Here is a 45,423-nt window from a genome sequence, read left to right as displayed (position 1 = left end):
TCTGCAATGTTGCTTTCAACCACAGGCGTGTCGTTCACCGCATTCACGGTGACGTTGACCGTCGCTTGGTCAGTCAGTGAACCATCGGTAACGGTGTAAGTGATTTCAGCGTCGCCATGGAAGTTCTCAGCCGGTGTGAAGACCAGTTTGCCGTCAACAATTTCGACTGTACCTTGGTCACTCGGCACAGACGCTGATTGGATAGACAGCGTATCACCATCGATGTCGGTGTCGTTTGGCAGGACATCAATTGTCACTGGCGTGTCTTCGTCAGTAACAGCGGTATCATCTTTTGCCACTGGCGCATCGTTCACTGGTGTGACATCGACGTTCACCGTGGTGGACTCTGATACCCCACCGGACGTAACGATGTAGGTAAAGCTGTCTGTACCGTGGTAGTTGTCGTTTGGCGTGTAGGTTACGCTGCCGTCCGGGTTGACCGAGACCGTGCCGTTCGCTGGACCGTTATTGGTATCTAGCGACACCACTTTATCGTCGCCTTCGAACTTGTCGTTACCTAAGACCTTGATGATGGTTGGCGTGTCTTCCACAACCGTCGCGCGGTCAGATTCAATATCTGCCACAGGCGCAACTGTGAAGTTCACCGTTTGGCTGACGCTTTCGCCGCTTGGATCGGTCGCCGTAAAGGTTAGGATTTCTGAGCCGTTCCAGTCCGCGGTTGGAGTGAACGTAGCAATACCGTTGACGATCGCCACTTGAATGTTGCTATTACCAGAGACGCTAAACGTTAACTCACCATCAACATTATCCACATCGCTGAAAGCGGTATTTAGATCGATGCTGTATGGCGTAAAGTCTTCCGCCAAGGTTTGGTCTGCAATGCTGCTTTCAACCACAGGCGTGTCGTTTACGGCATTTACGGTGACATTGACCGTCGCTTGGTCGGTCAGCGAACCATCCGTAACGGTGTAAGTGATTTCAGCGTCACCATGGAAGTTCTCAGCCGGTGTGAACACCAGTTTTCCATCAATAATTTCGACTTTACCTTGGTCACTCGGCACAGACGCCGAATCAATGCTTAACGTATCGCCATCAATGTCGGTGTCGTTTGGTAGGACATCAATCGTGACAGCGGTATCTTCTTGTGTTGTTGCCGTGTCATCTTTTGCCACTGGCGCATCATTCACTGGTGTGACATCGACGTTCACCGTGGTGGACTCCGATACCCCACCGGAGGTAACGATGTAGGTGAAGCTGTCTGTACCCTGGTAGTTGTCGTTTGGTGTATAAGTGACGCTGCCATCAGGATTGACCGAGACCGTGCCGTTAGCTGGACCGTTATTGGTATCGATCGACACCACTTTGTCGTCGCCTTCGAACGTGTCGTTACCTAAAACCTTAATGATGGTCGGCGTGTCTTCCACAACCGTCGCTTTATCTGCCACGATGTCCGCCACAGGCGCTACTGTGAAGTTCACCGTTTGGCTAACGCTTTCACCGCTTGGATCAGTAGCCGTAAACGCTAGGGTTTCTGAGCCGTTCCAGTCCGCGGTTGGAGTGAACGTAGCAATACCATTGACGATCGCCACTTGAATGTTGCTATTACCAGAGACGCTAAACGTTAACTCACCATCCACATTATCCACATCGCTGAAAGCGGTATTTAGATCGATGCTGTATGGCGTAAAGTCTTCCGCCAAGGCTTGGTCTGCAATGCTGCTTTCAACCACAGGCGTGTCGTTCACCGCATTCACGGTGACGTTGACCGTCGCTTGGTCGGTCAGTGCACCATCGGTCACGGTGTAAGTAATTTCAGCATCGCCATGGAAGTTCTCAGCCGGTGTGAAGACCAGTTTGCCATCAACAATCTCGACTGTGCCTTGCGCTTCAGGTACGGACGCCGATTCAATCGACAGCGTATCGCCATCAATATCGGTATCGTTTGGCAGGACATCAATCGTTACTGAGCTATCTTCCTCTGTAATTGTTGTATCATTAGAGGCAATAGGCGCATCGTTAACTGAGTTTACTGTTACCGAAACTTGAGCTTCATCCTCTAACTCACCATCTGAGATGGTGTAGCTAATCGTTGCATTACCGTTGAAATTTTCAGCCGGAGTGAAAACAAGCTTACCATCGATAATCTCAACGATACCTTGCTCTTCTGGTACAGAAGCAGAGGTAATAATTAAATCATCACCTTCAATATCACTGTCGTTAGCGAGCACATCAATTACAACCTGGGAATCCTCGTCAGTTTGAATCGCATCATTAGTTGCTATTGGCGCGTCATTAACAGGCGTAATATCTAAGTTAGCAGTGCCATTAATAACACCGCCATCGTTATCAATAATGTCATAGGAGAATGACACTTCAGTGTCATCGTCAGCCTCTGGAATGTAAGTCCAAGATCCATCGCTGTTATCAATTAAGGTGCCATTCCCACTCTCAATAGTGACGTTTGTAATGACAAGAGTATCGGCATCATCAATATTGACGTTCGATAGTAATTCTTCAGTAGTTATCGTGATTGGATCGCTATCTTCCTCAACAGCGCTTAATGTCACTGGAGAATTAGTAAGTGGCTTACTTGAGCCATCCCCACTTGTCTCGATACCTGTTGTGAAGAAGTCATTTAAGGTCAACGCTTGTGTTTCAGATAAGCCGAGGGATTCTAGGCCAATAGTTTCAAAGTTTGTTGAGGCTAGCACTTCAGTACCATCTCGTACAATCGTGGCACTATTTTGCAAACTGGAGCCACTATTTTCACCCGCTGCAGGTGCGAGTTCTTCATCAATAGCAGAAGGGTCTTGACCTTGCTCAATAGCACTAATAATCTGTGCTACATCGTCTGAAATATCTTTTAAACCTTGCTCTTGAGCAAGCTGAATTTTCAGGTCTTGAGGCGCAGCATCTGTCATTGCCACTATCACTTCACCTGGTAGAGGCTGCTGTCCTTCTGCAAGGACTCTCAGCTGCCCATCCAAACCTATTACGACGACTTGATTACCGAGTGGCACTAATGCTGTACGATCCATATAAACCTTAACCCTAAATAACTGTCAAGTTTTTGACTAACAATACTAATTTGCTATATATTGCCCGAATATATAGTGCAATAACAGCAATTTGATGCTCAATAAAGTAATTATGTGTCATACATCAATAAGAATCCAGATGCATAAGTGTTTTATTTTATTAAAATCTGGACTCTCGTTTCTAGCCATTACCTCCATGTTTAATTTGAGATCTTAATTCAATTTTTAGGCAGATTTAGTAGGTTGATTTATCAAAATTGAAACAAATGAACAGCGAATCAACAGGTTACTTCATCGCATATTAATGTTATTGTGCGCTAAATTATTGACGCCCTTATAAGTATTCCACTTATAAGCCCTATCACCTCGAGAATTTTTACCATTATCTAGGAGAATCACAGTGAAGTGGACTCGTGCCAACGCCTTTTGTATTGGTATGTTCACCGCTAGTCATGCTTTTGGGCAAACGCTAGAGCAAGCGGTTGAAAACACATTAAAAACCAATCCTGACATCAAAAGTGCGTTCAATGAATTCGTTAGCAAGCAGTATGTGAATGAAGCATCTGGTGGTGCTTACCTCCCATCCGTAGACTTAGATGCCGGTATCGGTTACGAAGGAATCAAACCTGCAGAGTCAGGGCGAGATTCAACCGATCTGACAAGAAAAGAAGCCACCGTGACACTAACCCAGCTAATATGGGATGGCTCAGCGACACTTAATGATATGGATCGAACAGCAGCTGATGCTGAATCGGTCCGTTATCAACTTCTAGCTGATGCCCAAGACACCGCTTTAGAGGTCGCGAAAGTTTATTTAGACTCAGTAAAAGCTTATGAAATTCTGACACTTTCCGAGAATAACTTGAAAGTGCATAAGAAGATCTATGAAGACATTAAAAAGCGAGTTAACTCAGGTATCGGTTCTACAGCAGACCTAACCCAGGTAGAGGCTCGTTTAGCAAAGGCTCACGGTAACTTGGTGGCAGCTCAGAACAACTTATATGACAGCCACACCACCTTTACACGCCTTGTCGGACAGTCACCACAAGGATTGATTTTCCCAAGAGCGGACCAAAACTTTATTCCCTACACCATCGATGAAGCGATTGACTTGGCATTCGAGTCACATCCAGTAATCAAAATTTCGGTAGCTGATGTGGACTCTGCAAAGTTCCAATACAAGCAATCTAAGGGAACTTACTACCCAACGATATCGGTAGAAGCGGCTCAAACATGGCGTGATGATGCAAGCGGTATCGAAGGAAGCAGCGAAGAGACAACAGCAATGTTACGTATGCGTTACAACCTCTTTAACGGTGGTAGTGACGTAGCCAACGCTGAAAGTTTTGCCTACCAACTAAATAAAGCAAAAGACCTAAGAGAACGTGCATACCGCCAAGTAGAAGAAGGTCTTCGTCTATCTTGGAGTGCGTTAGATTTAACACTTCAACAAAAAGAGTTCCTAGCGGATCACGTAGATTCGGCCTCTGAAACTGTCATCGCCTACGAAAAGCAGTATCGCATTGGAAAACGCACTCTGCTGGACTTGTTAAATACTGAAAACGAACTTTTCGAAGCGAGAAAGAACTACTTAGATGCTCGATACTCAGAGCAGTACGCCAAGTACCGCGTTATGAACGCGACTGGCCAATTGTTAAATGCCTTGCGTGTCGATGTACCTACAGAATGGAATGAAAAGGTGGAGTACTGATCATGAAACCAGTGAAGATTCTATTTGCATTGGGTATGCTCGCCATCACTCAACACGTTGTTGCTGAAGACGAATATGAGTATCGTCCTGTACCAAATGCAGAACAAATAGCAGATTTGCAAGATGACGATAACGATGGTGTCATCAATGCTCGAGATATGTGCCCAGGTACACCTGAAGGCTCAGAGGTCGACAACGACGGTTGTGGAGAATACATTAAAGCATCAGATAACATGCAAGTGCGGATACTTTTTGCTAACGACTCTGATGAGATCAATCCAGTCTTCAGAAGACAAGTCCGAGAGCTTTCCGACTTTTTAAAAGAGTACCCTACTACTTCGATAGAGCTGCACGGCTATGCTAGTAAAGTTGGCGGTTCAAAGCATAACCAAGATCTTTCTGAAAGACGAGCACGCAATGTCCGTGAAGCCCTACTAAGCTACGACATCGAACCGAGTAGAGTCCGCATTGTTGGTTTTGGTGACACTCACTTAGCACAACAAGGGACCGATGAAGTCAGCCATGCTTTAAATCGTCGAGTAACCGCATCAGTCGTTGGTTACAAAGGCGAGATAAAAAGAGAGTGGACAATATTCACAACTCTTCCAGAAAGGTAAAGTACCTGTTTTTGTTTGCTCTGCAAGCACAAAGCAAACAAAAACGAGTGAATACTTAACCTCAGAAAAGGAGCTTCGGCTCCTTTATTTTTACTCATTTCGACAACCGTATTATGCTTTAGGAATCGGCACTTTAGTGTTACTCTAGCCACGTCATAACAACGAGAGTTTTGAAATGAGCAAACTTACATCAGATATCCGAGCGAACCTTGACCTTTTTGTTGCAGAAACGAAAGAAAACCAATTGGTTTGGGGTTTACGCAATGAAGAAGGTTGGCTATCTTGCGATTCAACTGAATTCGAAAACAGCGAAGTCATGCCTTTCTGGTCTTCTAAAGAAGATGCAGAAGCACATAATGTTGAAGAATGGGCAGATTTTACTGTACTAGAAATCCCATTAGATATCTTTGTTGAAGATTGGCTTTTGACTCTTGCTGAAGATGGTGTTCTTGTTGGAACTAACTGGAACGATCAGTTAGAAGGCAAAGAAATGGAGCCTCAAGATCTAGCAAAGCTTTACATTGATTAAAGATTTCTGACCTCAACTTTATGTTGAGGTCTTTCTTTTTTATGCCTCTTCTTTCAATATCTCGACCAAGTGCATAGTTTTACTACTCTTTTTCTTAGTACACCCAACTTAATCACAACGCTGATGCGTTAAAAGCGCTATGATAACTCAACTTTAAAGGCACCTTAAATTAAAGGCTCGTTTAAACATGCGCGTGCTCTATCCCTTGCTTGCGTCACTTTTGCTCACTCCAGTATATGCAAGCGACACTCAAGATATTGAACCAAACCAAAATATCACACAGTGGCACTCTGTCTACCAAACCACACTACGAAGCAACCCTGAGTCGGCATTGAGCATGCTTCAAGATCGCTACCATACAGCGAAATCGGACAGCGAAAAGCTCTACGTAAGTGGATTGATTTATGAATATATGTCAAACATAAATCAGCCTTACTACGGCAGCAGTCAAGTCTTAGACAACCATTTTTCTCAATTAGAATCAGAATATATTCTTGCCTTAAATGAACGTAAGCATGGTAGTTACGAGGCCTCAGTAGATAGCTTTTCTTCTTTGCGACAGACAATGAAGAAAATATCCGATTCCGAAGGCAAGGCTCTGATGAACTATCAACTTTGTTATACGCTGAATCAACAAGGTCGTTATCACAAAGCAAACTTTTATTGCTCATCCATAGAGAGCCACTTAAATCATAAGCATCAAGAAAACTTCCCTGTTGATCTTGCTTTGCGCGTGGTAGCAAATAACTACAATTACCGTGGTGACTATGAAAAAGCCTTAAGTTTGTATCGACAGTTGATGGCCAACATGTCGACGCAAAGCGATCCTTCAGGGATTTACAATGACGTCGGCAATTTACTTGCAGAGCTGGGGCAATTTGAACAATCAGAGCAATATCTCATTCAAGCCTTACTGGTTCGCCAAGATGAAGGGACACCTCTTGAAGTTGCGCAAGTCGAACATAGTCTAGGAGCGATGTACAGAAAATCCAAAGAACTCGATAAGTCCATCAGCCACTACAAAAATGCATTAACGATTCTCGAACAACTTCATTATCCATACGGGCAAGGGTTGACCTATTTAGGGTTATCTGCTGCTTTGGCCGATTCTGGGCAATTGGATACCGCGGTAGATTACATTGGAAGAGCATTAAACATTGCCCAAACTTATGAGAATACGCACCTTGAAACAGAGGGTCATTTGGCTGCTGGATTGGCATATTTAAAGAACCATACACCCGAAAAATCGATTGAACACGGTACAATTGCGTTAAGATTAGCGGTAAAAAACGCTAGGCCCTTATTGCAAGCGCAAGCCCAATTACTCCTCTCAAAAGCATACCAAGCTCAAAATGATTACAAAAAGGCGCTGGAGCATCACAAGGCCTACTCGACGATTGAACTAACGAACCGAGACGCGAGTAATATCAAGGCGTTAGAGGCACTAGATCTCACTAAAAAAGAGTATGAATATGATCTACAAGTCGCGCAGTTGAACAACGAAACTCTTCTAAGTCAGTACCAGTTTGAAAAACTCACAGACCAACAACGCACTTATAATTTTGTTGTTTTCTGTTTATTGATTCTCCTCGCTCTGGCATTGATGGTTCAGCGACAAACACGCTTAAAAGCCAAAATAGACAGCTTAACGTGTGCATTAAACAGAGCGGCAATTATAGAGACGATTAAAAGCCACACCTCCAAAGCGGAAGGAGACTTCCGCTACGTTCTAGCATTAATCGATCTAGATGACTTTAAGGCGATTAATGATCAGTATGGTCATCCGACTGGCGACTTAGTACTACAACAGGTATGCAAAGCGCTTAAAGCTAAACTTAATAAGGGAGAGTACTTGGGTCGTTTAGGTGGAGAAGAGTTTATCTTGCTATTGAAAAACGTCGATGAGATTGACGTTCCCTTTAGAATACAAAGTCTGCATAAAACAATTTCAGAAAAGAGTGTACATTCGCTTAATAACCATCAATTGAATATATCTGCGAGTCTGGCCTATCTATCAACCTCAATGCCACTCACCAACTTTGATGAGCTCTATTCGATATTAGACCAAGCGTTATACAATGCTAAGAAGCAAGGAAAAAACTCCCTTGTGGATGCATACAACGAGCCGATCAGTTTAAGTGCTGAGTATATTCTCTAATAAAACCAAACCACCAGCGTAGTGGTTTGTTATAGGTGGAAGCATCAGTAAGCCATTCAGATGCAACACCATCATCAAGGAGTCTTTGTGCCCAAGGCAAGAAAAAACATTCAGTCTCTAGAGCGAGGTTTTCTAATCCTCGAGTTGCTCTCGATGAGTGAGTCTCCCCTATCATTACAGACGATCAGTAATGCGATCCAGTTAAATAAGACGACTGTTCACGGGTTACTTGCGACTCTACACTCTCTTGGATATGTATCCAAACACAACCATAGCTACAGCCTAGGGTTTAGATGCTATGAACTGTCTAAGCCGATTGAACAAAAAAACGAAGCTATCCGACAACATTTTGTTCCATTGCTGAAAAAAATGGCCCAAGTGACTAACAACACAGCTTACCTCGCTGTACAAAGTGGCGCTAAAGAGTACTTGTATATCGATGCTATAGAGCAGGATAACCCTCTTACTATCCGTAGCCCGAGAGGGAAACGAGAAGGACTCACAACATCTGCGATCGGCAAAGTTTTTCTTAGTTTTGATGATGAGCTTCGTCGAACATTACGCCTTGAAAACCAAATATCCCCCACGTTAGAAACTGAACTTAATCAGGTTGTATTATCAGGTTACGCACTCGATTTAGAAGAGGCAGAGCCAAACCTCAATTGCTTAGCGATCCCCCTTTACTTGGATGGTAAAGTCGTTGCTGTTGCAGGTGTTAGCGGTGCTGCCTCCGAACTGACGGTCACTAGGCTAAAACACTTTGCCAGCATCTTTCTCAAATTTTAAGATTTGACAATGTCGAATCCTAGGCCATTTTTATACTGTTTTGATTACATGCTTATACGTCGCCTCTAATATGGTCGTTGTTCAACTCAACAACGTAGGAGAAGCGATGTCTACTGTATTAATCACCGGCGCTAACCGTGGCTTAGGCTTGCAATTTGTCCGCCACTACCTTGGAAAAGGTTGGCAAGTTATCGCAACTTGTCGTTCACCAGAAAATGCTAAGCAGCTCAATGAACTAGTAACCCAATCTAATCAACTTCAACTGATGGCTCTAGACGTCACTAACCAACAAGATATCGATCAGTTAGCCACTCGATTAGCGGATCGTCCGCTCGATCATTTAATTCTTAATGCAGGTGTATTAGGCGAAGAGTGTGCAAAGCTTGGCGAAATGACCCAGAAAAAATGGCTAGAAGTACTAAACATAAATACCGTCGCACCTGCCCTGCTAATTCAAGCCCTACAAGACAACGTTGCGAAAAGTCAGCACAAAACCATCGTGGGAATCTCAACCCGAGTTGCGAGTTTAAGCGATAACAGTTCAGGTAACATGTACAGTTATCGAGCATCTAAAGCAGCGCTTAATCAGGTTCTAGTATCAGCAGCACGCAATCTCGAATCGCGAGGAGTAAAAACTGTCGCAGTTCATCCCGGCTGGGTAAAAACCGATATGGGCGGTGAGGACGCAACCTTTTCTGCCGAGGAAAGTGTTGCAGGCATTGTTTCGGTCGCAGAACAGCTAACACTTGAGCAATCCGGAAGCTTCCGCGTATTTGATGGCTCTACAATCGAATGGTAATTGATCTCTAAATGACGTCTCCCGGCCAAATTGAAGGCCGGGAGAATACAGTAAACTAATAGGCCAAAAAGATAAAAGCTCGCACTATCGTCAGACAAGCGAGCCCTTATCGTCTATGGTGTTGTACTACTGTCAAACGCTGAGGAAGTCAGCGATTGCAGAGGCGTCATTTAGGCAATGATTTCCTGTGAAACTCACTCAATCATCCCATTCAGGCGCTAGCCCTTCAGGGTTTACTTCGCGGCCATTTCTTTCTAACGCATCTATCTTTGCAATCGCCTCTTCACTCAGATTAAGTTCAAGTGCTTTCAGGTTACTTGCCAAATTCTCTCGTTTAGTTGAAGACGGGATCACCGCGTAACCTTTTGACAAAGCCCAAGCAAGCGCGACTTGAGCGGGCGTGGCCTGATAGTCCTCAGCAATACCTGCAATAGTTGGGTCCCCAAGTACTTTCCCATATGCCAAGGTCATGTAAGACGTTACCTGAATATCGTTTTCCTGCATGAAGCTGACCAACTTACGATTTTGCAAATAAGGGCTAAGCTCGATTTGGTTAGTAACAATATTCTCTTTACCGACCACTTCTATCGCTTGTTGCAACAAGTCAATATTAAAGTTGGATACGCCAATATTACGGGTTAACCCTTGCGATTTAGCTTCAAGTAATGAAGCCATGTATTCGTTCAAGTTATTGTTATTGCCAGGCCAATGGATCAAGGTCAAATCCACATAATCTGTATTTAGCTTTTCTAAGCTCTCTTTTAGACTTGGAATGAGTTGTTCCGTGTTCATGTTATCAACCCAGATCTTGGTCGTAATGAATAGCTCATCACGTGCAATACCGGATTGTGTCAATACTTCACCGATTTCTGCCTCATTACCGTAAATCTGTGCAGTATCAATTACGCGGTAACCCACTTCTAACGCATTACGGACTGAATCCTTAACTACTTCACCCTCTAAACGAAACGTGCCGACGCCAAATGATGGTACTTTCATCTAAATCTCCTGAATTATCGATTTTATAGTTGATTCGAAGCAAAACTTTACGCCGCAAGAAACTTTCCGTAAAGTTAACAATACTCAAATCTAATTTGAAATATATTCAACAATGAAAGCTACTCTAGATGAAATGCGCACCTTTATGGCCGTGGTCGATACGGGTTCAATCAGCTCTGCGGCTGAACTGTTATCGATGACCGTCTCGGCGGTGAGTCGATCGGTATCTCGGCTAGAAGCCAAACTCGAAACGACTTTGTTAAATCGCACAACCCGTAAGTTAGATGTTACTAATGAAGGAACGATATACCTCGATAAAGTCAGACATATTGTAGAAGCAGTAGAGAATGCCGAAGCACAACTGAAAAGCCAGAAATATAAGCCTTCTGGCCTCCTACGAATAAACGCAGCTACCCCCTTCTTACTGCACGTACTAACTCCGCACATTGCTAAATATCAGAGCTTGTATCCAGAAGTCGAAATCGATCTCAATTCCAATGAGGAAAATATTAGCCTTTTGGGAACAAAAACCGATATTGCTTTTCGTATCGGTGAGCTACAAAACTCAACCATGCGCGCGATATTTCTTGGTAAAAGTCGGATTCGAATCGTCGCGAGTCCAGAGTATTTAAGACAACATGGTACTCCAACCTCAATAGATCAGTTACTCAATCACAAGCTACTTGGATTCAACAAGCCGGAGTATCTTAAGGAATGGCCGATCATGGATGATAAGAACAAACTTCTGCGTATTATGAGTAGCCTAAGATCTGATAATGGCGAGACGCTAAGATGTTTAGCCTTACATGGTGCGGGGATAGCTTGCCTGTCTGACTTTATGACCTACTCTGACCGACAAGCTGGTCGCTTAGTGGGCGTGCTTAGTGAACACACGCATAATGTCGAACAGCCCGTTCATGCGGTGTATTACAAAAATGCCAGCACCTCACGCCGGATCAGCTCTTTTATTGACTTCATCAAGCAAGAAATCAAGGTAGAGAACCACCAGTTCCTTTAAAGACCACCGCTGTTTGTAGCAAAACACTTTTGTCTTTTTGCCGCTTTTTCTCACAACAAAAATCTCATAGTGTCCTGAATATCAGGGAGGCACCTTGCCTCCTAGTACTCACAGTAATAGTCAGGCTTCATAATGCATAAAGATTTAAGTAACAGATTCACCATCGGGGTTGAGCTCCCCCTAGATAATGACTGGACCCAAGAAGGCCAGAAAAAACGCCTGCTCCAACGAAAACCGTTCGGCGTACCAGACATGAGTGCACATAAACAGCGTATTATGTTAGCCGATAAGTTAGGCTTTAACGTAGCGTGGGTGAGAGATGTCCCGTTGTACGACCCTAACTTTGGAGACGCGGCACAAATTTATGAACCGTTCAGTTATCTTGGCTATCTCTCTGCGTGCACCGACAACATTCTACTAGGGACAGCAGCGATAGTATTACCGTTAAGACAACCTTGGCTAGTGAAAAAAGCCGCTGCGACCATCAACGAGTTAAGTGGTGACCGCCTGATACTCGGTGTGGCTAGTGGAGACCGCCCTAGTGAATATCCCGTTTTTAATGCCAACTTTGACAGCCGTGGATCAGCTTTTCGAGAAAGTGTAGAGATTTTGAAAGATACGAAAAATGATAAACTGGGTAACGATCTACAGTTATTACCCGAGTTTGCTGATATTCCTATCTATGTCGCAGGGTTAGCGCAGCAAAGTCCACAATGGATAGGAGAAAACCTAGACGGCTGGCTCGCCTACCCAGGCACACCTGATGATCATGAACACCGCGTTGCACTTTGGCGCTCCGTAGCGGGAAACAAACCCTACGCCAGCTTTATTCATCTTGATTTAGTCGATAACCCAAATGCACCAGTCGTTCGGCATCATTTTGGTATCCGGGCCGGAGTCAATGGCTTGAGCGATGAGCTAGAAAAAATGCAAGAAGCAGGAGTCAATCACATCGGGTTGCATTTCCGTCGTAATAGCCAACCAATTGAGAAATCAATGGAACAGATCGCTCAGTACGTGTTGCCACGCTTTAACTAAGATCAAATAAAAATATGTGCCACCTTACTAAGGGGTGGCACGCTAGGCTTGGCACTTGGAAAAACAAAAGCTGCAATAACGACAAAACTCTTTTGTTAAAACAACAATAATAGAGTTATTTTAAAGTAAGTCTTGGTTGAATAAAGTCGATGAACGCGGAAATACGTTTAGAGACTGAAGAAGATTTGTAGAACACAGCATTGACCTGTTCTCGTCCAGTATTTGTGATTTTTTCCGATTCAAACAATGCCACTAACCGTCCAGAATCAAGATCATCTTTCACCATAAAGCCAGATAAACATGCAATGCCGTTCCCTGCCAGCACTAACTGTCTAACCGTTTCACCACTGCTGGATAGGATATCAGGCTCTATCATCTCAAACCCTCGTAATGGCCACTGATTTAACACTTTAGCGCCAGAAAAACCGATCAAGTTATGACTGCGCAAATCGCTCACCGCTTCAGGGAAACCTCGTTTAGATAAATAACCAGGCGTGGCAACGATAAATAGTGGGCTTGTTCCTAAAGGTTTAGCATGCAGTGTTGAATCCGATAATCGTCCAATACGTATCGCCACATCGGTTCTTTTTTCCAATAGATCCACAAAACCCTCATTAGAGGTAAGATCGAGCTGAATATCAGGATAAGCCTCTTTAAATGGCTGAATTAACGGCACAAGTTGATGTAAAACAAATGGGCTAGCGGCATCAACTCTTAAGCGCCCCTTGGGTAATTCACCTCGTGTGATGATCTCTTCTTCAGCTTGCTGTATTTGTAGTAAACCTAAGCGAACCGCTTCAACAAACTGATGCCCTTCCTCAGTAACTTCCACTCTGCGTGTCGTGCGATTCAGCAAGGTTACCCCCAACTGTGATTCAACTTTACTAACCGCACGAGATACCCTAGCGACTTGAATACCTAGTGCATCAGCAGCGGAAGAAAATCCACCACTATCCACAACTGCCATGAGAATCTCTAATTCATCTGATCGGGTTAACATTTCATCCCCTTTCTTAACTGCGCATTTTCATCATTTATAACAAAAGTATTTTGTAATAAACACCATTTTTCGCAACGAATAACTCTTTAATAATACACGACATGGAAACGGGCTATTCGTTTATCCATTCATATTCAATGATTATAAGAGAGAGTTGTTATGCCTTTAGCTTTACTTGCATTGACGCTGAGCGCCTTTGCTATTGGAACCACGGAGTTTGTAATTGTCGGTCTGATACCGACTATGGCCTCCGACCTCAACGTATCATTACCTTCAGCGGGTCTTTTAGTTAGCCTGTACGCACTTGGTGTCGCGGTTGGTGCTCCCGTTTTAACAGCGCTGACTGGTAACTGGAAAAGAAAGTACGTTCTGCTTTCTGTTATGGCACTGTTTGTTCTTGGCAATCTGTTAGCCTGGCAAGCACCTGGATACAACACACTAGTTACAGCAAGGATACTGACCGGGCTTGCACACGGTGTGTTCTTTTCGATCGGCTCGACTATCGCCACTGGCCTAGTGTCAAAAGAAAAAGCCGCTAGCGCAATTGCTATTATGTTTACCGGTCTCACCGTAGCTCTAGTGACGGGCGTGCCACTTGGCACCTGGATTGGCCAGACATTTGGTTGGCAGGCAACCTTCCTAATCGTCGCGATCCTTGGAATCATCGCACTGATAGGAAGCGCTCTGCTAGTGCCGAGTAATCTGAAACAACCACCAGCAACCAAGCTGTCATCGCAAGTAAAAGTCTTGACTCAGCCTCGTCTACTTTTGGTGTACGCAATCACCGCGCTCGGTTACGGTGGTACGTTCACAGCCTTCACTTACTTGGCTCCTATTTTGGAAGAAGTTTCGGGGTTTGGCTCTAGCGCTATCAGCCTAATTATGTTGGTTTATGGTGTATCAGTCGCATTCGGCAACATCTGGGGCGGAAAGATGGCCGACTCTATGGGGCCAATCAAAGCTCTGACAGCGATTTTCTCGGGCCTAATTGTGGTATTGCTCGTGTTTAGTGTCACAGCATTTAATCCAATTTCTGCAGTAGTGACCATTCTTGTCTGGGGTGCCTTTGCCTTTGGTAACGTTCCAGGACTTCAAGTTTATGTTGTCAAACTAGCAGAGAAATATTCACCTGATGCAGTCGACGTCGCTTCTGGTCTCAACATTGCTGCATTTAACGTAGGTATTGCACTGGGTTCTTGGGGCGGTGGCCTTATCGTGGCCAATGCTGGGCTGATGCACACACCTTGGATTGGCGCGATCGTAGTATTAGGTGCTCTACTACTAACCCGTTTCAGCGGAATGCTAGACAAGCGTGGAGAGCAGCACGCAACGGCACACTGATTCACGTTCCGAATCTATAAAAATCACTTAAATTAGCCCGGCATTACGTCGGGCTTTCAATACAGAGTTTAAATACACCATTGACTGAGGTAGAAAGTTTATTCTACCCTTAGGTAAAACAAACGTTCTACCTGGTGTATCAAATAGTGAAAGAAAAAATCGCAGCAAGCCTAGAAAAAGCATTCAGTCAGTATGGCTTCGCCGAGCCTAGCGTACCCCAACTCAAAAACGCCTGCGAAGTCAGCCTGAGAACCCTGTACAAATACTACCCCTCCAAGGAAGCGATGATTGTTGCAGCTCTCGAGCATCGCCATCAAAGGTATTTGAGTTTTTTGCTCGAAGACGCCCCTGCCAATGGAACACCGGCTGTATTACACCTATTCACTCGCCTCGAGGATTGGATGAAGGAGTTTGCACCGAATGGCTGCATGTCCATCAATGCATTAGCAGCCTATCCAGAAAATCTATCAATTAATCAAGCAGTAAAACAACACAAATTGGCGGTCCGTCAGCTTATGGGCCAACTAAGTCAGCGAGAAGACCTCGCAACCACACTCTTCTTGTTACATGAAGGTCTATCCAACGCATGGCCGGTTCTCGGTCACGCTGCCTTTGCATCCGCTGAACGCACTCTGCTAGAACTAATGAAGGAGAACAATCAATGACCACAATCCCGAAAGTCATGAAAGGCGTCCAACTTATCGGTCATGGTGGGCCAGATATGCTTCGTTACCGCGATGATCTACCTGTGCCAGTCCCCTCGCCTGATGATGTATTGATCCAAGTTGCCGCTGCCGGAGTCAATAACACCGACATCAATACCCGAACAGCATGGTATTCTAAAAATGACGCCAATAGCATGGATGCAAGTTGGTCAGGAGACGCGCTATCTCTCCCTCGAATCCAAGGTGCCGATGTATGCGGTACCATCGTCGCTGTTGGTGAGAATATCTGCCCATCACGAATCGGTCAGCGTGTGCTTATCGAACCATGTATTACGCGCTTCCACAGTCAAGCACTTAGCTCGCCTTGGTACTTCGGTTCAGAATGTGATGGTGGCTTTGCTCAGTTCACTGTTGTTGACAGTAAACATGCATATGCTGTGAATAGTAGTTTATCGGATATCGACTTGGCCTCCTTCCCTTGTTCTTATTCAACTGCCGAGAACATGCTTGTCCGCTCTAATGTCACAGCGAGCGATACCGTACTGATTTCAGGGGCATCCGGTGGTGTTGGCTCTGCCGCAATCCAACTGGCGAAGGCGCGTGGAGCATACGTCATTGCTATCGCCAGCCCAGAAAAGAAAGAACAGATCACGGCATTAGGAGCAAACCAAGTTATCCCTCGCGATGCAAATTTAACAGCGACTCTCGGAGAAAACAGCGTTGACGTAGTGATTGATTTGGTCGCAGGAGAGCAGTGGCCACAATTTCTTCAGGTACTAAAGCCAGGATCAAGATACGCTGTTTCCGGCGCCATAGGCGGCCCAATTGTCGAGCTGGATGTAAGAACTCTTTACCTTAAAGACCTAGCGTTATTTGGTTGTACCGTTTTGGCACCAGAAGTATTCGGTAACTTGGTTCGCTATATCGAACAGAACGCAATTCGTCCCTTAGTCGCGGAGTCATTTCCCTTGAACCAGATAGGTCAAGCGCAAGAAGTATTTTCACGCAAGCAACATATTGGGAAACTGGTTTTGGAAATCACATAGCTTTTGTGATTAACAAAGACCTATACAAGTCATTGTAATTTGAGAACCCTTTAAGCATTCTACAAAATGTTCAGTAATTAGGAGTGCGCTACGGTTGGCTTAGCTTGTTATCCCTTTTCATCACGCTAAGCCAGCTTGTAAAAATATGTGTTTGTTTCTGAGTTATAAATGTTTAATACCAACATTATCTTACTTCTGGCGTTTATGAACAGAACCGAGATCTGAACGACTTTGGTGTTAAACCTACGATCCTATTAAATATTTTCCTGAACGCGCTCACATCTTGGTAACCCACTCTAAATGATATTGCGTCAAATGTTAGGGTTGTCGACTCAAGTAAATCACAAGCTTTTTGGACTCTTAAGCTTTGTATGTATTGGTTAACATTGAAACCTGTCGCCTTTTTAAAGCGTCGCTGCAATGTCCTTTCTGTTAAACAACTCAACTCTGCAAGCTCTTTATTGCTCAGTTTTCCTTGATAATGATCGTTTATATAGTGCTGTAGTTGAACAATTACCTCATCACCATGTTGGAAGTTTGGGGTAAACTGTTGATAAAAGCGTTGCTCTCTCGGACCAGTATCAATAACCAACATTTTTCCTAACAGGCGCATTACTGCCGGTGACGCAAATAAGGAAACCAATTCCAAGCCTAAATCCACCCATGACATCATACCCCCAGCCGTAATGATCGTTCCTTCGTTAATAAGGATGGCTTCTTGTCTTACGTGGATATCGGGAAACTGACTCGCTAATGAAGGAGCCAAGCCCCAGTGTGTTGTACAAGACTTATTGGTCAACAACTGGGTTTGAGCAAGAATAAAAGTACCAGCGCAGGCGGAGGCTAAAATCGCACCTTTACTATATTGGACATTTAACCAGTCGAGTAGCTCTGGCTCTGGTTCTAAGTAATATTGACCAGTGCCGCTGGGCGGAATCATTACCGCTGTTTTCACATCGAAGTGCGTGTTTGACCAGTGATCCAATATCTCTACTTCAAAGTGCACATCAACGCCCAATTTAGCCGCCGCACGGTTTGCCATCTCGAAGAGTTCGCTTAAACCATATACGGAGGCTTGCGAGCTATCTGGGTAATTAACGAGTGCTATTTTCATTTATCTTCAAGTGTCGCTTTTTGACTCTTTTGTGTCATTTTAGACTCTAAAGAAGGTGGCTAAAAGTCTTTATATTATTCGTACCGCAATGATCCTCAATAAAAGGAAAAGAAAATGACTCAAAAAGCCCTACTTGTAATTGATTTGCAAAACGACTATTTCCCAGAAGGAAAGTTTCCTTTATGGAATACAGAATCAACTTTAGACAATGTTAAGAGAGCAATAACTAAAGCCAATGAGCAAAACATTCCTGTGATTCATATTCAGCATATTGCCGATCCTGCCATGGGCATTGCCCCATTCTTCAATGAAGGCAGCGACGGTGCCAATATTCACCCAGAAGTTCTTGCTTTAGCGCCGAATTCCGAAATCGTGGTAAAGCACTTCGCAGATAGCTTTGAAGGAACACGTTTAGAAGAAGTATTGGCAAGCAAAAATGTAACGGAGTTACTTGTATGCGGAATGATGACACAAAACTGCGTCACACATACTGCTATCTCAAAATCTGCGGACAAGTATGATGTTTCGATCTTAATGGATAGCTGTACCACGGTCGATGAAATGATTCACAACATTGCACTTCACGCTGTCTCAACGAGAGTTCCCCTCGTAACTATTGAAGATAAGCTGTAATACACGCAAAACCTTTCGCTCACACAATGCGGGCGAAAGGTCACACATATATGCATTTTCATTGATATTTGCTTACTTTGTGTTAAACATTGGTTTCCAAATAGTTACAAGGAAACATTTATGAAATGGATAGTCGCATTGTTTATTAGCTTATTTTCAGTTTTCAGCCATGCGAAAGAGTGGAAACAAATTCGCTTCACTGTTGAAGGGGCTTACCCTCCATTTAGCTGGACGACAAAAGAGGGAAAGCTAGAAGGGTTTGAAGTCGACCTCGCTAACGCGTTATGCAAAGAGTTAGAAGTAAAGTGCGTTATCTCAAAAATGGATTGGGATGGCATCATCCCTTCTCTCCTTAGTCGCAAGAACGATGCGATTATTGCTGCAATGACAATCACAGAAGAACGAGAAAAGAAAGTCGATTTCACCGTCCCTTATGCAAAAGTACCGACTCGTTTTGTAATGAAAAATGATAGAGAAATCAACATGGATGACGGCAGCCTAAATCGTTTATCTATTGGAGTTCAAAGAGCCACAATTGGTGATAAGTACCTTTCGGCCTTGTATCCAGATATTGATATTCGTCGTTATGGTACGTTCGATGAGGCATTTACCGATCTACTCAATGGACGGTTAGATGCTGTATTTGGCGGCTCAATCGGTTTAAGTGCTGGTTTTCTTGAAACTGCACAAGGTCAAGGCTATCACTTTACTGGACCAGCGTTTACTGAGGAAAAGTGGTTCGGCCGTGGCATTGGCGTAGCAGTGAGAAAACAAGACAAAGAATTAAAAGCATTACTCGATAGCGGAATACAAAAATTGATCCAGAGCGGTAAGCATAAAACCATCGCCAGCAAGTATTTCTCCTATAGTATTTACGAGTAACCTCTTTATCTTTTTATAGCCTGCGCGGTATAGGAAACTTCCCTTTCCCTATATGGCGACAAAAACGGAGCCCTCGAGCAGTCGCCCGAGGGTTATTTTTATAAAAAAGCCCACGTATATAAGTAACCCGCTCCCATGGCCATCGTTAAGATAACGATTAGGAAGGCAGCGATCATTTGGTTCTTAAAAATTGATTTCAACAAAATCACTTCTGTAAGACTTGCGCCAGCACTACCAATAATAAGCGCCATAACAGATCCAAGAGCCATACCTTTTTGTACTAGTGCCGCGCTAAGTGGAATGACCGCCTCTGCACGGATGTACAATGGAATACCAATGATTGCTGCGACCGGAATCGCGTACCACTTCGCTTCACCAGCGAACTCCGCAATGAACTCCGTCGGGATGAAGCCATAGATAAATGAACCAATCGCAATGCCCATCATGAGATAAGGGAACACTTGCTTAAAGTCTTTCCAAGTTGATTGCCAAATACGTACCCAGCGGCTAGGTTCTTTCTCTTCCACGACTGTCGCTGTTGCACTACCGTCTGATGAGCAGCAAGACACTTCCACTTTAGGTTCAGGTTTTGGTGCATCACCACAGCAAGATGTTTTCGCCGCAACTGGCGTAGGTTCATTGCAGGCGCTGGTACCACAGATTGATGCTGGTCTCGCTTCTTCTTTTTTCTTGCTTGAATCGCCACAAGAAGTACCGCACGAAGAAGAACCTACCGCTTGATATGCTTCTGGTTTGACGTAACGTTCAAACCCTAGTTTTTCAAGTACATAGCCTGCTACCACTGATACTGACATCGCGATAGCAAAGTAAAATACCGCAACTTTCCAACCAAAAGTCACCACAAACAAGCCAATAATCACTGGGTTAAGCAACGGGCTTGCAAATAGGAACACCATCATAGGTCCAAAACCTGCTCTTGCACGCAACAAGCCTTTTAAGAAAGGAATGGTCGAACACGAACAGAAAGGCGTAATCGAGCCTAGCAACGCAGCAATGAAGTAACCTTTACCCTTTTTCGAGCTGAGAATAGATTGAATTTTTTCTGGCGTTAGAAAATCTTGCAACACACCGACAATGTAGCTAATTGCCAGAAATAAGATGATAAGTTCGGTTGCTAGAAACGCAAACATATCCAGCGCTTCTTTAGCCATAGTTATAATTTCTGTATTCACATTTACTCTCCTCGTCATTTTTCGCTAACAAGCTTACCTGATAGACAAGCCTTTATTTCGACACTTCTGGAAGTATAGAATCACAAAACAAAAGATCAACAAAATATTTCCATAAAAATGGAATAATAAAACTAGTCAATACTTATCATAAAGTTACATGTCGTTAGCTATGCAGACTGGTTGTCGATGATAATTTCAGAGCATCTCGAATCCTTTTTATCAAACATAACCTAAAATTATCAAAATAAGAAAAAACCATAATTATTTCAGCAGCACCCTCTGAGTTAGTATGACTTTCGACCATTCTTAATAATAAGGAAAACCTATGAGAGCGATAACTTACCAACGAGATAACGATACTTTCTCTTTATCCGAATTACCTACACCAAAACTAGAAACCCAATTTGATGTATTGGTTAAAGTTAACGCTGTTGGTTTGAACCCTGTCGATGCAAAAATTCATTATTGGTCAGACATGGTCACTAACATGGATAACAATTTTGTTGGCGGGTTAGACGTATCAGGAGAAATAGTCTCTGTAGGCGATGCGGTCGTTGATTGGAAGGTTGGCGATAAAGTGTTGTATCACGGAAACATGAGGCGCAATCACGGTGGATTCGCTGAATTTGCTATCCATGATTCAAGAACGCTCATAAAGCACCCTCAGGTTCCGGTTGAAGTGGCAGCATCTACACCTTGCGCAGCCTGGACCGCATATCGCGCTTTGGTAGACAAGCTCGATATTTCAAATCGAAGCAGCATTTTTATCGCCGGAGGTGCTGGCGGCGTTGGAAGCTTTGCTATTCAGTTAGCAAAGACATTTGGTGTTGAACAGATCATTGCTACTAGTTCAGAAGCTAATCACGCATATTTGTCCTCGTTAGGAGCAACCCATATGATTGATTATCATCATGAAGATGTAGTTCAGCGAGTAATGGACATTACCGGAAATCATGGCGTTGAGGTTGCACTCGATTGTGTAGGCGGTGATAACGACCGAATTGCAGCCTCGGTGTTAACCTTTGAGGGAGAAATGGTGGAGCTCGTCAAGACTGTCGACCCTTCTCAATATCCAGATGCCTTCTTAAAAGGCTTGGGCTTCCACCAAATAAGTTTGGGCTCTGGTCATGTCTTTGGCGAGAGAGGGTTTGCAAGTATCGTTAATGCCGGAAAGGAAGTGTCTGAGCTATTAGAAAATGGAGAATTGGAAGTACCGAAACTGAAGATCATCGGCTTAGAAGATGTAGGTAACGCACTCTTGGAAATGCGAAATCAGAGAACAGTTGGAAAGATTGTCGTTAATCTGAACCAAAAATAATTAATAAAAATCTCGAGGCAAACTGGCAAGGTAATGAATGAGCAAGTTAAAGCATCTTGTTACTTTGCCAGATATGAAAGGCCTTTATTTTATCTATAACGATGAATAAAAAACAAAATCTCTTGTCATACTTCCCTGCGCTTCACCAAAATTAGGCGTTTTCGAGAGTGTCTCTCCAAGTCGCTAGCAATTTAATATGACGTGGTTCAATCCCACAGCAACCACCAATAATGCTCGCTCCCTGCGCATGCCACTTTTTAGCATACTCAAGATATTCAGTCGGAGAGAAATGACGAACTTCCTGAATGGTCTCGTTGGCTTGGTGCGCTTGCTTTATCGGAGCAAAGCTATTTGCGAAAACACCTATCGTCAATTCTCTACCTGACTCACACAATACTGCTTGTGTATCAATGATCGCTTGCTCGACAACTTCAGGAATAGAGCAATTGAAAAAGATACCTGAAACATTTGTTTTCAACAGCGTATTGACCGCGGCTTTGAGAGATTCCCCTGAGCGAAGGCGAGGCAAAGAGTTAGGCTCATCCATTAAGGTGAAAGCAAGATAATTGGGCTTATCTGTTTTGGCTAAAATTATTGATAGAACTTCAACTTCAGCGAGGCTAGACACGGTCTCAGCTAACCAAATATCAACATATTGATCTTGAGCTTCAAATAACTCAGAAGCCACTTCCAGTGCCCTTTTCGGCTCGAATAATTCAGGCCTGTAAGACCCCATGACAGGAGGAAGAGACCCCGCAACGAGCACTCTATCGTTAGAGCTGGTGACTACATCTCTGGCAATTTTGGCTGCAGATTTTGCTAACTCAATCCCTCGCTTCGCATAGAGTTCCTCTCCTAAGTGAAATGGAACACATGCATAACTGTTAACAGTGATAATCTCAGCGCCAGCGTCTATGAAATTCTCATGGGCCATTTTTACATATTGTGGTGATTCAATTAGCGCTTGTGCACTCCAAAGCGGCTGAGAAAAAGGGGCGCCAATACGTTTTAACTCTCGCCCCATGCCACCATCTAAAATTGTTACTTTCTTCATTTAGACATCCATACCGCCAAACATCCATAAGCTCTATTCAAACACAATTTTTATCAATTCAAAATGAAATTGTTATGTTTAAAGTGAACAAAGACTTAATGGCTGATTAAACACTCTAGTATTTACCAGACCTTTCATTCGGACCAAGATAATGTTATCGCCATTAACTTCGAGTAAAAAGCCCATTATCTATGTCTCTCGGCGAGGCGGGCGTTACGAGCCACAATAGTGCATGAAGTGATTGAGGGACTCGCCCTCAATCAAATTTTCTTTTTATTATAAGACTTTAGATAAAAACTTCTGCAATCTAGGGTTGGTGGGGTTATCAAAAAATCGCTCAGGAGAGTCAGAAACCAAAAGCTCACCATCTTCCATAAACAACACCCTATCAGCGACCTCTTTTGCGAAACCCATTTCATGAGTAACCACTACCATCGTCATTCCGTCCTTGGCCAAATCTTTCATCACATCAAGAACTTCTCCAACCATTTCAGGGTCTAGTGCTGATGTGGGTTCATCAAACAACATAATGTTGGGCTTCATTGCTAACGCACGAGCGATTGCGACGCGCTGCTGCTGCCCACCTGATAAATGATTAGGATAATTATCCATTCTCTCCGATAGACCGACTTTATAAAGCAAATCTTTTGCTTCTTTCTTCACCGATTCAGGGTCACGTTTAGAAACCTTTAAAGGTGCCAACATGACGTTCTCTATCGCCGTTTTATGTGGAAAAAGGTTGAAGCCTTGAAATACCATGCCCACATCAGCGCGTAGTTTATTGATATCCGTAGATTTGTGGTACATATCGATACCATCTACGATAATAGACCCACTATTTATTGTCTCTAATTGATTGATCGTCCGTAAGAATGTTGACTTACCAGAACCTGACGGTCCTACGATGACAATCACTTCCCCTTTTTCTACATTTACCGATACGTCCTTGAGCGCATGGCAGCCATTAGGGTAAATTTTATTAATTGTTTTTGCTGAAATAATGTATTCCATTAATGACTCCACCATTAATCACTTGCTGCCAATTTCTTTTCTAACGTTTGTATTGCCCAAGATAAGGTACTAGTCAGAAGCAAATAAAGGGCCGCTACGGTAAACCAAACTTCAAATGGGGCAAAACTACCACTTACGACTTCCCTGCCCGCTTTTGTCAGATCAGTAATCGAGATCACGGAGACGAGTGAGGAATCTTTTATCAGGTTGATAAACTGCCCGGCTAAGGGAGGTAATGTCTGCTTAAACGCTTGAGGTAAAATGACATAAATCATCGCTTTGGGATAATTCATTCCTAGTGAACGCGCCGCTTCCATTTGTCCTCTTGGGATTGACTGGATTCCTGACCGCACAATTTCTGCGACATAAGCGGCGGTAAACACGGAGAGCGCTATCACTCCCGCAGTAAAACGCTCAAGGTCAAGCACAGTACCAATAAAGAAGTAAACGATAAAAATCTGTACTAAAAGAGGCGTTCCACGAATGACCTCGACATAAACAAGCGCCAGCTTTTTTAATGCCGGATTGCTGGATATGCGCATTAGTCCAACAACTAAGCCTAACGCTAGAGCAATGATAAGTGACCAGAGTGAGATTTTAATGGTCGTCACAACACCATCTAAAATTGGGCCAGAGCGCCACTCTTTTATAGTTGCTAAGGTATCTCCTTCAAAAATAAGATCACCTTCATAGACGTCCACAGACTTATATTGGCTTAGTTCAAGAACAATATCACCATGAATACTCTCCAGAGCCAGTTGGTTATTCTCGTCGAGAATGATGTTCCCATCGACAGGCGCGGTAATGGATGAAGCAGCGTTAGTGGCAATATAAGGAAGGACACGCTCCCAATTCCAGCTGTAATCGATTCGCTTACCTGACAGATAGACAAGACCGCAAATTGATAGCAAAACAAGAACAAAAACAGCGTTCCACAATAGGGATTTAAAGTTATTTTGCATGTGATTCCGAGAATGACTTTGATTAAAGTTGGTTGGGTATTTGAATAAAGAAAAGCGTTAGCTTCACAGCGCGAACCGTTTGGTTGGCGATGAACCGAGCCAGAAGCTAGCCGCTCCTCTACAATAACAAAATGATTACTTAACTTGCTTTAACCATTTATCGTCGTTAAACCACTTATCGTAAATGCGATCGTAAGTTCCATCGCCCTTAATTTGACGTAAATAGTTGTTTAAGAAGTTAAGCGTATCTGTATTTCCTTGCGGCACAGCCCAACCCAAAGGCTCGTAAGTAAACGGTTTAGCCAAGTGCATTAACTGCCCTTTGTTTTCCGCCACATAAATAGAGTTGTAAGGAAAGTCATAAACAAACGCATCTACCTTTCCGTTGGCAACCTCAAGTACCGCTTCAGACTGAGTTTCGTATAGATTTATCTTAGCTTTCGGAAGGTATCGTTTTACCGCTTGCTCACCCGTTGTCCCAAGCTTAGTTGCAACAACATATTCTGGACTATTGAGATCTCGGTAACTAGACACTTTACCTTCATGTTTGAGATCTACGAGAATGGATTGACCAATAACCACATAGGGATCAGCGAAATTCACCTGAGTATTTCGCATAGGTGTGATAGTCATCCCGCCCATAATCATGTGACACTTACCAGTCAACAGTGTTGGGATAATGCCATCCCATGAAGTGTTTACCGGAACAAACTTAACATCCATGGCACGCGCCATTTGCTTACCCAAATCGATATCAAACCCGATGTACTGCCCATTTTTTGCTGTCATTTCAAAAGGCATATACCCAGAATCAAAGCAGACTTTTAGCTCCCCTGTACTTTTGATGTCGTCTAAAATTGGGTCTGCATTAACCGTCGTCGAAACAGCTAACCCCAGTGCAGCAAAACACAATAACTTTTTCATGGATATTCCTTTATCATTTGTTGTAAAGTTTTTTTATACACGACAATAGAATAAAAAACCACAAACAATGACTTTTTAATCACTAGAATTTTTAGGATCGTTACTAAGCCGGAAGATCTGAATGAAAATCTATACCAAGCCATTGCAATTGAATTGCATGCATTAAGTGATTAAGTTGTAGGCAGGTCACTATAACGACAAGAAACATACGCTTTGACTGAATAGTCAGCGTTTCCGAGAGTGGTTTAATTATTAACGAAACCATACAGATATTCGCTTTTTCACATTGACCGTAATGTCAAAAGTGCTTGAGTTTTATTGTTGACAATTCTTCCATAGTCAATGGTCACAAATGTGATGTACAGCACATTTCTATAGTGGCACTATCACCTTTGTCGAGAGATATTAACAAGGATTCGTTGGACATCTTGACTTTGTAATACAAATAAAAAGGTGACTATATGAAAAAACTAATGACGCTCTCATCACTATTATTATTCAGTTTATCTGCTACTGCTGGTATTCATGTCGAACACTCTACAAACAAAGTTGTTCTCAATGACTTTACGACAAAAGATGCCGCTTATAGCTCTGCGTTTGATCTTGTCGATGAATACCAAACGCTATCAAAACATGAACTTAGAAATCGTCTAAACATCATTGGAAGCGGTTTCCCTCGTGATATTGCAATCGATGATAGTAAGGTGAGAGTTGAAGAATACGCACTTAACCGTGATGAAGTTAAATATCGTGCAATCATAAACTTCAATTATCACTTCAGAACAAGTGACGGCGGTAAAAACTAAAAATCATCTGCACCTTTACTTTCTTAGAGCCCTTCCTATTTTAAGAAAGTAAAGGTGTCTAATCATATTGAAACGACGGCTTTTCATAAATCGCTCTCTCCTTACATAAGCAGTATCAATCCCTACCTCTATCGTTTACATAAAAATCATTTTTCCAATCTTCATTGAGATACATTTCGTCGTTTGGGGCTTTGTCATTCGCTTGGTTCGCCATATGGATTCCACATCACTTAAATGAAAAAGACCCTTGAAATTGAGTTCACTTTTTTATGAAGATTAACTCAACCTAAGATTGACAATTGTCGTTATATTTTTCTCGTTTATAGCAATATATAAAGAACTCTTTTTGTTTTAATTAACCATAAAGCGTGAAAATAAAAAAAGGCAACAAGACACTTCTTGTTGCCAAAGAAAAAATACATCATTCAAAAAATATTAAAATGAAAACTAGCAGTGGACTAGCTAACAAAACAATTATATTCAAAACACTTAAACAAGTAACGATCAATATAATCCATTATATATGGATGAAAATCAGCACTTATGAAATTACACCGACAAATAAAAAAGCCTGAAAATAGTTTCAGGCTTTTTAGCTTTATTAATTTTTTTAGAATGAATATCTCGCAGCTATTGCAAGAATATCGTCTTCATTGTCTACATCTGTAATTCTGTATTCTGCTAGTGCTTTAAAATTAGAAGTCAAATCGTACTCTGCACCTAGTGAGTAGTAATCGACGACATCTTCATCATCACGCTCTAGATTGTTATAGCCAACTAGTGCCCAAAGCTTATCTGTTACTTCATAAGTGGCAACTGCTTCAATACCGGTGTAATCAATATTACTTTCAGAACCATCTTTAGCCCAGTTTTCACCATCACTGTATAAAACAGAGGCATAAAACTTGTCGTATTCAAATGCAATAGCACCCGTTAGCAGCTCTGCATCTTCTGCACCCGATTGCCCTTCACCTTCGTTGTAACCAAGCGCAACTTTGAAGCCATATGGCAACTTGTAGTCAGCCGCCGCACCATAAGAGGCTGCATCTGTTGACACTTCATCGTTTTCAGCCTGATAGCTAACATGAATATTCAAACCTTCATAGCTTGTCGTTAGCTTAAATACTGAATCGGAGCGACCGGTACCATATAGATCCGCACTTACGCCAGCAGCTTCATTACCAAACTCCGGGAAAATATCCGTGTAGTCAGATACTAAAGTGACCGCACCGTATTGACGTCCATAACTTACTGTTCCGTAATCTGCACCAACTCCTACATAGCCTTTTCGGATATCAAATTCATCATCTTCAATCCCATCAGCATCTCTGCGATTAGACTTAAATTCCAACTCATATAAGCCGAATGCATAAAGATCTTCATTTATTTTAGACTCACCTGAAAGTCCTACACGAATGTAGCTATTATCTCCGTCAGCATTTTTATCATCAGAGAAATAATACATCCCTTGCGCTCGGCCATGAATATTTAATACTGATTCTTGATCTTCATAAACTATGGCTGAATTTGCAGCACTTGCAGAGAAAAGTGCAGCGATTGCGATCGACGTTCTTGTCATTTTCATTTAATTACCACTACTTGTGTTGTTTGAATCGAGTGAAATTATGAACAGTGGCAATTATTTTTAAAGTGCAAATTCAACCATATTCTATGGATAAATATAAACAAGCCCTCAATCTAAAACATTATGTCCTAGTACTCATATTAGTTGAGATAATCCATCCAAACAGGAGGCGTCCCTATTATTTTTTGAACAGTATCAATGAACAGTTTGGCTAATGGTTGTTGATTTCGGTGAGTATACATTGCATATATTTCTCCTATTGCGGGAAGATTATAATCAGGAAGCAGCTGTACAAGATCTTGTTTACTCAAACTCTCCTGAAGAAAGAACTGCCCTATTAAAGCATACCCTAGATCAGATTTTACGGCATCGAGCATTAACTCAGTTTCATTCACGAAGTACTGCCCGTTGATATTATACGTTCTAACGTCGCTTGATGACTGGCTTGGCGCTATACGTAGCTTATCCGCCTTAAAGTTAGCATTAGAGTATATTACTGCTGGCATTTTTATAAGCTCTTCTGGAGAGCTCGGAGTTCCATACTTGTCAATAAAACTCTTTGATGCAACCAGTGCCATATTATTGCTTGCCAACTTACGTACTATCATGTTGGACTCTCGGATTGGTCCGATACGAAACACAACATCAAAACCTTCGTGGATAACATCGACTCGATTATCATCGAGCAGCAGCTCTACAGTAATGTTTGGGTACTGTTTTATAAACTCTTTAACTGCCTGATTTAAGTATGCTCTGCCAAAGAAAGTGGAGCTTGATATTTTCAGATTACCTTTCGGTTCATCCTGAAATGTAGCAGCAATACTACGAGTTTCAGTTAGAACCTCTCTTACTTTCTTAGCTTGCGCCACCATCTCAACACCTGCATTGGTCAGGGATAGAGAACGTGTGGAACGGTTTAACAGCCGTAAGCCCAATTCATCCTCTAGCTTTTTGATCTGTTTTGACAAAGCTGAACGATCTATATGATTTCTGTCAGCAGCTTTAGCAAAAGTTCCGTATTCAGAGACATCCAGTAGTAATTCAAGTTGGCTTGCGAGATCCACTGCACAATTCCTTATTTAGTTTTTATTCTTTATGTGATGGGAAATGGATTTTACAAAATTAATTTCAATTTTTTATGGTTCAAATTGCATCAGTGAATTGCAAATAATGCACGAATTAAAAACGCTTTAATTTTCGTCGCTATCTTTAGCTTCTGTTTAGTTATTCCTATCTATTATGGCTTATTACATTTAACAATACTCCACGTCTTTAAAACCCTAAACTGACCTTTTTCAAACCAAAATGCGAGCATTTTGACCAATATTTAATCGTGCATTTTTATCACTACTCTATGTTCGCTGAGGGCCTATTTACCCATAGGTACAATGAATACAATGCCGTTCCTTTTAGTATGAACAGAATCATTTAGGGCGCGACAAATGTTAAAGAAAGTTTTCGGCATTGGCCTTTTATCCGTTTTAGCTGCTTGTGCAGACGAAGAGATAACCAAACAACCTAATACTCCCTTACCTACGATAGACGTCTCCAAAGTCATCTATGAGCCCGTTCAATCGTGGTTCACCTTTACAACAAGGCTTCAAGCCCCAGAGAAAGTTTCTTTAATGCCACGCGTTTCCGGAGTTATTGAAACGGTAGAATTCAAAGACGGACAGAGTGTCAACAAAGGTGACTTACTCGTCACTCTTGATGATCGAACCTTCAAAGCTCAGGTCTCACGACTTGAAGCGCAAGTTAAGAGTGCTCGAGCTGCGCTAGAGCAAGCAGCAAACGAACAAAAGAGAGCCGCTCAACTGGTTAAGCGAAAAGCCATCTCAGCGGAACAAGCAGAGGCCCGAGATACCGCAGTAAAACAACGCTCTGCAGAACTAATGGCTTTGCGTGCTCAGTTAGAATCCGCAAAGTTAGATCTTGAGTTTACGAAGATATATGCCCCTATTAGCGGCACTATTTCAAGAGCATTCATTACTAAAGGAAACAATGTAAACGCAAATCAAAGCGTTATATCAAACATTGTCTCTAACGATCAGGTATATGCATACTTTGATGTCGATGAGCGAACTTGGAACCGTTACTTCTCGACAATCAATGCCGACTCTAACTTACCTACTCGTCTTGAACTATCTGGACAAAATGGGCAGGAGTTTTTTGGACGCGTTGACTTTGTCGACAACTCCATCAACGAAAACACCGGTACTTTGCAGGTTCGAGCGGTATTCGATGCAACAAAATCAAACTTAAAAGTGGGATCGTTTGGCCGAGTTCAGATATCAACAACCAAACCAGTTGAACGAGTTCTCGTTCCAGAGCGTTCTATTGGCACAGATCTAGAAAACCGCTTTGTATTAACACTCAATGAAGAGAATACGTTGCAATACAGCATCGTAACCTTAGGCGAACGTTACGGAACATTTCGTGCCATCGAGAATGGCTTGAACGCCGACTCAGTTATTGCGGTAAATGGCCCAGCAAAAGTTGGCCCAAATAGCAAAATCACACCAAAAAATGTCACGCTAGATATTAGCAACACTTCATTGATTATGGCTTCAAACTCAACATCGTTGCCAAACAAACGTTTAGCTCAAGACTAAGAAGACAACCGAATGAAATTTGCACACTTTTTTATTCAAAGACCCATATTTGCCTCTATGTTATCGCTATTGATATTAATAGTAGGCGCAATTTCACTTTTACAGTTGCCTGTGAGTGAATATCCAGAGGTTGTCCCTCCTACAGTGGTAGTTACAGCAAACTATCCTGGTGCGAACCCAAAAGTAATCGCAGAAACAGTTGCTACGCCTCTGGAGCAAGAAATTAATGGTACAGAAAACATGTTATATATGTTTTCGCAGGCAACCAGTGACGGCAGAATGACATTGACCGTAACCTTTGCTTTAGGTACGGACTTGGACAAAGCTCAGGTTCAAATTCAAAACCGCGTCACTACAGCTTTGCCCCGATTACCAGAAGCCGTCCAACGGTTAGGAGTTGTTGCCGAAAAAGCCTCTCCTGATCTCACTATGGTTGTGCATATATATTCTCCAGATTCTAGCCGTGAAGTCAGTTATTTAGCTAACTACGCTAATTTAAACTTGAAAGATGAGATAGCTCGGCTCGGAGGCGTTGGTGATGTGCGCCTTTTCGGTGGTGATGAGTACTCAATGCGCTTGTGGTTAAATCCAGATGAGCTCGCTTCTAGAAATCTAACCGTAATGGACGTTGTCTCAGCCGTCCGATCTCAAAACCAACAGGTGGCAGCAGGCTCATTAGGTGCGCAACCAGCCGCTAATGAAAACCAATTCCAAGTTTTGTTGAACGTAAAGGGCCGTTTGGAGAATATTGATGAATTCAACGACATTGTAGTAAAAGTTGACGAAACAGGGGCTTTGACACGTCTTAAAGACGTTGCACGCGTAGAGCTAGGTCAAAACTCTTATGCACTGCGCGCCTTGTTAAATGGTAAACCAGCGGTGGCGATGCCCGTATTCCAGCGCCCTGGTGCTAATGCTATTGAGCTATCTAATCAGGTTCGTTCAACCATGGACCGTTTACAAACAGCCTTTCCAGCTGGAGTTTCATATGAAATAGCCTACGACCCGACCGTCTTTGTTCGTGGTTCGATAGACGCGGTGGTTCATACTCTGCTAGAGGCAATTGTACTTGTTGTTGTCGTAGTCATTTTGTTTTTGCAAACATGGCGCGCGTCTATCATCCCTATCATTGCGGTGCCTGTTTCATTAATCGGTACGTTCGCCGTAATGCAAATGCTTGGAGTATCGATTAACACGCTTTCGTTGTTTGGGCTTGTTCTCGCCATAGGCATCGTCGTCGATGACGCCATTGTCGTCGTCGAAAACGTGGAACGGAACATCCATAATGGACTTGCACCACTAGAAGCAACGAAACAAGCAATGACCGAAGTTACCGGGCCAATTATTGCAATTGCTTTAGTGTTATGTGCGGTGTTCATCCCGACGACCTTTATTACAGGGTTATCCGGTCAGTTTTATAAGCAGTTCGCACTAACAATTACGATCTCGACGATTATTTCAGCAATTAACTCGTTGACGTTATCGCCTGCTTTATCAGCACTGCTATTACAAGATAAGAACGCAAAACCCGATCGGCTAACCAAGCTCTTGGATGCGGTTTTTGGTAAGTATGTTTTTGCGCCATTCAATAGAATTTTTGAGTATAGCTCGAACCAATATCAAGCTCTGGTCAAGAAGCTGATTCGCTTTAGCCTTGTTGTTGTGGTGGTATACATTGCGTTACTCGGGGGAACGGTTTCTCTATTCAAAGCTGTTCCTGGAGGATTCATTCCTCAACAAGATAAGCAGTATTTAGTTGCGATCGCCCAACTTCCAGATGCAGCAAGTTTAGATCGAACAGAGTCCGTTATTAAAGAAATGGAAAACCTCGCGCTGGCAACACCTGGCGTAGCACAAACCATTTCTTTCCCAGGCTTATCGGTCAATGGTTTTACTAACAGTCCGAATAGTGGCATCGTTTTTGTTACGCTTGAGGACTTCGGTAAACGAAATGATCCAACTCTCGGAGCAAATGCGATTGTTGCATCTTTGAATAAGAGCTTTTCAATCATTGATGAAGCCTTCGTTGCGATTTTTCCACCACCACCAATCCAAGGACTTGGCTCTACTGGCGGCTTTAAACTTCAAATCGAAGACCGTGCGAACAAGGGGTTTGATGAGCTCTTCAAGCAATTGAACTTGGTAATAAGTGAGGCATCAACAAGACCCGAGCTGATGGGATTATATTCCACATTTCGTATACAAGTGCCGCAGATGGACATCCAAATAGATCGTGAACAAGCGATGCTGCAAGGTGTTCCTCTAGAGCAGGTTTTTGATGCGCTTCAAGTTTATTTAGGATCGTTGTATGTCAATGACTTCAATATGTTTGGTAGAACATACAAAGTGAATGCCCAGGCAGACATGAACTATCGTCTCGAACCTGACCAAATACTTAACTACAAAGTAAGAAATGCTGCCGGACAAATGGTTCCTCTCGGCGCTGTACTGGAGATCATACCTACGATTGGGCCTGACCGCGTGATGCACTATAACGGCTACCCTAGTGCAGAACTAAACGGCAGTCCTGCTTTTGGTTACAGTTCTGACCAAGCCCAAACGGCTATTGAGGAAGTACTGGCTCAAAACCTAGCAGAGGGAATGGTTTATGAATGGACTGATGTAACCTACCAGCAGATTTTGGCTGGTAACACGATGGTGTATATATTCCCACTTGTTGTTTTGTTAGTTTTCATGGTGCTAGCTTCGCAGTACGAGAGTTTAAAACTGCCATTCGCTATCATTTTGATCGTTCCCATGACCATTTTTTCTGCACTAGCAGGTGTTTGGTTCATTGGTGGTGACAACAATATATTCACACAAATTGCTTTGATTGTCCTTGTGGCTCTAGCGTGTAAAAATGCCATCTTGATGGTGGAGTTCGCTAAAGAACTTAAAGACAATGGCCAAGATACCTTATCAGCGATTTTGGAAGCATGTCGTTTACGTCTTCGACCGATTCTAATGACATCAATTGCATTTACCGCTGGTGTTATTCCATTAATGATTGGTACAGGGGCCGGAGCGGAAATGCGACAAGCAATGGGTATTGCCGTATTCTCGGGTATGGTAGGCGTAACGGTATTTGGATTACTACTCACACCTGTTTTTTACATGTTAGTGAGTCGAAACAAAAAACGTCAAACACTATAACCATAATATAAATACTCATTTAAATTCATAATAAAGGGAGCTATTGCTCCCTTTTCTTTTGGTTATTAAGTATATTAATAATTTCTAGACAGAGCAGTAGTTATACATGAAACTAATACGCTAATATCTAACTTGGATAAACATTGTGGATTTAGCAAATAAACTACACCTGCTTTTAGAAGTCTCTAAAGCTGGATCTTTTGCAAAAGCAGCAGATGGGATGAATATCGACCGCTCTGTTTTATCTAAACACATCAAGCAGTTAGAAGAGCACTTAGGCGTTAGGCTATTAAACAGAACAACTCGCTCTCTTTCATTAACACAAGTCGGCAAGCAAATAGTTGAAAAAGCAGACCAAATATCTCAACTCCTTGATGATACTCAACAAATAGCGGAGAACTTTCAGACTGAGCCTTCAGGGAAAGTACGAATTTCAAGCTCAACATTATTTGGAAAACTCTATCTACAACCTTCGATAGAGAAGTTTTTACATAAGTACCCAAAAGCAAGTGTTGAACTAATGCTAGATGATCTTCATGTAGACGTGATTAGAAGTAATTTTGATATTGCTTTTCGAATCGGACCTATGAGGGATTCATCAATGGTAGCAAGAAAATTAGCAAAAAATACGACTGCAATAATTGCTTCTCGAAATTTAATTGAAAAACATGGTAACCCAGAAACGCCTGATGAGTTAGTTAAGCTACCTTTTATTATTTATTCAAATGGTAATTTTATTGTCGACAAACTTAAATTCTACGACAAAGAAAAATCAGATGGTTTAGATACATACCCAATATCAGGATCATACATGGTCAATGAAGCTGAGCTAATAATTGAAAGCGTAAAGTCAGGTCTGGGCGCAGCACTCATAGGTCAATTTATGCTTCCTAACAACCTAGAGTCTTCTAATTTAGTTCAACTTTTACCAGAATATGAAACTCAAGATTTTGGTGATATTTATGCCATGTACTCACACCGTCAGCAATCACTATTGGTTAGGGCATTCATTGATATCGTTCAAGAAGAAATTGGCATACCACCAGTATGGGAAAAGCATTTCAATAAAAGCTAGGTGATTCTATTTAACCAAAATTAGCAGAAAATAAAAAATAAAATAAAATCAATAAATTAAACCAGTAACGTTTAATATTCATCGAAGTTTAATGTTAGGTGAATTAAGTTCCATTCTAAATGGCGCTTAATTCACTAAATATAAAAAATTCTTGATTTATAATACTAACAAATCCATCACCTATACAAGTTACGATGTATATTGAAGAAAAACACACCTCGGTCACTAGTTTGTTAGTATATAAAATATCTTATCTTATTTTTTTGGTTATTTATACGTTAGCAACGATTTACTTTAGCGTAAAAATGGACAAAAGCACATCGGAGAACTCTCTTATAGAAATGACTCAAATAGCATTTGTGCTTTTTTCATCGTTAATGTGTTTGTATAAATCTAAGGAATATCTTGAACTCAAACACATATTAGTAATAATGTCTTCATTTTTTATGGTTATATTCGTTAGAGAAATAGACTACCACATAGAGCAGTATTTCCCTCACGGTTCATGGAAGTATCCTGCTTGGATTATAATAGTCTCGGTCTGTTATTTTTGTTTTAATAATATAGTTAACATAAAAAATGAGGTAAAACTTTTCATTTCTCATTCTAGCTTCACGACATTAACAATTGGATTTTTTATTGTTTTCTTATTCTCACGATTTGCAGGGTATGGTGATTTTTGGGTCGAGTTCATGGGGAACTCATACAATAGAGACGTGAAAAACTTGGTTGAAGAAAGCTTAGAGTTACTAGGTTACGCGATACTTTTAAACGGTGTTTTACTTATTAAAGTAGAAAATCACTAAGTATAAATAAGAGTTCAGAGCTTGTAGTTCAAGCTTTGAACTTTTTTGGCTAAAAAAAAGCAGCAAATTATATTTGCTGCAAATGATGAAAAAAACAATATGCGTAAGTTAACTTCCTAGCAATGGATGCGTTAACGAGTTAATAATAACGAACCGTAACAATTAAGTCTCGTTGAAAATAATCCATAAAGAATGGCATTTATTACACTGTTAATTATGTAACCTTATCTAATCTAGTTATCACACGCCGTCGTTTTTATATCTTATCTCTTTCCGTCAATAAATAGCTCTTCACATCAGATCCCATTTATCATCCCACAACAGTCGGATTCACAACAAAGCAATAAAAATCAATAAATTAGAAGTAGCCACTTAAAAAGTAAAAAGGAGTAAAAACGAAACTATGTCAGATAGAACATATTAAAGATCACCGGCTCTGAGTAGAAAACCGTTCATACTCGTTACGCATACAATCAATAAAGACTTCCATCGCCGGCGTCACACACTTCCCAGCATGATAAGCACAAAGTGGCTTGATCATCTGTGAAAATTCGGTGAACTCAAGCTCTTGTAAACTGCCCTCTTGCAACTCTTTTTCAACCGTAAAACGAGGTAAATAAGAGATACCAATATTACTCTCAACGCAGTTTTTGATCGTATTAATACTGCTAAGTTCGATCATGTTGTCGATGCTAATATCACGCTCCTGAATAATGCTCTCAAACATCTGTCGAAAAAGGCACTTAGGGCCATTGCTTATAAACCCTAAATCAATATGTTGCTCTCTCTTCTTTAAATCTAGCCCTTTTAAAAGCGGTGAAGCAACCAATACCAGTGGCTCGTGCTCAAACTCGTGGACCTTGAGCGTATCGTCATTACCAACTCGATAAAACACACCTAAATCAGCTTTATCCGCTATCAACTCATCTCGAATCTGATAGCAATTTTGTGATTGCAGAGAGAGTCGAACATTGGGCGCTCTGATCCTGAACTCTTTTAAAACATTAGCCATCTTATAAGCAAGTTGAGTCTCAGCAACCAGCACTTTCAATTCACCGGTCGGCTCCGAGTTTTCTTGCTGTGCTGTTCCCTCAATATTTTCCATCACTCGCGACAGTTCATAGACGTAAGGCAGTATCTTTTCTCCTGCTTGAGTCAAAACCATCTTACGCCCTATTTTTTCGAACAGCTGCAGAGACAGATCTTGTTCCAACTGCTTGATTTGAAAGGTGACGGTTGATTGCGTGCAATAAAGCTTCTGTGACGCTTTTAGAAACGATCCTTCTTCAACAATAGCTTTAAAAGTAAGAAAGCGTTTTAGATTCATGACTAGACTCCACAACCAACAGTTCAATAAATTAAAAGTCTAAGTTTTAATTTATTCAATTTTTTAATCAATTGTAGCGAAGTATAGTGCAGTAAAAACAGGAGAGATAGAGATGACCGCCATCTACACCGCATTTTTTACTTACGTAATCATTACTTCAATTACACCAGGGCCAAACAACATTTTATCGCTCAGCATCGCGACGCAATATGGACTAAAACGCTCAACAAAAGTGATTTCGGGGATGTTTTGTGGCTATGTTGTTTTGATGCTACTTTGTGGCGCTTTCACGTATAACATGATCAGCCTCTTGCCCGTGATTACACCTTGGCTAACATGGATTGGAGCAGCTTATATTGTTTGGTTGGCTTGGGGGCTTGCTACGAGTGAGATCAAAACTTCATCGGATAATTCTAAAGGTATCAGTTTCTTAACAGGTTTCGGTTTGCAGTTCGTTAATGTGAAAATCATTCTTTATGGAATTACCTCTATTTCTACGTTCGTACTGCCCCACACTCAGAATATCTACTGGATCTTAGCGACTAGCCTCATTCTTGCTTTGATCGCACTTCTTAGCAACGTAGTCTGGGCCGTTGCAGGAAAGCTACTTCAATCGCAATTCCAGAGATATGGCAAAGTCATCAATATGAGCTTAGCAGCAGCTCTGATCTATTGTGCGACACAGTTATTTACTTAAGTATATAGTTGATCATCAAGAACAATATTGCTCTTCAACTTAGACGACTACGTTTATGTGAAGAGCAAATTCTGCTCTACAAATCGCTGCGGTTTCTCGTGCCCTTACTCGCTCCTTCATACGGCAGTTTTTGAAGAAGTAGATTCAACGTCACTTAATCAACCTAAAGATACGAAATCTTTTTTAGTTATACAGACACGGCCTTGGCGACCTCGGCAATAACTAAGCATTACTTAGTATACACAAATCAGAAAAACTAAGATAATCTTAGTCATCCAAGTCCTTCGTATGAACTTTAAGTGTTGTTTAATAATCCACTCCCAGCCCGCCTTAAGCATGCGCGTAAACAAGCGAATCTATCCCAAAAAGCACTGGGCATCCGTATCGGCATGGATGATAGTTCTGCAAGTGCAAGGATGAATCAATACGAAAGGGAGCGCCATACTCCCGACGTAAAAACGCTCAAACTTATCGCAGATGAGCTAAACGTGCCTCTAAACTATTTTTTTTGTGAAGATGAAATCACCGCTGAACTTGCTGTGAATCTCCACAAGCTGTCAAATGATGACAAGCAAAGAGTGCTTGAGAGCACAGCCCAGCTGATTGCGGACGCAATCGCCACGAAGTCGAGTACGTAATTGGGATTAAACGCCTAAGAATACGTATCAATACCAAAGAATCAAAGAGCATAACTAAGGGTTCAACATGGCTACAACAAAAGCACTTGTGGTTTTTTCCGGTGGGCAGGACTCTACGACCTGCTTAATCGATGCATTAAATACATATGATGAGGTTCATGCTATAACGTTTGATTATGGCCAGCGTCATTCAGATGAAATAGATATCGCTATCGAATTAGGTAAGCAACTTAACATCAAAAGCCACAAAGTCCTGGATGTAAAATCAATTAATGAGTTAGCGATAAGCTCGCTGACAAGAGACAACATTCCGGTATCTAATGACTTAAGCGACGCTAACGTACCCAATACATTCGTTCCAGGGAGAAACATTCTCTTTCTTACTTACGCATGTATCCATGCTTACCAGCTTGGCATTCAAGACATCATTACGGGAGTCTGCGAAACAGACTTTAGTGGTTACCCTGACTGCCGAGACAACTTTATTCGCTCTCTAAATCTCTCTTGCAATTTAGGTATGGATAAAGCCTTCAACATTAAGACTCCTTTAATGTGGCTTACTAAAGCAGAGACCTGGGCTCTAGCTGATAAGCACAATATGTTGGAGTTTGTCCAAAACAATACGTTAACATGTTACAACGGAATCGTTGGTAAAGGCTGTGGTGAATGCCCAGCGTGCCTACTGCGACAAAGCGGCTTAGAAGAATACTTAGCGAGCAAATAGTCTTTGTTAGCGGTAATAGCGCTGGGATAAAACCTTTTGCGTTAGCTTCTAAACGTTTTATCTCAGCGTGAAACTCCAGCCAACAGAGCTTCATTTTGATGCCGCCAGATTGGTGGCATCAATTAAATGCGAAACGATTGTCGAACCAAAGATAGCACTACACCACAACAGCCAACACTGCTTAGCTTTTACAACGCTATAAATTGCTTAGATATATCGACAATGTTTCGATAGCAAAGCTACCAACGGCATTACTCGCGAAACCGGGATTAGATAGAAAAGCTACCTCGAATGATGACGAGTCTCTCGTCTAAGCAATACTCAAATATTTATGAGTTTGAACAGACAAACGCCAATTGCGGGCAATGCACGTATCAATACACAATTGCGTAGCACGAGGCTTCTGGCTAATTGGTTGTAGTGCAATGATAGTCTCAGCCGCTACGTTCGCATTTGCTAAAAGGTCATCAAGGTGGTCGATGTCTTTCTGGGTGCCGACTGGATGCTTAATCTCATTTGCCCGCTCTAACGCGCTATTAAGCACTGGTAATTTACCTTTCATTGCTACTTTTGGTGACACTGTCACCCACGTATTTTCTGAAGTAATCACTTCTGATGTGCCACTGGTTTCAATTTGGCATTGGCACCCCATATCTTCAAACGCCTTTGTTAAAGGGCGCAGATCATAAATACAAGGCTCTCCACCAGTAATCACGATATGCTTAGCATTAAAGCCTTGCTGTTGATATTGCTCTACGATGTTCTCGGCAGATGCAACACACCACGTCGGAGAGTCTTCCGTTTTCACCAGAATATCGCCTATTTGACGTTGATCATTCTCATCTGCATACCACGTTTGTTTGGTATCGCACCATGAGCAACCAACCGGACACTCTTGAAGCCGAACAAAAACAGCAGGGACTCCAGTGAAAACCCCTTCCCCTTGGATGGTTTCAAACATCTCATTTAGCTTATACAACGCAGAACTCACTCAACTCATAACATTTCGAGGCGAAGACCATAATGGACACGCGTGTCTAGGTCAATTTAAACCAAAAATTAATTGTTAAAATAGACCATTTTGTAGTTTCATAGCGTAATGAATATAGGTTTCTGGTTAACGTTAAACCAAGCCTTATTCACTGACAGCTCCCAAAAAACTTTAAGGTAAGAAATGATGTATAAACTGATCGCACTAGATATGGATGGCACGCTACTCAATAGTGATAAAGCCATTTCTGAAGAAAACAAACAAGCGATCGCAAAAGCTCGAGAAGCAGGCGTTACTGTCGTTCTCGCTTCTGGTCGCCCATTAGAAGGAATGCAAGACAAGCTCGACGAACTGAATATCCATTCCGATCGAGATTTTGTTCTTTACTACAACGGTTCGATGGTCAAGAACGTAGGCACAAACGACATCATCCACCAGCAAATCATAGATGGTAAAGCTGCAAAATTGGTGGCGCGAAAAGCCGAAGAGCTAGGTGCGTACGTCCATGCTTTTAGTCAAGTTCATGGTTTAATCACCAACGAACACAACCCTTACACCGATATTGAAGCAAAGATAAATGGCTTAAATGTCACCGAGATGAACTTCGAATCACTAGAAGACGATCATCCAATCATCAAAGCTATGATGGTTGCAGAGCCAAGCAAACTAACAGAAGTTATAGCAGCACTGCCAGCTGAAATGCGCGAAGCGTTTACGGTTGTTCAAAGCGCTCCGTTTTTCCTTGAGTTTCTTAACCCTGCGAGCAACAAAGGTATTGGTGTTGCCGCAATTGCCGAGTATCTGGGAATTAAACCGGAAGAAGTTATCTGTATGGGTGACGCAGAAAATGACCACCACATGCTGAAATACGCTGGCCTTGGTATCGCGATGGCAAATGCAATGGAAGAAACCAAGCAAATCGCTGACTACATTACGGCAAGTAATGATGAGCACGGTGTCGCTAAAGCTATAGAAAAGTTCGTGCTCAATGCATAGCCCTTTCCGCCATGTCTGTTGCGTTAAGCTTCTTACGTTTAACACCCCTAGCCGTCCAAGATAGGCAAGCGGCGTTGTTCGTGGACTAAACGTGTAAAAGCCTTGCTGTAATGCAAGGCTTTGTTTTTACTCAAATACTAATAGATAACAAATACAGCCATCAATCTAGCAACGTTTTGCTCGGTTGGTTTTCACAAGTCAGCTTCCTTGCAAGCAGCATAAATAACAACATTAATAATGGATAATGTAACGTCGACAAGACTAATGACCACAAACCGCTAAACGATACGATATTAGCCGAGTACAAATAGAGTTGATCAACAAGCAACAATGCCAGCGTCACAAAGATCATCTGCCGAGTATCTAAATGTGCTTTCGACTCTTTAAATGTCATGACCAACGCTGATGCAGTGATTAAAATTGCTAACCAGCGACCAAACACAGGTAATGGCCAGATGACGGAGATGACCGATGTTGCCGCAGTCATAATGAACCAGACGCCTTTTGAGCTTAGAACTTGATCAACGTTCACATCTTGATTTGTCTCCAGTCGAAGAACATGCCAAGCCACCAAGCTGCCTAACAGCGCGCCAAATAACATATCTAAAATAAAGGCACTGCCGAGGAAAAACTTACCTAACACCACAGTAAGAGTGATGAACACGAAGACTGCCGTTGTTCCATTCAAACCAAAATACTGGGTTCTATGAAACAAGAACGTCAGCACACAAAACCACACAGCGATAGGCAAGCTAGGAAAACTAAAGCCAAAGCTGTGCGTTAACTCCATCATTGGTATATAGACATGTGGGCGCGGTAGCGAAAAGCCTTGTTGAGCGACAAGCACCATAAGCGACGTTGCACTAATTGCGAAAAAGAGTCGGTACACAAACCGGCTACCAAAGCGCATCATGGCAAAAGGAAATAGAAAGAGTAGTACCGTCGGTTCTGTCAGATCTATAACGAGTTTCGAGATCTGACTAGCTACCTCGTAACTCGTTTCTGACAACGCCCCTACCCAACTCTGTAAATCTATCAGCCACGCCAATTCAACCTGACGAAATGAAGGCGCGGATTCGATCAACTGAGTCACATAAGATACTGATTGCTTGGTAGCTTGATCAAAAAACTGAGTGGCTTGTGGCCATTGCTCAGGATAACGATATAAAGATGATGGTAATTCAGATGGGCTAAGCAACATCGCTGACGCAACTTCTACTCCATAATGAGGGGCAAACCAAATAGGCAGTTCATTTCCACCTAAAGAATTATTCATAGAAAAAGCGATAATGTCAGAGTCTGATATACAGTCGTAAAAAACCGCAGTGTCCGTTCTGCCAAGCTCCTCTCCAACCGTAACCACTATACCGGTTTCTTCCCACGTTTCTCGTTGAGCAGCAACTTGTGGAGACTCACCATCAATAATGGTTCCGCCAGGTAGAGAAATCTTATCCGTTAATACTTCATGAACTAGCACTAACTTGTCATCAGCGCGAACAATACAGAGCGCTCCTTTAACTTCGCTCGCAGTGGCTTTAGCCGTAGAGATCGGTGAAACAGGTAACAAAATAAAACAAAGGATGAGTAATAACAGCTGTCTCAACACAAAATATGACCTTAAATAAACATAATGATAACCAATGAATCATGGCAGTTAATCTTATCTTTTTCGACAAAAATTAAGTAACGAGTTATGCCAAACTGAGTTGATCGCGTAAAACCTGATCTCAACGCTCACTGGAGAATAATTTAATGCAAACCTGACAAAAATCAGACAAAACATAAAATGTTGATCGCAATTCTGCCAGTTATATAAAGATAACGTCAGGAAAAAGTCATACACATTTTGTGGGTTCTCATAGTTGACACAATAAAAAAGGGCTTATTATTCGCAAACAATAAACCCCAGTTATGGTAACTATGTACTGATCGTTGAAACCAAGAATGAATCTTATCTCATGGTCAACGAATCAAATTCACTGGCCCGATCGTTAGTTAGACTTGCAATTCGCATCGCCGACTTTTTGCCAAACACCCCAAGGCCCTGAGTCTGCTGGATTATCACCTTGAGTCCACCACTGCGCTTGCCAAACTTTACCATTCCAAGTAACCGTATCTCCTTTGAGATACACTAAGCTGGCTTGCCATACAGTTTTACAGCTATCTGTGGGAGGCGTTGTCACCGTTTTCGCTTGAGCGGATACTAACGCTTGGTATTGTGTGCTGGTCTTATCAACGTTGAAGTTCAAAACCACTCTTGCTTCTCCGCTCTGAGTAGCACCAAATTCAACATCAATACGACAACTTGCATTCATTGCTAACGTCGCCTGAGAGCACTGATCATTGGCAATAACAGCTGCATCAGTAACACCCGAAGCAAACGCGCGAACATTTTCCACAGTGAAGGTGGTGTTCCCTGAATTCTGGATAACAAAGCTATGTTGCTGTAACTCCCCAACATTAAATGATGCCAGTGTCTGTTCGGTGGTGTATCCAACAGAAACATTCTCTTTTGGTGGTGTTACTGTTCCGATAACACCATCGACAAAATTGCGCATAGCAGCGATATCGCTATAAACCCCATACATACCAGGACGAGCACAACCTATTCCCCAACTGACCACACCAAGTTGAGTAATTACACCACTGCGATTAATGACGATTGGACCACCACTATCTCCCTGACAAGAATCTATCCCACCTTGAGGAATACCAGCACAGAATGACACTTCTCCAACCGTTGTGTAGTTGCCACCGGCTTGACGGCAAGTCATATCCGACACAAGTGGGACGTCAACCTCTTGCAATCGAGACGGAGAGCTTCCTCCTTCAGAAGTTCGCCCTAAGCCAGCAACACTAAGCCAATCTCCGATGCTCGCGTATTGCGTTAGACTACCATTCGCAATCTCAACTGAAGAAACAGCTTGAGGCACAGAGTCGAGCTTCAATACCGCGAGGTCATGAGAAAGCGTCGCGCGGCGATATGCCGGGTGCATATGGATCTCACTGACGTTTGCACGAACACCATCACTACCGTTATAAACAACGCCACCGATTTTAACCGCAATCTGACTCGGAGAATCACCCTCAACACAATGTGCAGCAGTCAGGACGTAACCATTCCCGATATAACTGGCCCCACAATACGATCGGTTACCATAACGACTAACAATTTGGGTGTAGAATTTCCAGTCACGTGGGTCGGCAGTTACTCCGCCTACGATCTGGGGTTGGATAGTGTGATTTTGCGTCTGTGACAAATCATCAGCACTTGCGAACATTGGCAAAACGGCTAAAGCAAGTAACGATTTTGTTAGTTTCAAAATATTGTCCTCTTGTTTTTGTAAGCACGATCCTCGTGCTACTAATAAACAAGCAGACAAAAACGCCGATACCAATGTAGGTGCATATCAATTTGTTAACATTGCGAGTAGCTTATAGAGAAAAGTCTATTGACGAACTGAATGATTTCAATTCGATCGAACCTAAATCACAATATTAAAGTTAAATACGATTATTCGTTCAGCGGTTTTCTTAAATAGTGGATATGGTGTGCAAATCCTTGTTTTTCATACAAAGATATTGCGCCCTGGTTAAAATGCCATACTTCAACAAACATCTGTTTTGCACCGTAATCAGAGAACGTTGACTCAATTTTATTAATCAAAGCCTGCGCCGTACCTTGTTTTCGATATTCAGGCAGCACATAGAGCTCATCCACGCTTCCCATCATAACTGGCTGGCTGACGGTAGAAATAAGTTCACAGAAGTGACCAGAAATAAAGCCAATAATTTCATCTCCTTGTTTTGCTACGTAAACAAGGCACTCAGGGTCATCAATATATCGAGCAATGCTTTTTTCTTGTTCTATCTCCTCTGCCGTTTTGAAAAGCTCAGGAGATTGAAGATGATGCTCATCATGAAGCTCGAACATAAGATCGTTGAGCAACTCTAGGTCGCTAAAACACGCAGGTTTAATCGCAAACGTGGTCATACAAAGGGTCACTAAAAATGGAATGGCTGTAGTTTGTGAGGAAAACGTCGTATTGGCAAGTCACAAATGCTTTCACGATACGTTTGTACTGTTTGAGCAACAAAAAAGCCCCTGTACTTAATAAACGTACAGAGGCAGAACCAACCTACAGAGTTCGAGGATCAGGGGTTAGTTAGAATTGAGTTTTTCTCAGCGTCGTAGCACTCGCTCAATTTCGTTCAA

The 45,423-nt window shown here is 42.3% G+C and carries 39 protein-coding genes (1 of these 39 cut by a window edge); 22 read left to right on the top strand and 17 right to left on the bottom strand.

Annotation, left to right across the window (positions count from 1 at the left end):
* Positions 1-2,999: tandem-95 repeat protein (locus R7190_RS19735; RefSeq protein ID WP_318137590.1), on the bottom strand; the 2,999-nt coding region annotated here is incomplete at its 3' end.
* A 400-nt stretch (positions 3,000-3,399) separates the two neighbouring features.
* On the opposite strand from R7190_RS19735, the gene R7190_RS19730 reads away from it, so the two are divergent.
* The 6 genes from R7190_RS19730 (at position 3,400) to R7190_RS19705 (ending at position 9,599) form a co-directional block, all read left to right on the top strand.
* Positions 3,400-4,710, top strand: coding sequence for a TolC family outer membrane protein (locus R7190_RS19730; RefSeq protein ID WP_017635971.1), 1,311 nt, complete (start codon positions 3,400-3,402; stop codon positions 4,708-4,710).
* Positions 4,711-4,712: 2 nt separating this feature from the next.
* Positions 4,713-5,327: an OmpA family protein gene (locus tag R7190_RS19725; RefSeq protein WP_005377354.1), complete on the top strand. Its 615-nt coding sequence runs from the start codon at positions 4,713-4,715 to the stop codon at positions 5,325-5,327.
* 175 nt (positions 5,328-5,502) lie between these two features.
* On the top strand, positions 5,503-5,856 hold the full coding sequence (locus tag R7190_RS19720) for a DUF2750 domain-containing protein (protein ID WP_186585016.1): 354 nt from the start codon (positions 5,503-5,505) through the stop codon (positions 5,854-5,856).
* Positions 5,857-6,043: 187 nt separating this feature from the next.
* The gene (locus tag R7190_RS19715; RefSeq protein ID WP_138939053.1) at positions 6,044-8,014 is read left to right on the top strand and encodes a diguanylate cyclase domain-containing protein; all 1,971 of its coding nucleotides are present in this window, start codon (positions 6,044-6,046) and stop codon (positions 8,012-8,014) included.
* An 87-nt stretch (positions 8,015-8,101) separates the two neighbouring features.
* Positions 8,102-8,800: an IclR family transcriptional regulator gene (locus tag R7190_RS19710; protein ID WP_054575004.1), complete on the top strand. Its 699-nt coding sequence runs from the start codon at positions 8,102-8,104 to the stop codon at positions 8,798-8,800.
* Between the two features lie 106 nt (positions 8,801-8,906).
* Positions 8,907-9,599: an SDR family oxidoreductase gene (locus R7190_RS19705; RefSeq protein WP_132937121.1), complete on the top strand. Its 693-nt coding sequence runs from the start codon at positions 8,907-8,909 to the stop codon at positions 9,597-9,599.
* Positions 9,600-9,797: 198 nt separating this feature from the next.
* On the opposite strand, the gene dkgB is transcribed toward R7190_RS19705, so the two are convergent.
* Positions 9,798-10,598: a 2,5-didehydrogluconate reductase DkgB gene (dkgB, locus tag R7190_RS19700; protein WP_053304418.1), complete on the bottom strand. Its 801-nt coding sequence runs from the start codon at positions 10,596-10,598 to the stop codon at positions 9,798-9,800.
* Between the two features lie 112 nt (positions 10,599-10,710).
* Between dkgB and R7190_RS19695 the strand changes: the two genes are divergently transcribed.
* Together R7190_RS19695 and R7190_RS19690 are read left to right on the top strand one after the other, a co-directional pair.
* On the top strand, positions 10,711-11,616 hold the full coding sequence (locus tag R7190_RS19695; protein ID WP_005377343.1) for a LysR family transcriptional regulator: 906 nt from the start codon (positions 10,711-10,713) through the stop codon (positions 11,614-11,616).
* 132 nt (positions 11,617-11,748) lie between these two features.
* Entirely contained in the window at positions 11,749-12,654 is a 906-nt protein-coding gene (locus tag R7190_RS19690; RefSeq protein WP_053307049.1) for a TIGR03571 family LLM class oxidoreductase, read from the top strand.
* A 115-nt stretch (positions 12,655-12,769) separates the two neighbouring features.
* Here the strand turns inward: R7190_RS19690 and R7190_RS19685 are convergent, their stop codons facing one another.
* On the bottom strand, positions 12,770-13,654 hold the full coding sequence (locus R7190_RS19685; protein ID WP_005377338.1) for a LysR family transcriptional regulator: 885 nt from the start codon (positions 13,652-13,654) through the stop codon (positions 12,770-12,772).
* A gap of 159 nt (positions 13,655-13,813) precedes the next feature.
* Between R7190_RS19685 and R7190_RS19680 the strand changes: the two genes are divergently transcribed.
* The 3 genes from R7190_RS19680 to R7190_RS19670 all read left to right on the top strand — a co-directional run bounded on the left by R7190_RS19680 (position 13,814) and on the right by R7190_RS19670 (position 16,706).
* Positions 13,814-14,995 carry an MFS transporter gene (locus tag R7190_RS19680; RefSeq protein WP_017635963.1) on the top strand — a complete coding sequence of 394 codons (1,182 nt, stop codon included), beginning with the start codon at positions 13,814-13,816 and terminating at the stop codon, positions 14,993-14,995.
* A gap of 143 nt (positions 14,996-15,138) precedes the next feature.
* Entirely contained in the window at positions 15,139-15,660 is a 522-nt protein-coding gene (locus tag R7190_RS19675) for a TetR/AcrR family transcriptional regulator (RefSeq protein WP_053307056.1), read from the top strand.
* Positions 15,657-16,706 carry an alcohol dehydrogenase family protein gene (locus R7190_RS19670; RefSeq protein WP_017635961.1) on the top strand — a complete coding sequence of 350 codons (1,050 nt, stop codon included), beginning with the start codon at positions 15,657-15,659 and terminating at the stop codon, positions 16,704-16,706. Before R7190_RS19675 ends, R7190_RS19670 begins: the two co-directional genes overlap by 4 nt.
* A gap of 202 nt (positions 16,707-16,908) precedes the next feature.
* Here the strand turns inward: R7190_RS19670 and R7190_RS19665 are convergent, their stop codons facing one another.
* Entirely contained in the window at positions 16,909-17,820 is a 912-nt protein-coding gene (locus R7190_RS19665) for a GlxA family transcriptional regulator (protein ID WP_054579521.1), read from the bottom strand.
* 114 nt (positions 17,821-17,934) lie between these two features.
* On the opposite strand from R7190_RS19665, the gene R7190_RS19660 reads away from it, so the two are divergent.
* A complete protein-coding gene (locus R7190_RS19660) occupies positions 17,935-18,453 on the top strand; it encodes a cysteine hydrolase family protein (RefSeq protein ID WP_005377333.1) in 519 nt (172 codons plus the stop codon).
* 120 nt (positions 18,454-18,573) lie between these two features.
* Entirely contained in the window at positions 18,574-19,335 is a 762-nt protein-coding gene (locus tag R7190_RS19655; protein WP_186585015.1) for a transporter substrate-binding domain-containing protein, read from the top strand.
* Positions 19,336-19,433: 98 nt separating this feature from the next.
* Here the strand turns inward: R7190_RS19655 and R7190_RS19650 are convergent, their stop codons facing one another.
* A complete protein-coding gene (locus R7190_RS19650) occupies positions 19,434-20,507 on the bottom strand; it encodes a permease (protein ID WP_005377329.1) in 1,074 nt (357 codons plus the stop codon).
* A 346-nt stretch (positions 20,508-20,853) separates the two neighbouring features.
* On the opposite strand from R7190_RS19650, the gene R7190_RS19645 reads away from it, so the two are divergent.
* Entirely contained in the window at positions 20,854-21,846 is a 993-nt protein-coding gene (locus R7190_RS19645; protein WP_186585014.1) for a zinc-binding dehydrogenase, read from the top strand.
* A gap of 151 nt (positions 21,847-21,997) precedes the next feature.
* On the opposite strand, the gene R7190_RS19640 is transcribed toward R7190_RS19645, so the two are convergent.
* The 4 genes from R7190_RS19640 to R7190_RS19625 form a co-directional block, all read right to left on the bottom strand.
* On the bottom strand, positions 21,998-22,900 hold the full coding sequence (locus R7190_RS19640; protein WP_053307045.1) for a homocysteine S-methyltransferase family protein: 903 nt from the start codon (positions 22,898-22,900) through the stop codon (positions 21,998-22,000).
* 276 nt (positions 22,901-23,176) lie between these two features.
* Positions 23,177-23,911: an amino acid ABC transporter ATP-binding protein gene (locus tag R7190_RS19635; protein ID WP_170893395.1), complete on the bottom strand. Its 735-nt coding sequence runs from the start codon at positions 23,909-23,911 to the stop codon at positions 23,177-23,179.
* 14 nt (positions 23,912-23,925) lie between these two features.
* Entirely contained in the window at positions 23,926-24,873 is a 948-nt protein-coding gene (locus R7190_RS19630; protein ID WP_005377325.1) for an amino acid ABC transporter permease, read from the bottom strand.
* A 135-nt stretch (positions 24,874-25,008) separates the two neighbouring features.
* Complete coding sequence (locus tag R7190_RS19625; protein WP_053307044.1) at positions 25,009-25,797, bottom strand: transporter substrate-binding domain-containing protein; 789 nt, start codon at positions 25,795-25,797, stop codon at positions 25,009-25,011.
* Positions 25,798-26,258: 461 nt separating this feature from the next.
* Here R7190_RS19625 and R7190_RS19620 point away from each other — a divergent pair, with 461 nt between their 5' ends.
* Positions 26,259-26,603 carry a DUF3316 domain-containing protein gene (locus tag R7190_RS19620; RefSeq protein WP_104979228.1) on the top strand — a complete coding sequence of 115 codons (345 nt, stop codon included), beginning with the start codon at positions 26,259-26,261 and terminating at the stop codon, positions 26,601-26,603.
* Between the two features lie 610 nt (positions 26,604-27,213).
* Here R7190_RS19620 and R7190_RS19615 read toward each other — a convergent pair.
* Both R7190_RS19615 and R7190_RS19610 read right to left on the bottom strand, forming a co-directional pair.
* On the bottom strand, positions 27,214-28,188 hold the full coding sequence (locus R7190_RS19615) for a porin (protein ID WP_053304411.1): 975 nt from the start codon (positions 28,186-28,188) through the stop codon (positions 27,214-27,216).
* Positions 28,189-28,328: 140 nt separating this feature from the next.
* Positions 28,329-29,252: a LysR family transcriptional regulator gene (locus R7190_RS19610; RefSeq protein ID WP_005377321.1), complete on the bottom strand. Its 924-nt coding sequence runs from the start codon at positions 29,250-29,252 to the stop codon at positions 28,329-28,331.
* A 378-nt stretch (positions 29,253-29,630) separates the two neighbouring features.
* On the opposite strand from R7190_RS19610, the gene R7190_RS19605 reads away from it, so the two are divergent.
* The 3 genes from R7190_RS19605 (at position 29,631) to R7190_RS19595 (ending at position 35,028) form a co-directional block, all read left to right on the top strand.
* Entirely contained in the window at positions 29,631-30,800 is a 1,170-nt protein-coding gene (locus tag R7190_RS19605; protein ID WP_054579512.1) for an efflux RND transporter periplasmic adaptor subunit, read from the top strand.
* Positions 30,801-30,812: 12 nt separating this feature from the next.
* Positions 30,813-33,953, top strand: a complete 3,141-nt coding sequence (locus R7190_RS19600) for an efflux RND transporter permease subunit (RefSeq protein WP_186585013.1) — start codon at positions 30,813-30,815, stop codon at positions 33,951-33,953.
* 145 nt (positions 33,954-34,098) lie between these two features.
* On the top strand, positions 34,099-35,028 hold the full coding sequence (locus R7190_RS19595; RefSeq protein ID WP_318137589.1) for a LysR family transcriptional regulator: 930 nt from the start codon (positions 34,099-34,101) through the stop codon (positions 35,026-35,028).
* A gap of 1,233 nt (positions 35,029-36,261) precedes the next feature.
* Here the strand turns inward: R7190_RS19595 and R7190_RS19590 are convergent.
* The gene (locus R7190_RS19590; RefSeq protein ID WP_186585012.1) at positions 36,262-37,161 is read right to left on the bottom strand and encodes a LysR family transcriptional regulator; all 900 of its coding nucleotides are present in this window, start codon (positions 37,159-37,161) and stop codon (positions 36,262-36,264) included.
* Positions 37,162-37,273: 112 nt separating this feature from the next.
* Between R7190_RS19590 and eamB the strand changes: the two genes are divergently transcribed.
* From eamB to queC, 3 genes are all read left to right on the top strand, one after another.
* Positions 37,274-37,858, top strand: coding sequence for a cysteine/O-acetylserine transporter (eamB, locus tag R7190_RS19585; RefSeq protein WP_005388201.1), 585 nt, complete (start codon positions 37,274-37,276; stop codon positions 37,856-37,858).
* Between the two features lie 299 nt (positions 37,859-38,157).
* The gene (locus R7190_RS19580) at positions 38,158-38,496 is read left to right on the top strand and encodes a helix-turn-helix domain-containing protein (RefSeq protein ID WP_005388200.1); all 339 of its coding nucleotides are present in this window, start codon (positions 38,158-38,160) and stop codon (positions 38,494-38,496) included.
* Positions 38,497-38,563: 67 nt separating this feature from the next.
* Positions 38,564-39,220, top strand: coding sequence for a 7-cyano-7-deazaguanine synthase QueC (queC, locus tag R7190_RS19575; protein WP_005377298.1), 657 nt, complete (start codon positions 38,564-38,566; stop codon positions 39,218-39,220).
* Between the two features lie 310 nt (positions 39,221-39,530).
* Here queC and queE read toward each other — a convergent pair whose 3' ends face one another.
* Complete coding sequence (queE, locus tag R7190_RS19570; protein ID WP_005377296.1) at positions 39,531-40,181, bottom strand: 7-carboxy-7-deazaguanine synthase QueE; 651 nt, start codon at positions 40,179-40,181, stop codon at positions 39,531-39,533.
* Between the two features lie 216 nt (positions 40,182-40,397).
* On the opposite strand from queE, the gene R7190_RS19565 reads away from it, so the two are divergent.
* Positions 40,398-41,207 carry a Cof-type HAD-IIB family hydrolase gene (locus R7190_RS19565; RefSeq protein ID WP_017821691.1) on the top strand — a complete coding sequence of 270 codons (810 nt, stop codon included), beginning with the start codon at positions 40,398-40,400 and terminating at the stop codon, positions 41,205-41,207.
* A 160-nt stretch (positions 41,208-41,367) separates the two neighbouring features.
* On the opposite strand, the gene R7190_RS19560 is transcribed toward R7190_RS19565, so the two are convergent.
* The 4 genes from R7190_RS19560 to R7190_RS19545 form a co-directional block, all read right to left on the bottom strand.
* Positions 41,368-42,813, bottom strand: coding sequence for a bifunctional NUDIX hydrolase/phosphatase PAP2 family protein (locus R7190_RS19560; RefSeq protein WP_017633779.1), 1,446 nt, complete (start codon positions 42,811-42,813; stop codon positions 41,368-41,370).
* Positions 42,814-43,198: 385 nt separating this feature from the next.
* Positions 43,199-44,530 (bottom strand): trypsin-like serine protease, encoded by a 1,332-nt coding sequence (locus R7190_RS19555; protein ID WP_186585011.1) that lies wholly within the window; start codon positions 44,528-44,530, stop codon positions 43,199-43,201.
* Positions 44,531-44,721: 191 nt separating this feature from the next.
* The gene (locus R7190_RS19550) at positions 44,722-45,201 is read right to left on the bottom strand and encodes a GNAT family N-acetyltransferase (RefSeq protein ID WP_005377290.1); all 480 of its coding nucleotides are present in this window, start codon (positions 45,199-45,201) and stop codon (positions 44,722-44,724) included.
* Between the two features lie 189 nt (positions 45,202-45,390).
* Positions 45,391-45,423, bottom strand: partial view of a propionyl-CoA synthetase gene (locus R7190_RS19545; RefSeq protein ID WP_186585010.1) — the 3' end only. It continues 1,845 nt past the right edge of the window; only the last 33 of its 1,878 coding nucleotides appear in the window; its start codon lies beyond the right edge, outside the window — the gene reads right to left on this strand; it ends in the stop codon at positions 45,391-45,393.

This window comes from Vibrio sp. 1078-1 (assembly GCF_033340475.1).
The sequence above is the reverse complement of the archived record's forward strand: the minus strand, read 5'-3'. Positions and strand labels throughout refer to the sequence as shown.

Coding starts and splice junctions, on each gene's coding strand:
- R7190_RS19725 (WP_005377354.1), top strand. CDS start 4,713: ATGAAACCAGTGAAGATTCTATTTGCATTGGGTATGCTCGCCATCACT.
- R7190_RS19550 (WP_005377290.1), bottom strand. CDS start 45,201: ATGACCACGTTTGCGATTAAACCTGCGTGTTTTAGCGACCTAGAGTTG.
- queE (WP_005377296.1), bottom strand. CDS start 40,181: ATGTTTGAAACCATCCAAGGGGAAGGGGTTTTCACTGGAGTCCCTGCT.
- R7190_RS19590 (WP_186585012.1), bottom strand. CDS start 37,161: ATGAATCTAAAACGCTTTCTTACTTTTAAAGCTATTGTTGAAGAAGGA.
- R7190_RS19690 (WP_053307049.1), top strand. CDS start 11,749: ATGCATAAAGATTTAAGTAACAGATTCACCATCGGGGTTGAGCTCCCC.
- queC (WP_005377298.1), top strand. CDS start 38,564: ATGGCTACAACAAAAGCACTTGTGGTTTTTTCCGGTGGGCAGGACTCT.
- R7190_RS19635 (WP_170893395.1), bottom strand. CDS start 23,911: ATGGAATACATTATTTCAGCAAAAACAATTAATAAAATTTACCCTAAT.
- R7190_RS19665 (WP_054579521.1), bottom strand. CDS start 17,820: ATGAAAATAGCACTCGTTAATTACCCAGATAGCTCGCAAGCCTCCGTA.
- R7190_RS19565 (WP_017821691.1), top strand. CDS start 40,398: ATGTATAAACTGATCGCACTAGATATGGATGGCACGCTACTCAATAGT.
- R7190_RS19720 (WP_186585016.1), top strand. CDS start 5,503: ATGAGCAAACTTACATCAGATATCCGAGCGAACCTTGACCTTTTTGTT.
- dkgB (WP_053304418.1), bottom strand. CDS start 10,598: ATGAAAGTACCATCATTTGGCGTCGGCACGTTTCGTTTAGAGGGTGAA.
- R7190_RS19715 (WP_138939053.1), top strand. CDS start 6,044: ATGCGCGTGCTCTATCCCTTGCTTGCGTCACTTTTGCTCACTCCAGTA.
- eamB (WP_005388201.1), top strand. CDS start 37,274: ATGACCGCCATCTACACCGCATTTTTTACTTACGTAATCATTACTTCA.
- R7190_RS19685 (WP_005377338.1), bottom strand. CDS start 13,654: ATGTTAACCCGATCAGATGAATTAGAGATTCTCATGGCAGTTGTGGAT.
- R7190_RS19620 (WP_104979228.1), top strand. CDS start 26,259: ATGAAAAAACTAATGACGCTCTCATCACTATTATTATTCAGTTTATCT.
- R7190_RS19640 (WP_053307045.1), bottom strand. CDS start 22,900: ATGAAGAAAGTAACAATTTTAGATGGTGGCATGGGGCGAGAGTTAAAA.
- R7190_RS19680 (WP_017635963.1), top strand. CDS start 13,814: ATGCCTTTAGCTTTACTTGCATTGACGCTGAGCGCCTTTGCTATTGGA.
- R7190_RS19615 (WP_053304411.1), bottom strand. CDS start 28,188: ATGAAAATGACAAGAACGTCGATCGCAATCGCTGCACTTTTCTCTGCA.
- R7190_RS19625 (WP_053307044.1), bottom strand. CDS start 25,797: ATGAAAAAGTTATTGTGTTTTGCTGCACTGGGGTTAGCTGTTTCGACG.
- R7190_RS19705 (WP_132937121.1), top strand. CDS start 8,907: ATGTCTACTGTATTAATCACCGGCGCTAACCGTGGCTTAGGCTTGCAA.
- R7190_RS19650 (WP_005377329.1), bottom strand. CDS start 20,507: ATGGCTAAAGAAGCGCTGGATATGTTTGCGTTTCTAGCAACCGAACTT.
- R7190_RS19670 (WP_017635961.1), top strand. CDS start 15,657: ATGACCACAATCCCGAAAGTCATGAAAGGCGTCCAACTTATCGGTCAT.
- R7190_RS19630 (WP_005377325.1), bottom strand. CDS start 24,873: ATGCAAAATAACTTTAAATCCCTATTGTGGAACGCTGTTTTTGTTCTT.
- R7190_RS19660 (WP_005377333.1), top strand. CDS start 17,935: ATGACTCAAAAAGCCCTACTTGTAATTGATTTGCAAAACGACTATTTC.
- R7190_RS19645 (WP_186585014.1), top strand. CDS start 20,854: ATGAGAGCGATAACTTACCAACGAGATAACGATACTTTCTCTTTATCC.
- R7190_RS19600 (WP_186585013.1), top strand. CDS start 30,813: ATGAAATTTGCACACTTTTTTATTCAAAGACCCATATTTGCCTCTATG.
- R7190_RS19605 (WP_054579512.1), top strand. CDS start 29,631: ATGTTAAAGAAAGTTTTCGGCATTGGCCTTTTATCCGTTTTAGCTGCT.
- R7190_RS19695 (WP_005377343.1), top strand. CDS start 10,711: ATGAAAGCTACTCTAGATGAAATGCGCACCTTTATGGCCGTGGTCGAT.
- R7190_RS19655 (WP_186585015.1), top strand. CDS start 18,574: ATGAAATGGATAGTCGCATTGTTTATTAGCTTATTTTCAGTTTTCAGC.